The 50,784-nt window shown below is 33.4% G+C and carries 43 protein-coding genes, 1 rRNA gene and 1 other RNA gene; 24 read left to right on the top strand and 21 right to left on the bottom strand.

Going from position 1 to position 50,784, the window contains the following annotated elements; all coding sequences use genetic code 11:
- The coding region (locus NJT12_RS19570; RefSeq protein ID WP_271337612.1) for a vWA domain-containing protein at window positions 1–2,288 on the bottom strand (2,288 nt) is incomplete at its 3' end.
- A 37-nt stretch (window positions 2,289–2,325) separates the two neighbouring features.
- Complete coding sequence (locus NJT12_RS19565) at window positions 2,326–2,877, bottom strand: hypothetical protein (RefSeq protein ID WP_271337611.1); 552 nt, start codon at window positions 2,875–2,877, stop codon at window positions 2,326–2,328.
- A 500-nt stretch (window positions 2,878–3,377) separates the two neighbouring features.
- On the opposite strand from NJT12_RS19565, the gene NJT12_RS19560 reads away from it, so the two are divergent.
- The 7 genes from NJT12_RS19560 to NJT12_RS19530 all read left to right on the top strand — a co-directional run bounded on the left by NJT12_RS19560 (window position 3,378) and on the right by NJT12_RS19530 (window position 9,861).
- A complete protein-coding gene (locus NJT12_RS19560) occupies window positions 3,378–3,863 on the top strand; it encodes a SixA phosphatase family protein (protein WP_271337610.1) in 486 nt (161 codons plus the stop codon).
- Between the two features lie 6 nt (window positions 3,864–3,869).
- A complete protein-coding gene (gene ppk1, locus NJT12_RS19555) occupies window positions 3,870–5,945 on the top strand; it encodes a polyphosphate kinase 1 (RefSeq protein WP_271337609.1) in 2,076 nt (691 codons plus the stop codon).
- Between the two features lie 40 nt (window positions 5,946–5,985).
- Window positions 5,986–6,876, top strand: coding sequence for a Ppx/GppA phosphatase family protein (locus tag NJT12_RS19550; RefSeq protein WP_072964926.1), 891 nt, complete (start codon window positions 5,986–5,988; stop codon window positions 6,874–6,876).
- A gap of 149 nt (window positions 6,877–7,025) precedes the next feature.
- Complete coding sequence (locus NJT12_RS19545; protein ID WP_271337607.1) at window positions 7,026–7,607, top strand: TMEM175 family protein; 582 nt, start codon at window positions 7,026–7,028, stop codon at window positions 7,605–7,607.
- A 17-nt stretch (window positions 7,608–7,624) separates the two neighbouring features.
- The gene (locus NJT12_RS19540) at window positions 7,625–8,185 is read left to right on the top strand and encodes a Crp/Fnr family transcriptional regulator (RefSeq protein ID WP_271337606.1); all 561 of its coding nucleotides are present in this window, start codon (window positions 7,625–7,627) and stop codon (window positions 8,183–8,185) included.
- Between the two features lie 62 nt (window positions 8,186–8,247).
- On the top strand, window positions 8,248–9,279 hold the full coding sequence (locus NJT12_RS19535) for a saccharopine dehydrogenase family protein (protein WP_271337605.1): 1,032 nt from the start codon (window positions 8,248–8,250) through the stop codon (window positions 9,277–9,279).
- Window positions 9,280–9,282: 3 nt separating this feature from the next.
- On the top strand, window positions 9,283–9,861 hold the full coding sequence (locus NJT12_RS19530; protein ID WP_271337604.1) for an NAD(P)H-dependent oxidoreductase: 579 nt from the start codon (window positions 9,283–9,285) through the stop codon (window positions 9,859–9,861).
- Window positions 9,862–9,934: 73 nt separating this feature from the next.
- On the opposite strand, the gene NJT12_RS19525 is transcribed toward NJT12_RS19530, so the two are convergent.
- Window positions 9,935–10,309 carry a DNA polymerase III gene (locus NJT12_RS19525; protein WP_271337603.1) on the bottom strand — a complete coding sequence of 125 codons (375 nt, stop codon included), beginning with the start codon at window positions 10,307–10,309 and terminating at the stop codon, window positions 9,935–9,937.
- A 52-nt stretch (window positions 10,310–10,361) separates the two neighbouring features.
- Between NJT12_RS19525 and NJT12_RS19520 the strand changes: the two genes are divergently transcribed.
- Complete coding sequence (locus NJT12_RS19520) at window positions 10,362–10,535, top strand: hypothetical protein (RefSeq protein WP_271337602.1); 174 nt, start codon at window positions 10,362–10,364, stop codon at window positions 10,533–10,535.
- 28 nt (window positions 10,536–10,563) lie between these two features.
- On the opposite strand, the gene dnaX is transcribed toward NJT12_RS19520, so the two are convergent.
- The gene (gene dnaX / locus NJT12_RS19515) at window positions 10,564–11,649 is read right to left on the bottom strand and encodes a DNA polymerase III subunit gamma/tau (protein WP_271337601.1); all 1,086 of its coding nucleotides are present in this window, start codon (window positions 11,647–11,649) and stop codon (window positions 10,564–10,566) included.
- A gap of 248 nt (window positions 11,650–11,897) precedes the next feature.
- On the opposite strand from dnaX, the gene NJT12_RS19510 reads away from it, so the two are divergent.
- The 4 genes from NJT12_RS19510 to NJT12_RS19495 all read left to right on the top strand — a co-directional run bounded on the left by NJT12_RS19510 (window position 11,898) and on the right by NJT12_RS19495 (window position 13,811).
- Window positions 11,898–12,323 carry a hypothetical protein gene (locus NJT12_RS19510; protein ID WP_271337600.1) on the top strand — a complete coding sequence of 142 codons (426 nt, stop codon included), beginning with the start codon at window positions 11,898–11,900 and terminating at the stop codon, window positions 12,321–12,323.
- Between the two features lie 59 nt (window positions 12,324–12,382).
- Entirely contained in the window at window positions 12,383–12,832 is a 450-nt protein-coding gene (locus NJT12_RS19505; protein WP_271337599.1) for a nuclear transport factor 2 family protein, read from the top strand.
- Between the two features lie 123 nt (window positions 12,833–12,955).
- Window positions 12,956–13,432: a BON domain-containing protein gene (locus tag NJT12_RS19500; protein ID WP_271337598.1), complete on the top strand. Its 477-nt coding sequence runs from the start codon at window positions 12,956–12,958 to the stop codon at window positions 13,430–13,432.
- A 7-nt stretch (window positions 13,433–13,439) separates the two neighbouring features.
- Window positions 13,440–13,811 (top strand): LysM peptidoglycan-binding domain-containing protein, encoded by a 372-nt coding sequence (locus NJT12_RS19495; protein ID WP_271337597.1) that lies wholly within the window; start codon window positions 13,440–13,442, stop codon window positions 13,809–13,811.
- Between the two features lie 652 nt (window positions 13,812–14,463).
- On the opposite strand, the gene NJT12_RS19490 is transcribed toward NJT12_RS19495, so the two are convergent.
- The gene (locus NJT12_RS19490; RefSeq protein ID WP_271337596.1) at window positions 14,464–14,757 is read right to left on the bottom strand and encodes an SH3 domain-containing protein; all 294 of its coding nucleotides are present in this window, start codon (window positions 14,755–14,757) and stop codon (window positions 14,464–14,466) included.
- A 124-nt stretch (window positions 14,758–14,881) separates the two neighbouring features.
- Between NJT12_RS19490 and rnpB the strand changes: the two genes are divergently transcribed.
- An RNA gene (gene rnpB, locus NJT12_RS19485) (RNase P RNA component class A) lies at window positions 14,882–15,199 on the top strand.
- Between the two features lie 234 nt (window positions 15,200–15,433).
- Window positions 15,434–16,357 carry a ketopantoate reductase family protein gene (locus NJT12_RS19480; protein WP_271337595.1) on the top strand — a complete coding sequence of 308 codons (924 nt, stop codon included), beginning with the start codon at window positions 15,434–15,436 and terminating at the stop codon, window positions 16,355–16,357.
- A gap of 4 nt (window positions 16,358–16,361) precedes the next feature.
- On the opposite strand, the gene NJT12_RS19475 is transcribed toward NJT12_RS19480, so the two are convergent.
- Window positions 16,362–16,580 (bottom strand): hypothetical protein, encoded by a 219-nt coding sequence (locus NJT12_RS19475; protein ID WP_271337594.1) that lies wholly within the window; start codon window positions 16,578–16,580, stop codon window positions 16,362–16,364.
- A gap of 203 nt (window positions 16,581–16,783) precedes the next feature.
- Between NJT12_RS19475 and NJT12_RS19470 the strand changes: the two genes are divergently transcribed.
- Window positions 16,784–17,332: a DUF3575 domain-containing protein gene (locus tag NJT12_RS19470; RefSeq protein WP_271337593.1), complete on the top strand. Its 549-nt coding sequence runs from the start codon at window positions 16,784–16,786 to the stop codon at window positions 17,330–17,332.
- Window positions 17,333–17,365: 33 nt separating this feature from the next.
- Here the strand turns inward: NJT12_RS19470 and NJT12_RS19465 are convergent, their stop codons facing one another.
- Both NJT12_RS19465 and NJT12_RS19460 read right to left on the bottom strand, forming a co-directional pair.
- A complete protein-coding gene (locus NJT12_RS19465) occupies window positions 17,366–18,055 on the bottom strand; it encodes a response regulator transcription factor (protein WP_271337592.1) in 690 nt (229 codons plus the stop codon).
- A gap of 12 nt (window positions 18,056–18,067) precedes the next feature.
- Window positions 18,068–19,426, bottom strand: a complete 1,359-nt coding sequence (locus NJT12_RS19460) for a sensor histidine kinase (protein ID WP_271337591.1) — start codon at window positions 19,424–19,426, stop codon at window positions 18,068–18,070.
- 277 nt (window positions 19,427–19,703) lie between these two features.
- Here NJT12_RS19460 and NJT12_RS19455 point away from each other — a divergent pair, with 277 nt between their 5' ends.
- Complete coding sequence (locus NJT12_RS19455) at window positions 19,704–21,818, top strand: outer membrane beta-barrel family protein (RefSeq protein ID WP_271337590.1); 2,115 nt, start codon at window positions 19,704–19,706, stop codon at window positions 21,816–21,818.
- Between the two features lie 282 nt (window positions 21,819–22,100).
- Here the strand turns inward: NJT12_RS19455 and NJT12_RS19450 are convergent, their stop codons facing one another.
- Together NJT12_RS19450 and NJT12_RS19445 are read right to left on the bottom strand one after the other, a co-directional pair.
- Window positions 22,101–22,703 (bottom strand): RsmD family RNA methyltransferase, encoded by a 603-nt coding sequence (locus NJT12_RS19450; RefSeq protein WP_271337589.1) that lies wholly within the window; start codon window positions 22,701–22,703, stop codon window positions 22,101–22,103.
- Entirely contained in the window at window positions 22,700–23,521 is an 822-nt protein-coding gene (locus NJT12_RS19445; RefSeq protein WP_271337588.1) for a DUF3822 family protein, read from the bottom strand. Before NJT12_RS19445 ends, NJT12_RS19450 begins: the two co-directional genes overlap by 4 nt.
- A gap of 330 nt (window positions 23,522–23,851) precedes the next feature.
- On the opposite strand from NJT12_RS19445, the gene NJT12_RS19440 reads away from it, so the two are divergent.
- Together NJT12_RS19440 and ygiD are read left to right on the top strand one after the other, a co-directional pair.
- Window positions 23,852–25,276 (top strand): ATP-dependent DNA helicase, encoded by a 1,425-nt coding sequence (locus tag NJT12_RS19440; RefSeq protein WP_271337587.1) that lies wholly within the window; start codon window positions 23,852–23,854, stop codon window positions 25,274–25,276.
- An 89-nt stretch (window positions 25,277–25,365) separates the two neighbouring features.
- Window positions 25,366–26,196: a 4,5-DOPA-extradiol-dioxygenase gene (gene ygiD, locus NJT12_RS19435; RefSeq protein ID WP_271337586.1), complete on the top strand. Its 831-nt coding sequence runs from the start codon at window positions 25,366–25,368 to the stop codon at window positions 26,194–26,196.
- Window positions 26,197–26,291: 95 nt separating this feature from the next.
- On the opposite strand, the gene NJT12_RS19430 is transcribed toward ygiD, so the two are convergent.
- Entirely contained in the window at window positions 26,292–27,626 is a 1,335-nt protein-coding gene (locus NJT12_RS19430) for a PQQ-binding-like beta-propeller repeat protein (RefSeq protein WP_271337585.1), read from the bottom strand.
- Between the two features lie 114 nt (window positions 27,627–27,740).
- On the opposite strand from NJT12_RS19430, the gene NJT12_RS19425 reads away from it, so the two are divergent.
- Window positions 27,741–28,199: a hypothetical protein gene (locus NJT12_RS19425; protein ID WP_271337584.1), complete on the top strand. Its 459-nt coding sequence runs from the start codon at window positions 27,741–27,743 to the stop codon at window positions 28,197–28,199.
- A gap of 36 nt (window positions 28,200–28,235) precedes the next feature.
- Entirely contained in the window at window positions 28,236–28,970 is a 735-nt protein-coding gene (gene kdsB / locus NJT12_RS19420) for a 3-deoxy-manno-octulosonate cytidylyltransferase (RefSeq protein ID WP_271337583.1), read from the top strand.
- Window positions 28,971–29,362: 392 nt separating this feature from the next.
- Here kdsB and NJT12_RS19415 read toward each other — a convergent pair whose 3' ends face one another.
- The 9 genes from NJT12_RS19415 to NJT12_RS19375 form a co-directional block, all read right to left on the bottom strand.
- Entirely contained in the window at window positions 29,363–31,777 is a 2,415-nt protein-coding gene (locus NJT12_RS19415; RefSeq protein WP_271337582.1) for an alpha-ketoacid dehydrogenase subunit alpha/beta, read from the bottom strand.
- Window positions 31,778–31,965: 188 nt separating this feature from the next.
- Window positions 31,966–34,716, bottom strand: coding sequence for a gluzincin family metallopeptidase (locus tag NJT12_RS19410; RefSeq protein ID WP_271337613.1), 2,751 nt, complete (start codon window positions 34,714–34,716; stop codon window positions 31,966–31,968).
- Window positions 34,717–35,066: 350 nt separating this feature from the next.
- Window positions 35,067–35,795, bottom strand: a complete 729-nt coding sequence (locus tag NJT12_RS19405; protein ID WP_055096620.1) for an LOG family protein — start codon at window positions 35,793–35,795, stop codon at window positions 35,067–35,069.
- Between the two features lie 396 nt (window positions 35,796–36,191).
- Entirely contained in the window at window positions 36,192–37,100 is a 909-nt protein-coding gene (locus tag NJT12_RS19400; protein WP_271337581.1) for a hypothetical protein, read from the bottom strand.
- 92 nt (window positions 37,101–37,192) lie between these two features.
- The gene (gene uvrA, locus NJT12_RS19395) at window positions 37,193–40,024 is read right to left on the bottom strand and encodes an excinuclease ABC subunit UvrA (RefSeq protein WP_271337580.1); all 2,832 of its coding nucleotides are present in this window, start codon (window positions 40,022–40,024) and stop codon (window positions 37,193–37,195) included.
- Between the two features lie 101 nt (window positions 40,025–40,125).
- Window positions 40,126–40,986, bottom strand: a complete 861-nt coding sequence (locus NJT12_RS19390; protein WP_271337579.1) for a Fic family protein — start codon at window positions 40,984–40,986, stop codon at window positions 40,126–40,128.
- 134 nt (window positions 40,987–41,120) lie between these two features.
- Complete coding sequence (locus NJT12_RS19385) at window positions 41,121–42,905, bottom strand: chloride channel protein (protein WP_271337578.1); 1,785 nt, start codon at window positions 42,903–42,905, stop codon at window positions 41,121–41,123.
- Window positions 42,906–42,991: 86 nt separating this feature from the next.
- Window positions 42,992–44,674, bottom strand: a complete 1,683-nt coding sequence (gene ggt, locus NJT12_RS19380; protein ID WP_271337577.1) for a gamma-glutamyltransferase — start codon at window positions 44,672–44,674, stop codon at window positions 42,992–42,994.
- Between the two features lie 40 nt (window positions 44,675–44,714).
- Window positions 44,715–45,299: an acyl carrier protein phosphodiesterase gene (locus NJT12_RS19375; protein WP_271337576.1), complete on the bottom strand. Its 585-nt coding sequence runs from the start codon at window positions 45,297–45,299 to the stop codon at window positions 44,715–44,717.
- A gap of 284 nt (window positions 45,300–45,583) precedes the next feature.
- Here NJT12_RS19375 and glmM point away from each other — a divergent pair, with 284 nt between their 5' ends.
- Window positions 45,584–46,972 carry a phosphoglucosamine mutase gene (gene glmM, locus NJT12_RS19370; protein WP_271337575.1) on the top strand — a complete coding sequence of 463 codons (1,389 nt, stop codon included), beginning with the start codon at window positions 45,584–45,586 and terminating at the stop codon, window positions 46,970–46,972.
- Between the two features lie 68 nt (window positions 46,973–47,040).
- On the opposite strand, the gene NJT12_RS19365 is transcribed toward glmM, so the two are convergent.
- On the bottom strand, window positions 47,041–47,913 hold the full coding sequence (locus tag NJT12_RS19365; RefSeq protein ID WP_271337574.1) for a lysophospholipid acyltransferase family protein: 873 nt from the start codon (window positions 47,911–47,913) through the stop codon (window positions 47,041–47,043).
- A 112-nt stretch (window positions 47,914–48,025) separates the two neighbouring features.
- Between NJT12_RS19365 and NJT12_RS19360 the strand changes: the two genes are divergently transcribed.
- The 3 genes from NJT12_RS19360 to NJT12_RS19350 form a co-directional block, all read left to right on the top strand.
- Window positions 48,026–48,664, top strand: coding sequence for a rhomboid family intramembrane serine protease (locus NJT12_RS19360; RefSeq protein ID WP_271337573.1), 639 nt, complete (start codon window positions 48,026–48,028; stop codon window positions 48,662–48,664).
- A gap of 53 nt (window positions 48,665–48,717) precedes the next feature.
- Complete coding sequence (locus tag NJT12_RS19355) at window positions 48,718–49,407, top strand: SIMPL domain-containing protein (protein WP_271337572.1); 690 nt, start codon at window positions 48,718–48,720, stop codon at window positions 49,405–49,407.
- Window positions 49,408–50,683: 1,276 nt separating this feature from the next.
- A 16S ribosomal RNA gene (locus NJT12_RS19350) occupies window positions 50,684–50,784 on the top strand; the annotation flags it as partial.

Raw genomic sequence — 50,784 nt, 5'->3', positions numbered from 1 at the left:
TTATCAGTTGCTACAGGATTCAGAGCCTGAGCTGTTGTTAATCCTGTCGCATCACTACATTGTAAGGTAGTGTTCAAAGCCGTTGCAGCAGTTGTCCATGTTGGAGCTGTAGTATCCTGAATGGTGATTACCTGAGTAAATATTGCAGAAGTATTCAAACACACATCTTTGGCAATCCATGTATTGGTATAGGTTCCTGCATTGGCACAAGTAGTAGAAGCTACAAAAGTTCCTGTTGTTTTAGTTAAGGTAACTGTTGAGCAATTATCAGTTGCTACAGGATTCAGAGCCTGAGCTGTTGTTAATCCTGTCGCATCACTACATTGTAAGGTAGTGTTCAAAGCCGTTGCAGCAGTTGTCCATGTTGGAGCTGTATTATCCTGAATGGTGATTACCTGAGTAAATACTGTAGAAGTATTCAAACACACATCTTTGGCAATCCATGTATTGGTATACGTTCCTGCATTGGCACAAGTTCCTGCTACAAAAGTTCCTGTAGTTTTAGTATAAGTTACCGTTCCATTACAATTATCAGTTGCAATCGGCGCTTGGTTTTGTGCTGTTGTCAATCCGGCAGCATCACTACATTGCAGAGTTTTGTTAAGGGTTGTTGGAGCACTTGTCCATATTGGAGCTGTAGTATCTTGAATTGTAATAGTTTGCACCGCAGTAATGTCACCACAACCTGCCGAAACTTTAAAAGTTCGTGTTACTACTATCGGGCATGTGCCTGATACAGTGTCAGAATAGGATATGGTATAGGTGCCAATTGAAGCACTGTTTGGTAATGTTCCTCCTGCGGTTGTCAATTGAGCTAAAGTTATTGAAGTATTTGCCGTACTGTACACCAGTCCAGTAATTGCTGCAGTGCCACATCCAGCTATAGTAACATTTGCAGGTGCAGTGAGTGTCGCCGCAGGACTAATTGTAACAGTTGATCCAATCGAAGTTAATTCACAATTTGTAGCACCATTTTTTACTTTTACAGTATAAATCCCACTAGTCGTTGCAGTTAGTGTTGCAGCTGTTTGTCCGGCTATAACACTATTGTCTTTGTACCATACGTAAGTTGGTGAAGTTGCGTTTGTAGTAGCTGTTAAAGTAGTTGATCCACATGCTGTTAAAGTTCCTGTAATTACCGGTGCACAAGGTACAAAATAACTCGGACTACTGATAGCTTTTGAATCACTGGTGCAAGATGAATTTTGATAATTCAAAGTCGATGTACTTACAGTTTGATTTCCGCAGGCAGTTCCGGTTGGAGTTAATTCATAATTTAATGTAATCGTTTCTGAATTCAAAAAATCAGTATTCCATGTAATAACCTGACCGGATAAAGAAGCTGTTCCTTTAGTTGTAGTAATTGATCCTATGGTAAATCCCGGAATAATTGTTTCTTTCGTAATCAAACTTTGGGCCACCCATGATATTTGTGTTGCAATCTGATTGTAAATCGAAGTTAAGTTTGCTCCGGTTTGTGTAACGTAAGAAGCACTTCCTTGTATGCCGTCTAATGTGAATTTTGCAATATTTTGCTCGCTGTTATTTGTATTTACATTTCCGTTTAAACCTCCAAGAAGACCAACAGAAAATACCTGATTGTTATAAACGACATTTGATTTTGTAGTTGTTTTAGCACTTGTCCCGGCAGCAATAGCGTCAGTAACACATTGAGATGTTTTACTCGTGTTACAAGTTGTATTTCCGTTTGCACCTGTTGCATTAGTTACTCCATCTGTCAGTAAGATAATAGCTCTTGCGGTGCTGCAATCAAATCGGCCATTAGTGTCTAATTCCGTTTTAGATCTTACAATTCCTGCATAGATATTGGTTGAGTTGGTAGCCTTTAAAGCATTAATCTCATTCGTTATTGCTGTTACACCTGCAGCATCCAAATAAGTAAGTCCTATTTTTAAACTAGCAGTAGTAGTGTATGCAACAATTGCAATTCGGTTTTGAGGATTTGCTTTTGCCTGAGTAAGAAATGCTATTGCAGCATCTTTTGCATAATCCATAGAAGTTTTAAGACTTCCCGGAATAGTAAAAGCCATACTACCGGAAATGTCAATAGCTAGAATTACATCCGAATTTCGGGTAACTGGATTTGAACCCGTTATATCTATTTTTACATTTACGATCCCGCAATTAGTGGTATTTGCAGTAACGGTTTTATTGGTCGTTATTGTTTGAGCAAAGCCAATAAAAGAGGAAAGAAGGAAAAATACAATACAATGTATTTTTTGTGTGTCTCGTAAATAATTGCTGAAAGAGAGTAATAGTTTTTCCATGTTAAATTATTTTAAGGTCTTACTTGGTATATTTTGATTAATCATTAGCAGGGTTAATGATGTAAGTGTGTAAAACTGTATTGAAAGAATAATCCGCACAGTTTGTTGAAGTTGCAGTAACTTGATTGCAAGACCATTTTTGTAGTGTAGTGCCAGAAGGCAATGTTATGTGTATATAAAAATTGATAGATTGCCCCGCATTTAATGTGATTTCGCTAAGAGAATTTCTTTCAGAATCTATAAAATCAGTATTGATTATTACGTTGTTTGCTGTAGAAGTCCCGTCAGTATTAGCACAGGAAGCGTTGATGTTTTTACTACTAAAAACAAAAGTATCAGTAGAAGAGCTGTTGTTGGTGAGTACCATTGAGTAGTAAGTTCCGTCAGGCGGAGTACTTCTGATATTTCCATCATTTTCAACAACCAGTGTGCCGTTGCACGAACCAGATTGAGCAAGTGAAATGCTGGAGATTAAACAAAAGAGTATTGCAAATAGGTTTTTTTGAAAAATGTTATTTTTAAAAGAAAAAATAAACTTACAATTATGAACAAATTTCAATGCTTTTTCTAAAGTAGTTTTGGTTCTCATAGCTTAGTATTTTGGTTTATGATGTTTATCAAATTTTAACAGAATCAAAGTTATATACAGTGATTAATTTTGATTTTTTTTGTCCATAACTAACCTAAAAACTCGTTTAAGTGTAGAATTTTTGTTATAGAAAGCCAAAAAAAGCATTTTTATTTGTCATTTTTAACAAATAAAAAACCGTTGTATTTTTATTTTTTCGACTAAAAATCTAAAATATGAAACGGTTTAAATGATTAATAATCAACTATTTAGTTAAAATTTTACAAATTTGTATAATATCGACTAAGTGTTTATTTTAATAGATGAAGAACACTTGTCGTAAAAACAGCCCAATTTTAGAGTGATTGATTTTATCATTTTTAAAGATTGTTTATTCTTGTTAAAATTTGTATTAAATGTTAACAGAAATAAAAAAACGAGAGGGATTGATATTTCTTTTGTAAATTAGAAGTTCAATAAAAAAAGATTAACCTCCTAAGAGGTTTCTAAACCTGTCGCTTATGAAAAATTTAATTTTAATACGTCATGCTAAATCAAGTTGGGAAGCACCTCTTAAAGATTTTGATAGACCTTTAATGAAAAAAGGAATATTAGATGCACATGAAGTTTCATCGAATATTTCAAATTTCCTTCCTAAAACATATATAATGTGGAGTAGTACTGCCGCCCGGGCATCAGAAACCGCATTAATTTTTGCACAAAACATTTCGTATCCTATAGAAAGTATAGTTTATAAGGATGATCTTTATACTTTTGACGATAAACAATTGGAAAAGATTATCAAATCATGTGATAATAGTTTCGAAAGCGTTATTCTTTTCGGACATAACGAGGCTATTACAAATTTTGTTAATAAATTTGGGGATGTTTTTATCGAAAATGTTCCTACTTCTGGCTTTGTATCATTGCAATTTGATGCAGAAAGTTGGAATACTATAAATAAAGGTAAAACCCATAAAACAATTTTCCCCAAAGATTTAAAATAAAGAATAGTGTACGAACAGAAATATATCGATAGAGAAAAAAGCTGGTTAGCGTTTAATGCAAGAGTCCTTCAGGAAGCAGCAGACAACACCGTTCCGCTTTTAGACAGACTGCGTTTTGTTGGAATTTTTTCTAATAATTTAGATGAATTTTTTAGAGTCCGTTACGCTGCAATTCGAAGATTGAGCCTTTCCGGAATTTCTGGCGAAAAATACTTAGGAGGAGTTTCTGCCCATCAGTTAATTAAAGATATTACCGAAATTGTAATCCAGCAGCAATCAGAAAGTTTACGTATTCTGGGTAATATTGAAGCAGAGTTAGAAGCCGAAAATATCTTTATTATAAACGAGGATCAAATTACCGAAGATCAGAAAATCTTTCTTAAAGACTTTTTTGCTCAAAAATTAAGTCCCGAACTCGTTACGATTATCTTAAATGATTTAGCCGAATTTCCTATTCTAAAAGATACTTTGGGTTATTTGGCAGTTCGTTTAGAGATGAATACAAATGATGAAGTTCGTTATGCAGTTATCGAAATTCCAAAAACGATAAATAGGTTTGTCGTTCTTCCATCGCATGATGATAAACATTATGTCATTTTAATTGACGATGTGATACGTTATAATCTAAAAAATATATTTAATATTTTCGATTATAAAAGTGTTTCAGCACACATGATCAAAATTACCCGTGACGCTCAGTTAGACATTGATAGTGATTTGAGTAAAAGTATGCTCGAAAAAATTGCAACATCAGTAAAAGACAGGCGAATAGGAGAACCGGTACGTTTTATTTACGATAATTTAATCGAAAAAGATACACTGCATTTCTTTTTGGATAAAATGAAAATTGTGGAAACAGATAGTATTATTCCTGGCGGAAGATATCATAATCGTCGTGATTATATGAGCTTTCCAAACCTTGGGAGATACGATTTACTTTATAAACCAAACGAACCATTACCAATTCCGGGTTTAAGCCTGGGAGGAAGTATTCTCGAAAAAATCAGCAAAAAAGATTATTTATTACACGCACCATATCAGTCCTTTTCATACTTAACGAAGTTTCTACGTGAAGCAGCACTTGATCCTAAAGTAATGAGTATAAAAATCACTTTATACCGTTTAGCAAAGAATTCGCAAATCATTAGTTCGTTGATTAATGCAGCAAAAAACGGTAAAAAAGTAACCGTTCAAATTGAACTTCAGGCACGTTTTGATGAAGCATCTAATATCTCGTATGCAGAACAAATGCAAACCGAAGGTATTGATCTTATTTTTGGAATAAAAGGCTTAAAAGTACACAGTAAAATATGTGTCATAGAAAGAATTGAAGAAGGAAAAGCACGTCGATACGGATTTATTTCAACAGGAAATTTTAACGAATCGACAGCGAAAATTTATACAGACGTAACACTATTTACTTGTCATCAGGGAATTTTGAAGGATATTTCTAAAATCTTCGAATTTTTTGATATCAATTACAGAGTACACAGATACAAACATTTAATTGTATCGCCACATTATACACGAACAAAATTTATTAAACTAATAGATCGTGAAATTTTACATGCACTGGCCGGAAGAAAAACGCATATAAAGCTTAAAATGAATAGTTTGTCAGATTTTAAAATGATCGACAAATTATACGAAGCCAGTAATGCAGGAGTGAAAATTCAGCTTCAGGTAAGAGGAATTTGTTCGTTAATACCTGGAATACCGGGAATGAGCGAAAATATTGAAGCCATAAGTATTGTTGATAATTACCTCGAACATTCCAGAGTTTATATTTTTGGAAATGCCGGTTTGACCGAAGTATATATTTCGTCAGCTGATTTTATGACACGAAACCTTGATGGAAGAGTCGAAGTAACCTGCCCAATTTATGATCTAGAAATAAAAAAAGAATTAATAGATAATTTTAATATTGCCTGGAAAGGAAATGTTAAAGTAAGATATCATTCCTATAAATTAGATAACAAATACAAACCGCGAAATCATCATGCCCCATTTAGAGCTCAATTTGAAACCTATAAATATTATCAAAATAAAGTTTCAGTGTTAGAAGCAATTTCGCAGAAATAAAGTAATAAAATAAAGAATAATTTTCAAATCATAAGTGAGCATGATTAATATAAAGAAACTTGCAGCAATAGATATTGGTTCAAATGCCATGAGGCTTCTCATATCGAATGTTGTAGAACAAGAAGGCAAAGAACCTCAATTTAATAAGAGTTCGCTTGTTCGTGTGCCAATTCGTTTGGGACAAGATGCCTTTACAGTAGGAGAAATTTCAGAAGAAAATATAGATCGAATGGTAGATGCAATGAAAGCATTTAATCTTTTGATGAAAGTACATAAAGTAGAGCGTTATATGGCATTTGCCACTTCGGCAATGCGTGAAGCTTATAATGCCAAAGAAGTGGTGGCTTTGATTAAGAAGAAAGCCGACATAAAAATCGAAATTATCGATGGTAAAAAAGAAGCTGCTATTATTGCTTCGACTGATTTACATCATTTATTAAAAACAGACGAAACCTATCTTTTTGTAGATGTTGGCGGCGGAAGTACAGAGTTTACTTTGTTTTCTGACGGTAAGTTGATTAATTCCAGATCATTTAAAGCCGGAACAGTTCGTTTGCTAAATAATATGGTACATGATGTAGTTTGGGATGAAATCGAAAAATGGATTAAAACCAATACGGCAGATTATGAAGAAGTAACATTGATTGGTTCCGGCGGAAACATCAATAAATTATTCAAAATGTCAGGAAAGCAGCAAGAAAAGCCGCTTTCGTATATTTATATCAATTCGCAATATGCTTTTTTAAATTCATTGACTTACGAACAGAGGATTGCAGAGTTGGGATTAAATTCAGATCGTGCCGACGTTATTATCCATGCAACAAGAATTTATCTCAATGCAATGAAATGGAGCGGTGCACGCCAAATTTACGTTCCAAAAATTGGACTTTCTGACGGAATCGTAAAAGCAATGTATTACGGTAAAATTTAATTTTTAAGATATAAAAGAAAGAATTTTTTGCCACAAATTTCACGAACTAGCAGGAATTAATATTTCATCATTAAGAATAAAAAATTCGCGAAAATTTGTGAAATTCGTGGCGATTTTTTTTAATATTTGCTCAGAAAAAAATATAATAAATGAACAAAACAAGACTCGAAGCTTTTAGTGATGGTGTTTTAGCTATTATCATAACGATTATGATTTTGGAAATTAAAGTGCCTCAAGGACATGAATTTGCCGATTTAAAACCGCTTATAGCTAAGTTTCTAAGTTACATTTTAAGTTTTGTTTATGTTGGAATTTACTGGAACAATCACCATTATCTAATTCACGGAATGACTAAAATAAATGGTAAAATCCTTTGGGCTAATTTGCATTTATTGTTTTGGTTATCCTTAATTCCCCTTGCAACAGGCTGGATGGGAGAACATAATTTTGCAAAAGCCTCGATGACTTTGTATGGGGTTATATTGTTTTTGTCTTCAGTTGCTTATTTTATTTTACAACGGATTATAATCGTTAATGAAGGAGAAAATTCAGTATTGGCAAAAGCGATTGGCAGAGATTTAAAAGGTTATGTATCTTCTGTTTTGTATATTTTAGGAATCGTGTTTTCCTTTTATAGCGAATGGGTTTCAGGTGCTGCTTATTTCATAGTAGCATTGTTATGGCTTATTCCCGATAAAAGAATTGAAAAGGTTTTTGCTTCTAAAAATTAATCTATTCTGAATATATAATGAAATCAGTTTTTCAGTCCATTCAACATTTATCGCAAAACGAATTAGATCTTTTAGATGATTTAATTACTTTCCGACAACTTAAAAAAGGAGAATTATTATCAAAAGAAAATCAGGTTTGTAATGAAATCTTTTTTATCAAAAAAGGGATTTTGCGTTCGTATTTTTTCAACCATCAGGGAGATGAAATCACAAATTGTTTTGCTTTCGAAAATGAATTTATGGCTTCATTCTCCAGTTTCATAACACAAAATGTAGCCGAAGAAAACATTCAGGCTTTAGCTGATACGGAGTTACAGGTTATAAGCCGTGAAAGTCTGGGGAAACTTTATAAATTAGGTATTCATTGGCAGGGAATTGGGAGAAAGCTAACTGAAATGGAATATGTAGCTCTTCAAAAAAGAATGATTTCTTTTCAGAAATTATCCGGGACACAACGTTATGAAGAACTTTATAAGAACCATCAAAAATATCTTCAGCTCATTCCATTGCAATATTTAGCTTCGTATTTAGGCGTTACGCCAAGGCATTTAAGCAGAATCCGTAAAGCGATTTTATAGGACATTTGTCCGGTTATCAAAAGAGATCTCATTATTATTTTTGCTGAAAACAATATATAATAATGAGAAAAAATATTTTAGTAATTGGAGGAACCGGTTTAGTAGGTAAAGTCATATTGCGAATTCTTCAGACAAGAAATCCTGACTTTAACCTGTTTGTTGGAAGTCGTAAATTAGGAAAGACCAACAATGATTTGCTTATTGATGTTAACAATCCGGCAACTTTTGATTGTATTACAGATAATAAAATAGACCTGATTGTATTGTGTACAAAAGATGGTAACAATGAGATTTTAGAGTTTGCAATAAAAAGCAAATTAGATTATATCGATATTACAAAACCCACTCCGGATTTGACTCTTGCTTATAATTTAGCTAAAGCAAACAGACAGAAAATAAATAGCCGAATTGTTTTTAGCTCTGGTTGGATGGGAGGTATTGTAGGCAGTTTGATTGATTTTACAGAGCCGGAGAAGCATAAAATTCAGGAGGCAAATATTTATATTTATTATTCTGTAAAAGATCTGGCAGGGAAAAGTTCAGCTAATTTTTTAGCCGAAAATGTATGTAAACCATTCGTTGTTTATAAAAATAACAAACCACAAAATGTCAAACATTTTTTAGATTCCGAAAAATTTAACTTCACATTCGGAATTGGAAAACGTCAGGTGTATAACCTCGATGTTCCGGATTTATTTATTTTAAACCAGATAGAAAAAATAGCAACTGTTTCAGTTAAAATGACCTATAATTCTAAGTTTGTAACCAGTTTAATGGGCTATTTTCAATCTCTTAAGATTTTTAATATCATGTTTTTAAGAGAAAGGCAATTGCTTTTTGGCTCAAGCGGAAATGGCGATCAAACCATTTTTGAAGTAGTCATTAAAACTTTGGATAAAATAAAAAGAGTTAGCTTGCAAAGTAGTAAAGGCCAAGCCGAATTGACTGCTTTTTCTACAGTTTTACATGTCGAAAAGATGTTGAGTAAAACTTTATCGGATGGGATTTACTTTAGCCATCAAATGCATTCGTCGCAAGAAATTTATGAAGCCTTAAATAGTTATAGTACCATTAATCTTAAAATAAGCGAATAAGACATGAAAAAAATACTGATTATAAACGGACATCCAAATCCATCAAGCTTTAATTTTGCGTTAACTGATAGTTATAAAAAAGGAGCAATTCAGTCTAAAGCTCAGATAGAAACCATAACTATATCTGAATTGCAATTTAATCCGAATCTACAATTTGGTTATCAAAAACGAACAGAATTAGAACCGGATTTGTTAGATGCGTGGGAGAAAATTAAGAGAGCGGATCATTTAGTGTGGATTCATCCTGTTTGGTGGGGAGGTTTGCCTGCAATTACTAAAGGATTTATAGATAGGTTGTTTTTACCCGGAATGGCATTTCAATACCGCGAAAATTCTGTTTGGTGGGACAAATTGCTAAAGGGCAAAACAGCTCATATTATTACAACATTAGATCAGCCAGGCTGGTATTACAGATTGTTTTTTGGCAGGCCAAGTGTCAATCAATTGAAAAAATCTACTCTGGAATTCTGTGGATTAAAACCTGTGAAGGTTACTTATATTGGTGTTATAAAAATGGCTGATGAAACACAAAGAGCAAAATGGCTCAAAAAAGTTTTTGATTTAGGACTGAGTAATAAGTAAAATTAATAAATATGCCATTGATTGTTGTACTTACTTTGCTAGTTAAATATCGATCAGGCAGTTGTAAAAAAGATTAAGTAGTTAAATCCAATCCAAATGTAGAGCGTAAAAGGTCAAGATTTGGATTGATTTCTATCAAACGATTGTATCGATCCTGATCATTTAAACTTCTTTTACTTTCAATAGCTTCATTAACATTAATTTGAATTGTAATGTTATGATTGTGCAAATGTCCTTTCAAATGTCCTAAAAGACCATTAATCTGGCTTTCGAAATCCAGTTTAGAACCTTCATTTGGTAATTCAAGAGTAATGTTTGTTCCATCCAGAGTTGGGTCGTTAATTAATAATAACGCCTCCATGATTTTAAAACCTTTGTCACCCAGACGTTGTGCATATTTGTTCCATTCTACTAACATTTCAGTCTCTGTAAAGTCTTCTGTTGGCATTACAGAAGTTGGTTTTACATAAGCTCTGGTGCTGGCTTCGAGTTCTTTTTTCTTGCGAATACTGGATAATGAAAAAGCAGAAATTTTAGGTTCGCTGCTTACTTCAGGTTTTGGTGTTTCTGCTTTGGGAGCTTCAACAACTTCCTTATTTTTTGCAGTTTCAACTTCTGGTGCAGTTGTATTTGCAGTTTCAACTTTTGGAGTCTTAACTTCAACTATAGAATAACCGCCATTCTTATAATAAGTAGGAGGAATTATGAATTGCTCAACTTTTTTTTTTCTCCATCAAAGCTGATAGAGGCCAATTGCATCAAACATAATTCGACCAAAAGACGTTGATTCTGACTTAATTTATATTTTAAATCGCAGTCATTTGCAATTTCTATTCCCTTCAATAAAAATTCCTGAGAGCATTTCTGTGCCTGAACATTGTACATTTGTTGCGCCTGTTCACCCACTTCAAGCAAAGCGATTGTAGCAGGAGTTTTGCTGACCAATAAATCTCTGAAATGCGAAGCCAGACCGGCAATAAAATGATGCCCGTCAAAACCTTTTGCAAGAATATCATTGTACGCCAATAAAAGATCCGGAATTTTATTTTCTAAAAGTAAATCGGTAATAGTAATGTACGTTTCATAATCTAAAACGTTCAGGTTTTCGGTTACTGCCTGACGCGTTAAGTTCGTGCCACAGTACGAAACCACACGGTCAAAAATTGATAAAGCATCACGCATTGCGCCATCAGCCTTTTGAGCAATAATGTGCAAAGCATCGTCTTCAAAATTGATTCCCTGACTTTTCGCAACTTCTGCTAAATGTTCTTTAGCATCTTTTACAGTAATTCTTTTGAAATCAAATATCTGGCAACGAGATAAAATCGTTGGAATAATCTTGTGTTTCTCTGTTGTAGCTAAAATAAAAATAGCATGTTTTGGCGGTTCTTCCAATGTTTTCAAAAACGCATTAAAAGCTGCCGAAGACAACATATGAACCTCGTCAATAATATAGACTTTATATTGTCCGGTTTGTGGCGGGATTCGAACCTGATCAATCAGACTTCGAATATCATCTACCGAGTTGTTTGAAGCCGCATCTAACTCAAAAACATTAAAAGCAAAATCTTCGTTAGGATCATCATATCCGGGCTGATTTATCTTACGGGCCAAAATACGTGCGCAAGTCGTTTTACCAACTCCACGTGGTCCTGTAAATAAAAGGGCAGAAGCAAGGTGATTGCTGTCAATAGCATTCAGCAAAGTATTGGTAATAGCTTTCTGGCCTACAACATCCTTAAACGTTTGTGGGCGATACTTACGGGCCGATACTACAAATTGTTCCATATTCTTTTTATTCGATAGCAAATATAGGCTGAAAATTGCCAATTCACAAATCTGAAATTCATAAATATTAGAAGGAATTTTGAGTAGTTTGAATATGAGAAAGTAAGAGATCCAATGAGATAAAATTAAATGCCTTTGGAATAAAAAAACAAGTATTTTTATAAAAAATATAAACAGAACTATTTTAATTTATGAACCAGTATAACTTTAAAAATAATATTTTAAATCTAAAGGTTAAAAGATCGCCATTGACAGTTAGAATTGTAATGTTCTTTTTCGCTTTTGCATTTTTTGTTTTTCCTGTATTTGGAGCTATAGTCGGAATGTTGATGGGAAGCGGATTGCAATTCGGTTACTTTATTGGCATTGGCTTATTTTCGTTAATGGGATTTTATCTGCTTAGGGTTTCATTATGGAATACTTATGGAGAAGAAAATATTGAAATATTGGCTAACAAAGTTGTTTATGAAGCAAACTACGGATGGTTTAAAGACGGTAAAAAAGAATTAGTAATTTCAGCTCCAACTTATTCTTTTAAATCAGTTGGTTATGAAGAAGATAATGAAGGCGTTTTAGTTATTAGTTCTGAAAATGCTCAAATAGAATCAGTAGTAAAAATGTCAATACACGAGATTGAAGCATTGTTGTTTATTTTAGAACCAGCTGTTGTATAATAAATAGTGACTAAAAATAGTAGTTAATTTGAGATTTCCATTTATAAACCCCGCATGATATGAAAATATACCTTTTACTAACCACAATTGTATTCTCTTCTCTCCAGCTTCAGGCACAAACTGCTCAAGATACTATTGACATCAAACGTGTGGCATTGGCATACATTGAAGCGCAGCATACACCAAATCCTAAATTGATGGAAAGTGCTTTACATCCCCGATTGGTAAAAAGATCGGTTTTTAGAAGTAAAGCTGCTCAAAAAGATTTTATCTCAGAATACTTTGCAGAAAACATGGTTATTCTTGCTGAGACTTATAATGCAAAAGGGGACAAGTTTCCTAAAAAACCAAGAAAAGAAGTGAAGCTGTTAGATATTTCTGCAAGAACGGCTTCAGTAAAATTATTGGCTGATGCGTGGATAGATTATATGCACATTGTAAAAACTAACGGGGAGTGGAAAATAATAAATGTCCTTTGGCAATACAATGATGTAACGCAGCACGAGTAAGTTTTAATTGAAACGATGAAATTAAGAAACTGTAAAAAATATAAATTTTATAATATTATTATGTAAAATCTTGATAATTAATTTATTAACTTTAGATGTTTAATTAATTAAAAAATATCTAATATGAAAATTAAATCTATTTTACTAGGATTGAGCCTTGCTCTTGCACTAGTGGCTTGTGGTCCTAAAGATGCGGATATTCAAAAAGAAATTTCTGCAAAACTGAGCGCTCTGCCAGGAGTTGAAGTTACTGTAAAAGATGGTGTTGCTACTATTTCAGGTATTTGTAAAGATGATGCTTTCAAGCAAAATGCAGAAAGTATTATTAAAGGAATTAAAGGAGTTAAATCTGTAGTGAATAATTGCGAAATTGCTGCACCGGAAACTGTTGCGCCTGCTCCTGTAGAGATTAATCCTGATAGCGTTTTAAACACTTCGGTAAATGAAGTAGTGAAAACGTACAACGGTGTTAGTGCTACCGTAAAAGACGGAGTTGTAACTCTTACAGGGAATATCAAAAAAGACCAATTGCCTAATTTGATTAAAAGTGTGCAGGAATTGAAACCTAAAAAAGTAGAAAACAAGTTAACTATTAAATAATTAAGTTATGAGTTTACAAGATAAATACAAAGAGTTAACGGATTTGGCGACTAATTTAGGGATAGCTAATTTGCAGGTAAGAGAACAAGATAATGTTTTGTATATTGATGGTACAGCAAAATCTGCAGATGACAAAGAAAAAATCTGGAGTGCCTACGGAAAAATAGATCCTGATTTTAGAGCAGCTGATGCAGTTATAAATATCACTGTTGCCGAAGGAAAAACTACTGATTACACAGTTGTCAGCGGTGATTCATTATCTAAAATAGGGAAAGAACATGGTGTTTCCTGGGAAGCGATTTTTGAAGCGAATAGAGATATTATTAAAAATCCGAGCCTGATTCAGCCGGGTTGGAAAATAAAAATACCAACAGCATAATTATTTATGAGCTGTTATTGAAAGTCCGTCTTATGATGGACTTTTTTTATGGCTTATTGTTGAGAGATAGCACGCGGATGGTACGGATTCGCTATTGCGAAAACGCTGATTTATACGGATTTTTTATGCTCATTTTTTCATTCGATTTCTATTATAAAGCCTAATCTTTTTTTTAGGAGCTAATTCCCGCTATCCGTTCCAATCTTTTGTGTCCGCCGCGGCGGACACAAAAGGATTTCCACTTCTATCGGGGCTGGGACAATCATTTTCATAATAATATTTTCGTCTATTTGTCATCCTGACGCAGGAAAGATCACAAGAAGCTCGACAAAGATTGCGGAATTACTAGTGTGATCCTTCCTGGGTCAGGATGACAAGATTGTGGTTACTTTATTTTGAACAATTAAAAAAGAATAAAATCCATTTTTAATCCGCGTTTTCGCAATAGCGAACACATGTCATCCGCATGCTATGACAAAGATTATGGAATTACTTTGTCAGGTTATGAGTGTGATCCTTCGTTCAGGATAACAAAATAGACCAAAATATTATTATGAATTCTAAAGCCATAGCCCTGATCGTAGCGACATCCTTTTGCTTGCTCCTTTAGCAAGTAAAAGATATAGCGTACAGCGGGAACAGCTCCTGAAAATTACCTTCCCTTTATACTTAAATCGCTTAAAAACTTAGCAGTTTCCTGATCTGAGTCCGCAGAGAAACCTGATACGTAAACTCCTTTTTTGCCTGATGTTGATTTAATTCCGTATACAACTGCCTCATCGCCCGGGTCTGAATTTCCCTCGTATCGATACACATGAACAATTTCAAATTTTTCAGGATTTTTTTTTATCATATCTGAGTTTAAATTAAAATCAAACGTAAATCCTTTTTCATTCAATTGATCTAAAGCTTTTGAAACAGTTGCGTAGTGATACATTCTAATCATGATAATTGAATTTTAAAATTATGGATTTTAAAGATAACTAATTTAAAATTAAATTGTTATGAAATTAAGTCAAAAAACTAAAATTTAAAATCATTATTGTTAGTGTATAAATACCTATTTTTGCGCCGCAGACCGCCTTATCGTCGTCCTGATTTATTAGGAGGGAGGAAAGTCCGGACACCAAAGAGAAGCATAGCGGGTAATACCCGTCGGCGTTAGAAATGGCGCAAGGACAAGTGCAACAGAAAGTATGTACAGGTAATGCTGTAGTGAAACCAGGTAAACTCTATGCGGTGAAATACCAAGTATATCAGCATTTAAGGGCTTCTCGTCCGTTGTTGAAGGGTAGGTAGCTTGAGTCCCGTAGTAATGCGGGATCTAGATAAATGATAAGGCTCTGATTTATCAGAGACAGAATCCGGCTTATAGGTCTGCATTTTTTTTATATTTGTGAAACGCTCTAATCTATTTTCATGAATAACCCATCAAAACTCTATTTGTGAATGTATTGCTTTGTGTGATGGCACGCCGATGAAACGGATTCTCTTTCGCGAAAACGCTGATTGAACTGATTCTCTCACATAGTACTCTCATTTTTTTGATTTCGACCGGAGAAAGAAATCACAGTTGCAATTCGATAAAGATTGGCAATGAAAAACTATTTTAATAATTGATTATGAAAACAAGAATCGGAATTTTAGGACTCGGTGGAGTTGGTGGTTATTTTGGCGGACTTTTAGCCAAAGAATATTATAAATCTGATGATGTCGAAGTAATTTTTATTGCACGCGGTGAAACCCAAAAAGCAATTGCCGAAAATGGCTTGAAAATTATTACTGATGATTCTGAGACAATTGTTTATCCAAAAATGGTTTCGAACAATCCGAACGAAATTGGTGTGTTAGATTATTTGATCTGCGCTACCAAAACCTATGATATTGAGGAAAGTTTGCTTTCATTGCAGCAATGTATTTCTCCAAAAACTATAATTCTTCCGTTATATAATGGTGTTGATGCACCGGAACGTATTCAGAAATTATTTCCTGACAATGAGGTTTTGCAAGGTTGTGTTTATATTATTTCAATGATTTTTTCACCCGGAACAATTCGGAAAATTGGTTTTTATGAAAAGTTATTTTTTGGCTCAAAAACAGCTTCAGTTTCTAAACTAAATCAGCTTCAAAGTATTTTTCATAAAGCTAATATTGAAAGTTATCTGGTTGATAATATCGAAGAGACCGTTTGGGAGAAATTTATTTTTATTTCGGCTCTGGCTACGGTGACTTCTTATTTGAATCAGAATATTGGCGAAATTTTAGATAATCCGGATTCAAAAGCATTATATGTAGAATTACTAAAGGAAATCGAATCTGTTACTAAAGCAAAAGGTTTAAAATTACCTGACGATATTGTAAATCAGACTATCATAAAACTAGAGAAATCGCCTAAAGAAGCGACTTCATCTATGCATAGAGATTATTTAGCAGGTAATAAAATAGAAGCAAATTCGCTTACAAAATTTGTAGTGAACGAAGCTGCAAAATATGGCGTTAAAACTCCTCTATATGAAAAAATAAGTAATGTATTATTCTTGTCTTAGAAGTCTATGCTTCATCTTTTGTAGCGCGAACTAAGCTAATCCCGGACATGAAAAATACAATACCAAGTATACCGTAAATAATTAATGATTTAATGTCTCGTGTTTCGCCTGAAGTACCTGCGAATATAACAGCAGTGTAAATCAAACCAACTATTCCGAGGATCGTAAGTAACCCACCGAAAAATCTTTTTAGGTTCATGATGTTTGGATTTAAATGTTTCATTACAAATGTATTACGCGGTTTGTGAATAACGTTATATAATTGATTCTAAAACTTATATCATTTACAGTCTCGAATTCTAAATCTTAATAACCTTTGATTGACCTATAATTATCGAAACATTTTTGTTGTAAGAAAATATTTTGTTTTTAATTTGTTTGTATTGTTTTAATCTTATTTTTGATGCAACTTAATTAAAACCAAATATGAAAAAAAATTACCTGTTTTTATTTTTATCGATTCTTTTTATTAATGCTGTTCAAGCACAGGATGAAGCAGCAATTGCTGTTGAGAAACATCAATTCAAGATTAATATGTTATTGCCGGGCTTTGCTTACGAATACGGTTTTGATTCGAAAAACACCTTATATTCTGAGTTGAGCATAGGAGCGGGATATAGTTATAATGGTTTTTACGATGAGTCTAATTTTTATATTTTCCCAATGATTAATGAGCAATTTCGTCATTATTATAATTTAGAAAAAAGAGCGCAAAAAGGAAAAAGAACTGCTCGTAATTCCGGAAATTATTTAGCGCTTAATGCGTTGTATAATTTTAAGTCGATTTCCAGCAACGAAAAATACAGAGAGTTAGATCCGTCTTTTACAATTGCGGTTCTTTGGGGATTGCAGCGTACTTATAAAGGCAGGTTTAATCTTGATTTTAATATAGGTCCCGGAATTAATTTTGATAAATATGATACTGAATTCTCTCCGGTCGCAAACTTTACTTTAGGTTGGGTTATTGGAAAATAATTCCTCAATAAGATTTTAGAAAACCTTGATTTGTCAAGGTTTTTCTATTTTAAATTCCAATCCAATATTTCGAGTGCTTTCAATTTTTATTTTTGGATCTGAATTAAAATATTTTCTAAGTCTGCTGACAAAAACGTCCATACTGCGTCCTGAGAAATAATCATCTTTTTTCCAGACAGACATTAAAATGTGGTCCCTCTTTAATAACTGATTGTGGTTCAGATATAAATACTCAATAAGAGAAGCTTCCATTTCTGTGAGTTTCTGAACATGATTTTTATTACTTAAAGTTAATCTTTGATTATCAAATATATAAGACCCAATTTCAATTATATTCTCTCCATTAAGACTTCTCTTTTGTTCGATTCTCTTTAGAATATTCTGCAAGCGCAGAACAAGTTCGTCAACTTCAAAAGGTTTTATGATATAGTCGTCTGCACCCAGTTTTAATCCAATGATTTTGTCTTCTTGTAACTTTCTTGCGGTTAGAAAAATAAATGGAATCTCAGGATTGATTGTAATTATTTTTTCGGCCAGTGAAAATCCGTCCAATTTTGGCATCATGACATCAAAGATGCAAATATCAAAAGATTGGTTTTTGAAATAGTCCAAAGCTATTTCTCCATTTTCTGCCCAGACAACTTCAAATTGATGCAATTCTAAATACTTTTTTAGAATCCCGGCAAAATCAAAATCATCTTCAGCTAAAAGTAATTTTTTCAAAATAATGTAATATTAAACTTTTAATAAAATAGTAAATTGGGTTCCTTTTCCTAAATCGCTCACAACGCTAACAGTGCCCTGATGCGCTTTTATAATTTGAGCAACATAATACAAGCCTAAACCTAGGCCTTTTGTATTGTGAAGATTTCCTTGTGCTACGCGATAAAATTTTTCAAATAAAAGTGATTGTTTGTTCTTTTCAATTCCAATTCCGTCATCTTCAATACTAATCGAAAATTGATTTTGAACTAGTCGTGTTTTTATCGTAATCTTATTTGATCCATATTTTACAGCATTTTCCAGAACATTTAAAAAAGCAGTTGTCAGATGAAATTTATCTAAAACTAAAATGGTTTTCTGTGTTTGAAAATCAGTTTGAAGGTCGATTTTTGGATATGTAATCTTAAAATCATTCACGATTGTTAACAGAAAATCTTCCGTTTCTATTTTTTCTTTTTGCAATTCGATTCCACTTTCTGCCAATGAATTTGCCATAACCTGATCGATTAAATTTTGTAAACGATTGTTCTGGCGTGAAATCGTATTTATGATAGCATTAAAATTTTCGTCATTATCCCGAATATCTTTTCGTTCTAATATCTTGGTCGAAATACCTAAAGTAGTCAAAGGTGTTTTAAGTTCGTGGGTAATATTATTAATGAAATCTGTTTTGATATCGTTTACTTTTTTCTGCTTTATTAATGCTTTTATCGCAATGATAAAGAGTGTTATTATCGTTACTATCGACAGTAGTGACAAAATCAAAACAAACGTCATTCGTCTTAAAATAATCATTTCCCAGTCGATTACAGAAACATACATAGAATCTTCAGTCAAAAGCTTGTATTCCTGATTCTGGTAGGTTCCGTTTGTAGTGCCAACGTAATTACGAATGAGAAAAGCATGATTTAAAGAGGCGAGATTTCCGTAGAGTTTATTTTTGATAAAAGGTTTTTCAGAGAAAATGGTGTCCGCTTTTTTAGCATTTTGGTACAGTACAAATTTGTTCAGGACAATAGCGAAATCTATTTTTATGTTGGGTAAATCCCTTTGAAATTTACGTTGGATTTTCTGCGTTAAAACATCGTTATATTCATTGTCAAGAATGTAAGATTTGACTTCAGGTCTTGTGTTTTTTCCCTGAAGATAATTTTCAGATAATTGTTTGTAAAGTGCCTCTTTTTTAGAAACTATAACTGAATCAATATCACTGTAATCATTAGAAATCTTCGCAATTTCATTCTTAATTTCAGTATGAAACTGCGCCACTTTATAATCATAAGTCGTTTTTACTAAATAGCATTGTACCGCAGATAAAACAATCAAAGCGACGACAGAAAAGGCTATTAATAAATTGATTCTTTGTTTCATTAGTTGTTATGTTATGGCGCGCGGATGACACGGATCAAACTGGTTTACATGGATTTCTATTATGGGTAATGCAGATTAAAATTTTTGGAGGTTTTACAAAATATGAAAACCTGTTTTTAACCTGTTTAAACCGCAAAATTCGTGGGCTATTTCCAATTCAAAAATAATGCTTTTATCATATAATAAATGCATTAACTCCGCATTAACCTTCAATTAACCTACAGAACCTTTTTTTAGAAGCACTTTTGCGGGATTCGAACTTTAAATCAAATCAAAAATGAATCTGTTTTTGCCCTTTAAACTTTTTCTGATTCTGCTCTTTTTCTTGCTTTCCTTAATAGGAAATGCCCAATCTAAAACTCCAAAAGACAGTATTTCAAATGATCTTAATGAAGTTGTTGTCAGTAAGAGTCAAAAGACTTTTACCAATACCAACGGAAATATAAAAGTAGATGTTGCTAATTCTATTTATAGCTCAATCCCCAATACAGTAGATTTATTGTCAAAATTACCAACCATTCAGGTAAGTTCAGACAAAGAAAGTATTTCAGTTATTGGTCGTGGAAATCCTCTAATCTATATCGACAATCAAAGGGTTGGGATGAATGATTTACATGCTTTGGCTGTAGCCGATATTAAAACGATCGAAATCATTCAGAATCCATCTTCTAAATACGAAGCCGAAGGACGTTCTGTAATTTTGATTACTAGAAAATTTAGTAAAAAAGATAGTTTTAGGACCGAAGTTTCTGAGGTTGCTTCCTTTAGGAAAAAGTACAATAACTATCTTGGATTTAATACCAGTTTTAAAAAGAATAAAATCGAATGGAAAGCCAATTTCAATTACAATCAGTTGCAGCCCTGGGAAAATCATAGTATAGATTATCAAATTCCTGATGCTGACATTGCTTCAAAATATGATGTGACAGCCTACTCAAAAAAAAGACAATTTGTTTTTGGCGGCAGTTTATTTTATAAAATTAATGAAGATGATTATTTTTCGTTTAGTGTGAATAGTAGATTACAAAAAGACCTTTTTCCGATCAATACCATTACAGATAATAAAAATAAAAATATAGAAAATAACGTTGTGACTTATAGTGATAATGACAGCAAAAAAAAATTTGTGAATTCATTTTTGAATTATAATAAAAAAATAAAAGCAATAGATACGCAGGTTTTTGCTGGTTTGCAATATTCGAATTTTGATCAGGGATTATGGAGCCAGGTTGAAAATAATTATAATAATACTCAATTTGAATTGGCACAACTTCGGGATCAGAAATTTAATGTCAATGTGTTTTCAGGAAGAATAGATGTAGAAAAGAAGTTTAAAAACGAAATGAAATTTGAAATAGGAGGATTGTATGCAGCAGCAGATTCAAAATCTGATTCAGATATATTTGATTATGAAAACAGTAAAAGTGAAATTAACCATTATGATTTTAAGGAACAAAATTTAGCCGGTTATAGTCAGCTTTCCGGAAAGATTAAAAAAGTAGATTTCTCAGTAGGATTTAGAGTTGAAAATACCAACGTAGACGGAAAATTCAAGACAGACCAACTGCCTTTAATAAATAAAAATTACACCAATTTTTTCCCTAAAGCACAATTTTCAGTTGCTATCGACAGTACAAAAAATATTAGTGTAAATTATGCCAAAAGTATTTCAAGACCCAATTATTCATCTTTAAGTCAGGGCACAACATACATAAATCCGTATTTTTTATACGCTAGAAATATCAATTTGGATCCAACAATTGTCAACGAAATTTCTTCGACATTTCAGTACCATAATAAATCAGTTAAATTCACATATTATCAAAATACAAATCCGGTTTATAATAGTTTCTTCTTTGATACGGAGCTGAATATAATGACTTTTAAAGATGAAAATTTTGACAGGGAATCTGCTTTTGTTCTCGATTTCGAATTGCCTTTTACTTATAAATTCTGGACCATAACAAATTCTTTAGTTTTTGTTTCAGAGAAGATCGAAGATGCTTCGGCGGTATTTTTATCTTCAAAACCATATGCGTATTATTACTCAAACAACGAATTTAAACTTCCAAAAGGATATACGGCAATTCTTGCTTTGAGAGGAGTTACAAAACAAAACAAAGGTGTTTTTGAAAGGAATGCGAGAGCAATGGTAGATATGGCAGTTTCGAAAACATTCTTTAAAAATTGGAATTGCAGTCTGAATTTTAATAATGTATTTAAAAAGATAGATGAAGAAGAGGTCTTTACAATTAATAACATCAATTCAAAAGCAAGATATTTGGTGGATGAACATGAGATCTCAATTTCGATCAGGTATTCTTTTGGAAAAGTAAAGGAAACTGAATTTAAAGGAAAAAGAATGGAGGAGAATTCCGAAAGAGTAAATTAGAAAGAGAAAAAACAGCAAGTCTAATTATTTTTAACACATAGAAAACATAGATTTGCTGTGTAGGAAAAAGGCATTTCACTTATTTAAAAAGCACAAAGTGACTGTGTGAGAGAAATGTATTTCTTTTTGTTTTCTTATTACGAATAGAGCGCTATATTTCTATGTGCTAATTTTTTTTTCGAATTATAATAACATTTGCTGAAATATTGTCTCCCTGAGCGAAGTCGAAATCTTTGAAGAATCACGATTTCGCTCTATTTGACCTAATATATTACACAAAGATTAACCTTCGTCGTCTTCTGTAGCTTTATTTAATTTTATAGTCAGTTCTTCCTCATCATCAGTTGAATTTAATTCGAAGAAACTAAAAAATGAACCGCCGTAATTTTTCTGAAAAGAGAAATTGCTCAAATGTTCCATTTTGGTGTATTTAGAATGTTCGATAATCATCATTCCGTCTTCGTTTAGTAATTCTCTTTCGAAAACTGTTAGAACAATTTTTTCAAACGCATTCTGATCTAATCCATAAGGAGGATCAGCAAAAATAATGTCGTAAGAAGTTTTACAATTGTCAAGAAATTTATATACATCACTTTTAGTTGCAGCGATGTCAAAATCATATTCTGATGAAACTTGTTTGATAAATTTTACGCATCCAAAATCCCCGTCTACTGATGTAATTGGAGCGCTTCCGCGTGAAGCGAACTCAAAACTTATGTTTCCTGTTCCGGCAAATAAATCCAAAACCTTTAAGCCTTCAAAACTAAAATGATTGTTCAAAACATTAAATAATGCTTCTTTACTCATGTCAGTCGTTGGTCTTACAGGAAGGTTTTTTGGCGGAAAAATGCGGCGTCCTTTGTATTTTCCTGAAATGATTCTCATGATTGAAATAAAATATAATGTTTTTGATTTTGTGCAGTTGAAAAGCTATTTTTTTGTTGTAATGTACTTACATCCAGAAATGAAACATGACGAATGTATTTGTATGCAATCTCATAAAACGCATCGTTTTGATGTATTGTACCTAATAATTCAAGCTGAAAGCTTTCCGGATTTAAACTCAATTGCTCCGCTGTGAAAAGCAAGTAATAAAGAAAATCTTCCGGAGTCTGATATTCGAAAGAATTAAATAATAATAGTTTTTGATTCTGAACCACGATAACTTCAAAATGATTTGGATTGAAATTCACTACCATTTTTTTCTCGTCGTTGTTTTTTGAACTCTCCAGAATTTTTTCGACCAAAATACTGTTGACATGTTTGTAGTCAAATGAACCCACAGTATCTATTAAAAAATTATTGATATTGATGTACGGAATGTAAACGGAGTTCATTTCGTAGTTTGAAATTTTATCAAAAGTAAAAAAATCAGTCTCGAAAACTTTTGTATTGTACTGTAAATAACTCCCTAAGAAATTTTCATCAAATAAAGCACTTGGTACAAAAGTCGAAAGATTGTTGCTGTGAATTACCAGAATTTCGTCGTATGTCTCTTTTAATTCAGAATGATTTTTAAATGCAGCACTGTATAATTCTTCAATTTTTGATGTTTTTTGAGAAGTATCAAAATTGATTTCATTAAATGCTGTAATAGTATTATTTAAAGTATCAAAACAACAAAATGAAAATCCATTCAATGAAACCTGAATAGAAAGCTTTTTATAATTTTTGGAAGTGATATTAGTATTTTGCAATGACATATTGATTTACAATTCGTTACCTGTTTTACAAGAAAGAATTTAAGGCGATTACAAACTTACAAATTAAAAAGGAACAATTACAAATGCAATTTCGAAAAACAATTTTAAAGCAAAGTTAGCAACATGTTATTTTTGTGTTTTTTCTGAACCATACAAGTGATATAAGTTCTTATTACTTTATTATGCTAAATTCATTTGCTGCATTTTTTTTTTGTTTGTATTAAAGTAAACGCTAAGCTTCAATTAACTTATATTACTTATATGGTTTAAATTTTTTTGACCTTGACATTGCCATTAAAAAAGCCGAACTTTGCATTTCAAATTACCCTTATGAATTCATCACTTTTTTACAGCCTTTTACAGAGAAAATTTCCTTTTGCACCAACTTACAAACAGGACATATTTTTTCAAAAAATCGCTATTTTCCTAACAGATACACATAACGATACGATTTTCGTATTAAAAGGATACGCAGGAACTGGAAAAACAACTGTGATTTCGACAATCGTAAATAATTTGGGTGATATCAATAAAAAGTTTGTCCTGTTGGCACCAACAGGTCGTGCAGCAAAAGTAATCGCCAATTATTCTAATACGCCTGCTTTTACAATTCATAAAAAAATATATTTTCCTAAAAAATCAGCTGGTGGAGGCGTGGCTTTTACCAAGCAATTAAACAAACATAAAAACACCATTTTTATCGTCGATGAAGCTTCGATGATATCAGACAGCAACTCAGATTCGAAATTGTACGACAACGGATCACTTCTCGATGATTTGATATCGTATGTTTATTCCGGAACGAACTGCAAAATGATTCTTTTGGGAGATACCGCTCAGTTGCCACCGGTGAATTTAGATATTAGTCCGGCACTGGATGTTCAGACTCTTGGGATTCATTATGATAAAGAAATCGAACATATCGAATTGGATGAAGTAATGCGTCAGGAAGAAAGTTCCGGTATCTTATTTAATGCGACTGAATTGCGCGAATTGCTGAAAGATAGTTTTATTACAGAGTTTAAATTTAATGTGAAAAAATTCAAAGATATCGTTCGTCTTACGGATGGTTATGATATTCAGGATGCTATAAATTCTGCTTACAGCAATTATAGTATCGAAGACACGGCTTTTATCGTGCGTTCGAATAAACGTGCAAACCAATATAATGAACAAATCAGAACCCGAATTTTATTTAAGGAAAGCGAACTTTCAGTAGGCGATTTTTTGATGGTAGTAAAGAATAATTATTTCTGGCTAAAAGAAACTGACGAAGCCGGATTTATTGCCAACGGAGATATTATTGAAGTTTTGGAATTATTTGGAATCACCGAATTGTATGGATTTAATTTTGCGAAAGTAAAAATAAGAATGGTCGATTATCCGGATCAGAAACCTTTTGAAACGGTATTGTTATTAGATACCATAAAAAGTGAATCTCCCTCATTAACTTACGAAGAATCGAATCGTTTGTATGAAGAAGTGATGAAAGATTATGAAAGTGAGACTACAAAATATAAGAAATTTCAAAAGGTAAAAGAGAACGAATATTTCAATGGTTTGCAAGTGAAATTCTCTTACGCTATTACGTGTCACAAATCGCAAGGTGGACAATGGAATACGGTTTTTATAGAACAACCTTACTTGCCAAACGGAATCGATCGCGATTACATCAGATGGCTTTATACTGCTATGACACGTGCCAAAAATAAATTATATTTGATAGGATTTAAAGACGAGAGTTTTGAAGAATAAAACACTAATTTCACGAATTAGCACGAATTAATTTTTTTAGATTTAGCATTAGTGAAAATCTGTGAAATTCGTGTTTATAATTATTTACAATGACAACACTAAACGATTTACATTCGATATCATCTGCGTTTTCGAATACAGATAAAATGCCGGTTTTGTTTTTAGGGCACGGCAGCCCAATGAATGCTATTGAAGAAAATCAGTTTGTGGCCGGTTTTCGTAATCTGGCTAAAACATTACCGCAACCCAATGCAATTTTATGTATTTCAGCACATTGGTTTACGAACGGAACCAAAGTAACTTCGATGCAAATGCCAAGAACGATTCATGATTTTGGCGGTTTTCCGCAAGCACTTTTTGATGTACAATATCCTGCAAAAGGAAGTCCTGAACTGGCAGCAGAAACAAAGAAAATATTAGAACCCGTAAATGTAGATTTAGACGAACATTGGGGTTTAGATCATGGTGCCTGGAGCGTAATCAAACATTTATATCCTGAAGCAAATGTGCCGGTAATTCAGTTGAGTATTGATTATACAAAGTCAGGTCAGTATCATTTTGAGTTGGCTCAGAAATTACAATCACTGCGCCATAAAGGAGTTTTGATTATCGGAAGTGGGAATATCGTTCACAACCTCCGTTTGGTTGATTTCAGAAATTTTGATAAAGACAATTATGGTTTCGATTGGGCAATTGAAGCTCGTGAAACGATCAATAATTATTTATTAGATGGAAATTTCCAGCCTTTAATTGACTTCGAAAGAATGAATAAGGCAACTCAATTGGCGATTCCAACTCCGGAGCATTATTTGCCTTTGTTGTACACTTTAGGTCTGAAAGAAGAATCTGAAGAACTCGACTTATTCAACGACAAATTATTAGCAGGTTCATTGAGTATGACGTCGGTAAAAATTATGTAATACAACTCTGCGAATCTCCGTGAAACCTTTGCGACTCTCCGTGGTAGAATTATTATACAAAGTGGCACGAAGGTTTCACTGAGATACACAAAGGGTTATTTCTTTAGATTGTAAGCATATAAATAACCATCTGCACTTCCAAAGTAAACAGCATTTTTACTGATGAACGGCGAAGAAACAATAGCACCTAATTTATAGAATTGAGCCATTACTTTTTTGTTGTTATCGTAAATAGAAAGATCTTCGTTTTGAGCCGCATATCCAAAATCTAAAAGATCATTTTTTAAAGTAGAAGTTGCAAATTGTTTGCGGTTTTCCGTACTTATAAAATTTGATTTTTTCCCGTTTGAAAGTAAATCCAAACAAAAAAAATTACCTGTAAAATCGCCAAAATAAATTGTATTTCCTGCGATCGCCGGCGATGAATAAACATAACCATTGGCTTTGAATCGGTATTTTTCGATTCCGGTTTTAGCATCCAGCGCTAATAAAGCATAAGTATCTGATGTGCCTACATAAACCGTATTGTCTTTTACGACGGCAGAACTTAATATCCAGGAATTCTCGGCATTGTATTTCCATATTTGTTTTCCGGTTTCAGCGCCCAAGGCAAAAAAGAAAGGTTCTCTTGCTCCAAAATAAATTTTACCATCAGAAAGTGCAACGGATGATTGTATTCCCTTAAAACCCATTTGTGTTCCCGTTGCGAAACGCCAGATTTCTTTTCCGGATTCGATGTTTAAAGCATATAAAGTGGCGTCCCAACCACCAATGTAAATTTTGTCTTTATCAATCACGGGACTTCCGTGAACGGGACCATTGGTTTTGAATTTCCATTTTAAAATTCCCGTTTTAGCGTCGAGAGAATAGATGTTTCCGTCACTGCTTCCAAATAAAACCTGCGAAGTTTTTCTGTTCTCATACACCACAGGCGATGAAAGATAAAAATCCCATAAATCTTCCATATATTGTGTTTCAGGTTTCATGCCCCACATTCCAAGTTCTCCTAACCAGTGTTCGCCACCAGTTTTAAATTTCCAAATTAGTTTCCCGTTTTGGGTGTTTATTGCGTAATAATTTCCGTCAAAACTCCCAAAATAAATAATATTTTCAAATATACTGGGACTGCTATGGATAGCACCATTAGTTTTAAATTTCCATTTTAAATTTCCAGATTTTTCTTCGATGGCGTAAAGAAAACCATCTTCGCTGCCTATATAGACTATTCCGTTTTGAGCAATAGGCGAAGAGAAAATTTTGCCACCAGTTTTATACTTCCATTTTAGGCTCGTAACCGGTTGGTAGCCTTTTCCGTTAAAGATACGATCTGAAAAGGCATTCAATATTACAGCATTTTTATTTTGGCTTAAAGCCGAATAAACAACAATTAAAAAGAAATAGAGTGGAAGAGTGGCTGAAAATCTTTTCATAGTTTTTTATTTTAAAAATAAATATTTTATAAGATATTAATATTTAATTATTTAGAAAATATGTTAGGAATATATTTTTAAAACCTAATTGCGAATCGGTATATTTGTTTCAATATGAATCTATCAAATAAACATATCAAAACATATAAATCTTCTAAACAAGTTGTTTTAGGGCCAATAATTATTGGAGGAATATTTGCAGAAATTGTTCTCCTCATAATGGGTGAAATAGAAATGACTGCAGTTTTGATTGTTTTGGTGATAATTTTGGGATTGATATCTTTAGCTGTTCAGGGATCTTTAAAAATTACAATTGATGCTGATCAGAAACTTTTGACATTCGAGAAAACAAATTGGCTTGGAAATATTTTATTTAAGATGGATTTTAACTTGAATGAGATTCAATTTGAAATTAGAGAGCAAAAAGCCCCGAGATCAGGTATAATTTACTTTGTTTATATCATAAACAATGATAATAATAGCGAAAGCAACTATGTGGCAGAAGGCTTTTCGAAAGGGATGTTGGAAATGATAAAAAACGAGATTGTAAATATTCAGGCAGAAAGACTTTAGCTTTTGCTGAATAAATAAAAATTAAAAGAATATAAAATGAAAATAATAGCTGTAATTCCGGCACGATATGCATCAACACGTTTTCCTGCAAAATTAATGCAGGACCTTGGAGGGAAAACGGTAATTCTAAGAACTTATGACGCAACTGTTGCAACAAAGTTGTTTGATGATGTATTTGTAGTAACCGACTCAGATTTGATTTTTAATGAAATAGTAAATCACGGTGGTAAAGCGATCATGAGCATCAAAGAACATGAATCCGGAAGCGATCGTATTGCTGAAGCTATATTTAGTCTTGATGTCGATATTGTGGTAAATGTGCAAGGCGATGAACCTTTTACTGAAGCGGGACCTTTAGAACAGGTTTTATCAGTTTTTAAAAATGATGAAGATCGCAAGATTGATTTGGCTTCGTTGATGCGTGAAATTACAAATGAGGACGAAATTAATAATCCCAATAACGTAAAAGTTGTAGTAGATCAATCACAGTTTGCCTTGTATTTTTCTCGTTCGGTAATTCCATATCCAAGAGATAGAGATGTTGGAGTTCGTTATTTTCAACACATCGGGATTTATGCTTTTAGAAAACAAGCCTTATTAGATTTTTATAGTTTACCAATGAAATCTTTAGAAGCCTCTGAAAAATTAGAGCAGCTTCGCTATTTAGAATTCGGTAAACGCATCAAAATGGTCGAAACGAATCATGTTGGTATTGGTATTGATACTGCCGAAGATTTAGAGAAGGCTCGCGCTATTTTAGCAGCTAAATAGTTGCGTGATAGCACGGGATTTTTTGTTTATTTGTGTTGGTCTGCCGATGTTCTGCAATGAATGTATTGCGAGATGGTACGCAGATGACACGGGTTCGCTATCGTGAAAGCGCAGATTTATGCGGATTTTTATGTTTACTTGTGTTGGTGTGCCGATGTTTAGCAATGAATGTATTGTGAGATGGCACGCGGATGATACGGGTTCGCTATCGCGAAAGCGCAGATTTACACGGATTTTTTATTGCTCTTTTTTTGTCAGGCTGAGCGAAGTCGAAGCCCGTGTTCCAATTGGTTTACCTTCGACTTTGCTCAGGATGACAAACGAGACTTTAATAAAAAAGGCTTGTAAACAATTGTTTACAAGCCTTTTTTTATATTGAAAGCCAAACTAAATTATTGATATAAATTCGGAAATTTAGCAGGATTGACTTCATGCATCATGTTGTACACTTTCTCAAAAATATCTTCGGTAGAAGGTTTAGAGAAATAATCACCATCAGTACCATAAGCTGGTCTGTGCGCTTTTGCAGCAAGAGTTTGCGGTTTACTGTCTAAATGAATATAGGCATCTTGCTCTTCAAGAACCTGCTGTAAAATATATGCCGAAGCTCCACCGGGAACATCTTCGTCGATTACTAAAAGACGGTTTGTTTTTGCAATACTTTTTACGATATCCTTATTGATGTCAAACGGAAGTAAAGACTGGATATCGATTACTTCACAATCAATTCCTAAATCTAATAATTCAATTGCAGCTTGTTGCACCAATCTTAAAGTAGATCCATAAGAAACTAATGTAATATCAGCACCTTCTTTTAGGGTTTCGACAACACCAATAGGCGTTTTGAATTCACCGTAATTTAATGGTGTTTTTTCTTTTAATCGATAACCATTCAAACATTCGATTACTAAAGCCGGTTCGTCAGTTTCTAAAAGAGTATTGTAGAAACCTGCAGCTTGTGTCATATTTCTTGGAACCAATACATGAATCCCGCGAATAGCATTAATAATCATTCCCATTGGAGAACCAGAATGCCAGATACCTTCAAGACGATGTCCGCGGGTTCTGATAATTAATGGTGCTTTTTGTTTACCAACAGTTCTGTATTGTAAAGTTGCCAAATCATCACTCATGATTTGAATCGCGTATAATAAATAATCTAAATACTGAATTTCGGCAATTGGGCGTAAACCTCTTAAAGCCATCCCAATTCCTTGTCCTATAATGGTAGCTTCACGAATACCAACATCTGCAACACGAAGTTCTCCGTATTTTTCCTGCATGCCTTCAAGACCTTGATTTACGTCGCCAATGTTTCCTACATCTTCACCAAAGATTAGTGCTTCAGGATATTTAGTAAACAGAGCATCAAAGTTATCACGAATAATCATTCGTCCATCCTGATCCGCTTTTGCGTTATCTGCATATTCTGGAAGTACTTTTTCTACAGAAAAAATATTTTGACCTGAATTAGAGTATAAATTGCTGCTGAACCTTGGCTGCGTGATTTCGATGTAATTGGTAATCCAATTAGACAATAATACTTTGCTGTTTGGTATTTCTATAAAACGCAATATTTTTCTTGCGATCACCAGCATTTCCTTTTTTAAAGGAGATTTGATGACGCTTATTTCAGAGATATATTTTTGAATTTTATCTTTGTGATTGATACTGGCAGCAGAAATCTGCTCCAATAAAATCATTAGATTTTTTTGATCTTCTATAATTGGGTTAATAAAAGAGTTCCATGCTTCTTTTTTAGCTTCGAGAACTTCTTTTTTCAATTCAGCTTCAATTTCTGCCAGTTCTTCCGGCGAAGCAATATTGATGGCAATCATCCATAAACGCATCTGGCGAATACAGTCAAAATCTTTTTCCCAAGCCAGTCTCTCCGCATTTTTATAACGCTCATGAGAACCTGAAGTCGAGTGGCCTTGTGGTTGTGTTAATTCGTTTACATGTATTAAAACCGGAACGTGTTGCTCGCGGGCTATGGCAGCAGCTCTTTCATAAGTCGAAACCAACTCTGCATAATCCCAGCCTTTAACTCTGAAAATTTCATATCCGTTTGAATCTTCGTCACGTTGATATCCTTTCAGGATCTCAGAAATATTTTCTTTGGTGGTCTGATGTCTGGCGTGAACCGAAATCCCGTATTCATCATCCCAAACACTCATTACCATGGGTACTTGCAGTACTCCGGCAGCATTTATTGTTTCAAAAAACAAACCTTCAGATGTACTTGCATTTCCTATAGTTCCCCACGCAATTTCATTTCCGTTTACAGAGAATTTGTCTTTGGTTTTGATTCCGGCAACATTCCTGTAGATTTTTGATGCCTGGGCCAATCCCAAAAGTCTTGGCATCTGACCTGCTGTAGGCGATATATCTGCGCTTGAATTTTTTTGTTTTGTTAAGTCTTTCCAGGATCCGTCTTCGTTTAGACTGTGCGTTACAAAGTGTCCGCCCATTTGTCTTCCGGCAGACATTGGATCATATTCTAAATCAGTGTGACCGTATAAACCTGCGAAAAATTGTTTAGGAGATAACTCTCCAATAGCCATCATAAAAGTTTGATCGCGGTAGTATCCGGAACGGAAATCTCCGTTTTTAAAAGATTTTGCCATAGCAAGCTGTGGTACCTCTTTTCCGTCACCAAATATTCCAAATTTGGCTTTTCCTGTTAATACTTCCTTACGACCTAAAAGACTACATTCGCGGCTGGTAACTGCAATTCTGTAGTCATTCAATACCTCAGTTTTGAAATCTTCAAATGTTAGTGTAGTATTGCTTTTTTCTTTTATCATAATCTTGAGGGGGTCATGTTAGACTGCGAAATTACTTAAAAACAATCAATAATCATAATTCTTTAAAATAAATATAATTTAATTATTTGTATTTAAAATCAAAAAACTATGCATATTTTTTGATTTATATTTATGTAAAAATGTAATTTAATGATAATAACGCATGTTTTTCTTTAAAATTTATTCAATTAAAACCATTTTCTAGTAAAAAGATTAACTAATGTTTTTGGCGAAAGAGTCATCACAAATCGAATTTTTTCGTTGTATTTATTTTGGGAAATTTCCCAACCATTATTAGAGTAAACTGGAAAATAAACTTCAAAATAATCCGGTACTAAATTTAATCTAATACCACTGTCGTAAACAAAATGCTCACTTTGATGTTTGCTTTTCAGGAATCCAATATCGCCATAAGCTTCAATCCAGTTCCAGATCGAATAACTGGCGTTTAATGTTGTTATCCATTGATTTGCATATGCTGGTTCCAGTTTTGACTTAAAACCACCTTCAGCCATCACAAATTGTTGGCTAAAAAATCCGGTACTTTCTGATCTTCCGTAAAAATTATAATCAAACATATAATCTGTTGGACGGTCTAAACCAAAACTAAAATAATCTGAATTTGTTGTGTTGTATAAAAAAGTTCCCGCATACAAGCGTATGTTTAGTTTGTGATTGTTTTCGAATAATCTTCGATATTCAACCTCACCGGCAATTTTCCCGAAATCTCCCGCAAACTGAAGATCATTCATGAAACTAAAATGGTCAATCAATTCAGTTTTAGTATTCGAATAACGGCCATTAAATACAGAATAATTTGGTTTAGAATTGTCAGTTATATATTTACTGGCTTCACGATTTACAATAACTTGCCTGAAAAGGATCAACTGTTTTCGATTATCTCTGAAATTCTCCTCTCGAATTCTAAACTGAACCATAGGATTCAATCTTAAATAAGTTGCATCAGGAGCATAATGATAATAATTTTGGCTCATCGAATATCTTACGCTATACAATGTGCTGTTTCTGTAATATTCATTCCAGACAAAAGCGGAAGAACCAGATATCGTTCCAGCTTTAATAGAGTAGGCAGGATTGATATCAAATGTAAATGGTTTGTCCAGAATGGTTTTATTATGAAATCGAACTCCGGGCGTAAAACCGTCGTATAGATTATAGGTAAGTGTTGGGATATATAAAATCTGGTTGTAATAAGGATCTTCAAGATCTTTAGCAAAATTAAATTTGATTGGGCGATTCGTTATAACGACACTTTTTAATGATTTCCAATTGTTTCTCAAATTGTATTCCGGAACTTCATTATCATAATTCAGTACTATTTTGTCCGCTTTTTCTCTGGCAAACTCATAAATTGAATCATTATTTTTTGGTTCAATCCATTTTTTGAAAACTACCTCATTCTTCTTGATTCCGTAAACCGGAATAGGAACAAAATTATTCGTTTTATTTTTTATCTGAAATTGTATACTGTCTTTCGTTCTAGAAACATTCGTAAATTTATAATCGATGATATCTCGTGAATCTATAATAGTATTAAAAAACCAATCAATATTTTTTGAACTGTTCTTTGTTAGTATTTTTTCAAAATCGTAACGATTTGTTTGTTCTTGTTTGTTGAGATCATAAAATTCCTGTACACTTTCAGGTACGATATCATGGTTTAAATAATCATCGAGGTAACTCAAACTTAGGCCTGCACGATATTTGCTGGCGATTTGTTCGTTAAATTTTATTAAAGTCTGTTTTGGATCACCAAGTGGCTGATCCAGATTTTTTCTGGCCATAAGCATATAGTAATAGCTGTATTGCTCGTTAAAAGTCAAATTGGCAATGTTGTAACTTTTAAATAGTTTCATGTCTGAAAGGCGTCCAAGCATCTTTTGGTCCAGATGGTTTTCCTCCATGAATTTCATCATGCTGTAAATTTGAATACCATCATAAACCCAATTGTCTTTTCTGGGATCCAGTCGTAAGCTATTTTTTAGATAATTATTGAGATACGTTTTTAGAAAGGTGATTTCGAATATAAAATCATCCGGAAACGGACTAATAAAAGAGGGCAGCTGATTTAGGCCATAAAATGGATTTCTGTCGTAATCAACCTGAGAAACCGTGATTTTTTGATGCGGATATTTCCCGATAAAAGTACTTGCAAAATTCACAACCCTATTGATGATAATCGCTTTTTGAATTTCGCTGACTTTTTTATTTTTAAGATTTGTAAGTACCTCTAGTGAACCATTTTCATAGCTTACAAAATTATTTTGTTTTTCTATAAATAAATTAAAATCAGTTCTGTTTTTTCCGGAGTACAAATATGTCCTGAAAGAAGGATTTGTAAGATCTTCAGAAACTGAATTCAGGTCAGTTGTAATAGAATATTGGTTAGGTATTCTGATAGAAATTTCATAATCAGTGCTGGCATTTGCGATATCATCTAAGTTGAAATTGTTATATTTAATAAAACGATGATTCTCAAAACGAGCAGGACTCAAAAACCAGTTTTTTAAATTCATTCCGCCATTTTGATCAAAACCATAACGAGTAAATTTATCACTCGGGATTTTGGAAATATAAGTCAAATGCAAATCTAATTTTTGCCCGGGATATAATTTTCGATTTAGTTTTACAATAATAAAATCCGGATTTTTAGCAGTTCTTTCCCATTCAAGCGCCATATTATCCGAATCGCTTAAATTTAAAATTGTTGTGTTTCCTCTTTCTGTTGGTTTTGCTAAATGAAAACCCCTGTAGAATTCATCAGAAAATCTTCTGGCTAAAGGTGTGTTTTTATCAGAGAAAGCATTGTTCCAGTCGTTTAAAACAATCGATATCAAAGAGTCATTCGAAGTATTGTAATAAGTTATATCTTGTTTTACGTTAAGTGTTTTCAGTTCGAGATTAACCGCCACTTCCATCTTAGATTGATGTTGTGCATATTGTTTTAATGAACTCATCAAAACAAAAACGAAGAATATAATTTTATAAGATGATTTCAATGATGGCTTAAAAATTAAGGGATATAATCTAAGTTACGAGCTTATAGTCGTTCTGGTTTTATTGTAAAAATAGTATAAAAAAAGCTGTTTAAAAAAAACAGCTTCAATTTTTTGTAAGATTTAATGTGATTTCACCATATAAAGGATAAAAATAAAATTTCAATTTTTAAATTCTAAATTCCAATAAAATCCGTTTTTATCCGCGTCTTTGCTTTGGCGAATCTGTTAAATCCGCGTCAATTTATTTACTGATATGCTGAAAAAAAATTTTAGAAATTTGGACTTAAATCGTATTTCTTGTAGAATTTATCTAATACATCAACAACTTCATCTTCAGTATCTACGATTTTAAATAAGTTTAAATCTTCAGGGCTTACAGTTTGCATTTTTTCAACCAAAACTGTTTTTACCCATTCGATCAACCCAGACCAGAATTCAACACCAACTAATATAATTGGGAATTTTCCGATTTTCTTAGTTTGAATTAAAGTAATAGCTTCGAACATTTCATCTAAAGTTCCAAAACCTCCAGGCATCACCACAAAACCTTGCGAATATTTTACGAACATAACTTTTCTCACAAAGAAATAATCGAAATTCAGGTTTTTATCGTGGTCGATATAAGGGTTGAAGTGTTGTTCAAAAGGTAATTCGATGTTTAAACCAACCGAAATTCCACCTCCTAAATGCGCACCTTTGTTACCAGCTTCCATGATTCCGGGACCACCTCCAGTGATCACACCATAACCAGCTTTACTGATTTTGTATGCAATTTTTTCAGCCAATAAATAGTATTTATCATCCGGTTTCGTTCTCGCCGATCCAAAAATAGATACACAAGGACCAATACGTCCCATGCTTTCGTAACCGTTTACAAACTCGGCCATGATTTTAAAAATCGCCCAGCTGTCATTTGTTCTAATTTCATTCCACGTTTTTTGTTTTAAACGGTCCTGAATTACTTTGTCCTCATCATTATCAAAATCTTCTAATCTCATTTTAGGTATTTTAATTATTTATATTTTTATTTAAGTTGTGTCTTTTTTTTAATTATCATTCTCAGAGTAGTTATTGTCACACTGAGCGTAATCGAAGTGAGGAGCTTAATCCTGCTGTTCGCTATATCTTTTGCGGTGAACCGTGCCACAAAAAGATGCCGCTCCCATCAGGGCTAGGGCACCAGTTTTCAATCGAAACATTGTTTTTAGCCCATAAAAAATTGCCAAAGTTTCTGATTTTGGCAATTAGGGCATACTAAATTACTGCTTTTTTCGAGAATTGTTACAGAAATGAGCATTTATTAATTTTAAAGTAAGGTAGTGATAATGATCTCTTAAGCTGTTAATTCATTATCAATGAATTATGAAAGTATTTTTAAGTTTGTATAAAGTCCATCATTTTAAATTTTCGATAGTTATCGTCCGGAAAGTTTCACAATAAGTGTTTTTAGGAATGTCATTTTTTTTACCTGGAATTATCACTTGATTGAAAGATGTTATAATCTGGTCAATTTCATCTTTAATGATTTTGTTTGGAGCAATAGAATTAACACGGAAAATTTTTCCATTAGAATCAATAGAAAAACGCGGATTGATAACGATTTCTCCTCTTTTGTTTTGTTTCGCAATGTTTTCAAGCGAGATGTTTTTTAAAATATACTCGAATATTTGATCATAAAGGCATCTGTTCAACTCGGAATTGTAGGCAATACTTTCGCATCCTTTTAAAACGGGAAGCTCATCTATGACGACAAATGTACTTGCTTTTATTAGTGTGTTTTTGTCTTCTTTTGTAAATAACTGAACACTAATTTTTCCAAGTTTAGCATTATCATTTAAGTTTAATTTTTCTAAAGGATAATTTTTAAAAATTTCGATAACTTTTTTATTGAGCTCCCTGTCTCCTGTATTAATGCGAAAATTAAAAGCTTTATTCTTCTTATTTATCTCAAAGGTTAGTCGGATAGTGTAATTGTATTTTTTATTAGAAATGCCTTTGTAGTAAGAAGATGTTTTCAGTTTGCTAAAATTAATTTTTTTTAGAAGTTTTTGTTCCAGATAAATTTTATAATGATTTGCTAAATCACTTTCTGTGCTAGGCTGAGCTAAAGATTGAAATACGCTGTTTTCACGGAGATATTCCTCTTCGAGTTCTTGTCTGGAATAGTAAGGGTTGTCAATTTGTTTTTCATTAATATTTTTAATCCTTTCTTTTACAACATCTCTAAGGCTATCTTTTTGTGACTGGGAAAAACTTTTTGCACTAAGTAATACTAATATAATGAATGGCAAAATTGATTTCATCTTTTATATTTTAATGCTAAAATATAAAATTACTACTGTTAATTTTTTAAATCAATACATCTTTGTCAAAAAAAAATGACAAAGATGCATTTCTATTCTAATTCCTTTTTCAAGAACTTAGCCGTATAACTTTTTTTACTTTTCACTACTTCTTCAGGAGTTCCTTTGGCGATTAATTGTCCGCCACCTTTTCCTCCTTCGGGACCAATATCAATGATGTAATCAGCGAGTTTTATGACATCCATATTATGTTCGATAATCAGGATCGTATTTCCTTTATCAACCAGTTTATTAATTACATCCATCAAAACACGAATGTCTTCAAAATGCAATCCTGTAGTAGGTTCGTCAAGAATATAAAAGGTATTTCCGGTATCTTTTTTAGACAATTCTCCGGCTAATTTGATACGTTGTGCTTCACCACCGGAAAGTGTGGTACTTTGCTGACCAAGTGTAATATATCCTAACCCAACATCCTGAATTGTTTTTACTTTTCTATAAATCTTCGGAATCATTTCAAAGAACGGAACAGCTTCATCAACGGTCATATTCAAGACATCTGAAATTGATTTCCCTTTATATCTTATTTCTAATGTTTCTCTATTGAAACGTTTTCCCTGACACGTTTCGCATTCGACATAAACATCCGGTAGAAAGTTCATTTCGATAGTTCTTACACCGGAACCTTCGCAGGTTTCACAGCGTCCGCCTTTTACATTAAAACTGAAACGACCCGCTTTATAACCACGAATCATACTTTCAGAAGTCATCGTAAAAAGATTTCTGATTTCAGTAAAAACCTCTGTATAAGTAGCTGGATTCGAGCGTGGTGTTCTTCCAATCGGACTTTGATCGATATCAATTACTTTGTCAATATGCTCAAGGCCTTCAATCTTTTTGTATGGTTGTGGTTTTTTTACGCCATTAAAATAATAAGCGTTCAGGATAGGATAGAGGGTTTCGTTTATTAAAGTAGATTTTCCACTTCCTGAAACTCCTGTTACACAAATCATTTTCCCTAATGGTAATTCGATCGAAACATTTTTAAGGTTGTTTCCTGTCGCTCCGGTTAGTTTTAGGAATTTGCCGTTTCCTTTACGGCGCTCTTTCGGAATCTCTAATTTCATTTTACCGTTCAAATATTGAGCGGTAATTGTATTCGATTTCAACGTTTCTGCGGGAGTTCCAATACTGATGATTTCTCCTCCGTATTTACCTGCTTTCGGACCAATATCAATTACGTAATCAGCACGTTCGATCATGTCTTTATCGTGTTCTACAACAATAACCGAGTTCCCGATATCGCGTAATTGTTCTAAGGAGTGAATTAGTTTTTCATTGTCTCTTTGGTGTAAACCAATACTTGGCTCATCGAGAATATATAAAACACCAACCAGTTGTGAACCAATTTGTGTAGCCAGACGAATACGCTGTGCTTCACCACCCGAAAGTGATTTTGAACTTCGGCTTAAAGCCAGATAATTCAAACCAACATTCATTAAAAAGTTCAAACGGTCTTTTATTTCTTTAACGACTTCTGATGCAATCAAAAGCTGTTTGTCTGATAAATGTTTGTTTAAATCCTGAAACCAGACAGTCAAATCGGAGATGTCCATATCACACAATTCAACGATATTTTTGCCGTTGATTTTAAAGAACAATGCTTCTTTTTTCAAACGGGAACCGTCACAAACCGGACAATTTACTTCGTCCATGAAATCTTTTGCCCAACGTTTTATCGTGGTTGAAGAAGTTTCATCAAACTGATTTTTGATGAAATGTGAGATTCCTTCAAAATCTATTTTATAATCGCGGGTAACGCCTAAATCTTTAGAATTTACGACAAATTTATCTTTTCCACCATGAAGGATCATCGTCATAGCTTCTTCCGGAATCTTCTCAATTGGATCTGTTATCTTAAAACTGAATTTTTCTCCAATAACTTCTAGTTGTTTAAAAATCCACGAAGATTTGTATTCACCAAGCGGAGCGAAACCTCCGGCTTTAATGGATAATTTAGGATTAGGAATAATTTTTTTAATATTAATTTCATGCACTGTCCCTAATCCATTGCAATGCGGACAAGCTCCTTTTGGGGAGTTGAACGAAAATAAATTTGGTTCTGGGTTTTGATACGATATTCCTGTTGTTGGACACATTAAGTTTCTACTGAAATAACGTACTTCATTTGTATCCTGGTCCAAAATAATTAATACGTTTTCTCCATGATGCATGGCTGTATTGATGCTTTCTGATAATCTTTTTTGATTGTCTTCAGTATCTTCTATCAACATTCTGTCGACTACAATTTCGATATCGTGTGTTTTGTAACGATCCAGTTTCATTCCTGAAACCAGATCCTGAACTTCGCCGTTTACACGAACTTTAAGGAAACCTTGTTTGGTAATTTGCTGGAATAACTCGGCATAATGTCCTTTTCTGGCTCTAATAATTGGAGCAAGGATATTGATTCGTTTCCCTTTAAAATCCTGAATAATCAAATCTTTAATTTGTTCATCAGAATAGGAAACCATTTTCTCTCCAGTGTTGTAACTATAAGCGTCAGCACCACGAGCATAAAGAAGTCGTAGGAAATCATAAATTTCAGTAATAGTACCAACGGTCGAACGCGGACTTTTGCTGGTTGTTTTTTGTTCAATAGCAATTACCGGCGAAAGTCCGTCGATTTTATCAACATCTGGACGTTCTAAGCCACCAAGAAACTGTCTGGCATAAGCCGAAAAAGTTTCAACGTAACGACGTTGTCCTTCCGCATATATGGTATCAAATGCCAAAGAAGATTTTCCCGAACCTGATAAACCGGTAATAACAACCAGTTTTTCACGCGGAATAGAAATGTCTATATTTTTTAGATTATGAACCCTTGCACCAAGAACTTCAATAGTATTGTCTTTTTCTAACATAATTTTGAGCAAAACGCAAAGTTACCACTTTGATTTGTTCTTTTTGTGCTCGATAGCAAAACTTTATGTTACAATTAGTAACAAAATAACGCTAGTAGGAACTAGCGTTTTCTTTTTCGGGTTGCCCTGTATTCTTCAATAGCTTCTCTGGTTGTATACCAATTTCTACCTTCTTTATATGCATCAATTTTTCCTGTTCTGGCTAGTAAACTAACATATTCCTGTTCGTAAGGAGTTTCAGGTTCGCTAACAATATCAGAAATTTTTTGGTAGTCATAATCATTTCCGGGCATCGAACTTAGGTATATGTTTAATGCACGTTCTAAAGCCTGAGACATTAAAAGTGTTAGTTTTTGATAATTATCATTATTAGCCTGATTAAGTGCTTCATAATGTTTTTTCCTGTCGTTTTTTAGGATAATTGCTGGAGGAAAACCGCAACGCATCAATAGTAAATTCATGCTCAAACGAACAGTACGCCCATTCCCATCAAAGAATGGATGAATCCAGACTAGTTTATGATGATAAATTGTGGCCAGTTCGATGTCATTTAAATCTAATGGATTTGTATTAACAAAATCGATTAGCTCATCCAGATAATCTGAAATTTTATTGGCATTTGGTGGCATGAAATTAGCACCTGAAATACGAACACCTCCATTGCGTAAACGTCCTGCAAAGTCATCTTCGATAGAACGTAAAACTAATCCGTGAATAGAAAGAATATCAATACTTCGAAGGTTGTAACTATCATCGACAATAGAATATAAATAATCTATTGCCTTATCATGATTATGTGTTTCAAAATGTTCACGCAGTGATTTCCCTTTAATAGTAATTCCTTCCTGAATAACCATTTGGGTTTCTCGTAAACTCATAGTATTTCCTTGGATACCATTAGAATTGTATGTCCATTCTAGTGATAAACTCTCGCGAATTTTGTGCAAAGCAATGTTGGGCAATAGTCTGCTGTTTTGCAGGTCAAGCCTTTTTTAGCACAATCGGTCAAAAGTTGACTGAAATTCAGTTCTGTATGTTAAGTCTATATTCCACATAATCTCACAAAGGCACTTCTTGGTATCGGATAAATTAAATTTTACTCAATTGTCATGGAACGTAATTTCATTCTGTAGGCTTCAAGTGCTATAGATTTAGAAATAAAACCAAAGTATTTGTCATTTCGTAAGACCGGAAGAAAGGCTGATTTTGATTTTTCGAATTTACTCATTACGATTTCCATACTGTCGTTTGATGAGATAATGGCCAGCGGAGTTTTCATAACATCTTTGATCAGAGTATATTTTACCTGATATGAATTGAAGATAATTTCTCGAATATCATTAAAATGAACTACACCAACGAGGTCTTTCTCATTATCAACCACGGCAAAAACAACCTGGTTAGAGTGTGAGATAAGATCAACAAGTTTGCTTAGGTTCTCTTCCGGATGAACCGTCAGATAATCAGTTTGAATAATAGTATCAATATCAAGAGTAGAAAGAATGTTTGAATCTTTATTACTTGTAAATGCGTGACCTTTTTTAGCAAGACCTTTTACGTCAAGAGAATATTTCTCGAAACGTTTAGAGATAGCAAAACTTATTGAAGAAACAATCATAAGTGGAATCATCAGGCTATAGCCACCCGTAATCTCAGCAATTAAAAAGATTGCAGTTAGAGGTGCATGAAATAGTCCGCTCAAAATACCTGCCATTCCCACCATTGTAAAGTTACTGATAGGCAATTTCGACAATCCGATAAGACTTATAAATTTTGCAAAGAAATATCCCAAATAAGATCCTAAGAATAAAGACGGAGCAAAATTCCCTCCATTTCCACCACTTCCAAGGGTTAATGCTGATGCAAATACTTTAACCATCATTGTGCATCCAACAAACAGTAATAGAACCCATTGATTATCTCTAAAATCAGCAAATAAAGTATTGTCTAATATTTTTCCGGGATCACTTTCAGATAACGTTTTAATACTTTCATAACCCTCTCCAAACAGTGTTGGAAATATAAAAATAAGCAGTGCCAATAACGAAGAACCAATTAATGCTTTTTTATAAGGACCAACTTTTAAATTAGAAAAATAATGTTCGACTCTTTGAAAATTTCTTGCGTAATAAACGGCAATAAAACCAGTCAATATGCCTAACAGCACATAAAAAGGAATGTTATGATAATTAAAAGCTTCTTGTTTTCTAAAAGACAATAAAATACTTTCGTCTAATACAATTGCAGAAACCAGCGCACCGGTAGCGGCAGAAATCATAATTGGTGTAAAGGCAGAAATACTGACATCAACCAATAAAACTTCAATAGCAAAAAGAACACCGGCAATTGGAGCGTTAAAAGCGGCAGAAATACCTGCGGCAACACCACAGCCAATAAGCAATGTTCTGTCTTTATAAGGTAATTTGTAGTTTTGTGCAAAATTTGAACCAAATGCTGCACCTGTAATCACAATAGGGCTTTCTAAACCCGCAGAACCTCCTAAACCTACTGTTAAGGAACTGGTAACAATTTGGGCGTACATTTGTTTTCTGGGAATAATACTTGCTTTTTTCGCAACAGCATATAAAATTTGAGAGGTTCCTTTTTCGATACTTCCATTTAGAATTCGTTTTACAACAAAAACAGTCAGAAGGATTCCGACAATAGGAAGAATACTATTGATAAAACTTAATTTAAGAATACCATTAATATAAGTAGCAAAGGAAAAAACACTATGGGCAAAAGTTTTTAGAACAATTACAGCCAAAGAGCAAGAGATACCAATTAAAACACTTGATAAAAAAATAAATTGCTTTGGTGTCATTAATGATTGAGCCAAAGCAATAATGCTTTCTAGTCTTCTAAAATATTTTTTTAGCATGCTGTTGTAAAAGTTAGGTGTAGTGCAAATTTAGCTTTTAACATTTAAATTTGTACGACATTTAAGGATAAATCTAATTTTTTAACTTAAAAACCAACAGCAGTATCATCTCCACGAAAATCTGCCCCACCTTCAAGAGTATTGTCAGGTAAGACTAAAATGCAATCTAATTTACCGATTACAGGCGTTGTTTTTTCATTAATCAAATATCCTTTTGCTTTTAATTTGTCAATTGTGATTTTGTCAAAAGCATTGGGTTCAAACGTAATTAAATCCGGTAGCCATTGGTGATGAAAACGTGGCGCATTTACAGCATCCTGCATACTTAGATTATATTCATAAACATTTAAAATAGCCTGCAAAACACTTGTAATAATTGTAGATCCACCTGGTGAACCAACGACGATAAATAGTTTTCCGTTTTTCTCTACAATTGTTGGTGTCATTGAACTTAGCATTCTTTTTTGCGGCGCAATACTATTAGCTTCATTTCCTACTAAGCCAAACATATTTGGAGATCCTGGTTTCGCACTAAAATCATCCATTTCGTTGTTTAAGAAAAATCCTAATTCATCGCAATAGTATTTTGATCCGTAACCGTCATTAAGCGTTGTGGTTGCGGCAACCGCATTTCCCTGCGCATCAACAATAGAATAATGAGTAGTTTCTGTGCTTTCGTTAAAGTTGACTTTTCCTTCTTTTATTTCTGATGATAGGCTCGCTTTGTTTACATCAAAACTTGACATTCTGTCCTTTAAATAAGCATCAGATAATAATCCGTTAATTGGAATTTTTACAAAATCCGGATCACCTAAAAACTGGCTTCGATCTGCATAAGCTCTTCTTTCGGCTTCTACAATAACCTGAATAGATTCCTCAGTGTTATGTCCCATTTTTGATAAATCATAGGGAGCAATCATTTTCATGATTTGTGCCAGACAAATTCCGCCACTGCTTGGAGGTGACATTGAAGTTATTTTTAAATCTTTATAATTAAATTGTAATGGTTTTCTCCATTTAGCTTCATATTTCTCCAAATCCTTAAGCGTTATAATTCCACCTTTTTTCTGAATATATTTAACTAAAATTTTTCCTGTTTCACCTTTATAAAATTCATTTCTTCCGTTCTTAGAAATTCGTTTTAAAGTATTGGCAAGCGCAGGATATTTGATGGTATCATTTTCTTTAAAATTACCTGCCAGTAATGTATTCGGTCCATTTACTTTAACAATAGCATCGTGATAATCCTGAAGTCTTTTTTCTTGTTTTTTAGTTACAATTACACCTCTTTCTGCTAAAGCAATTACTGGTTTTAAAATTTCAGACATTGGCATCGATCCTAATTTTTTGTGAACGGCAAATACTCCGGCAATAGTTCCCGGAACGCCAATTGCTAAAGCAGTTGCAGTACTTTTACCTTTAATGACGTTTCCGTCTTTATCCAGAAACATATCTTTTGATGCTGCAAGTGGCGCTTTTTCGCGATAATCTAAAGATCCAACTTCGCCATTTGATTTTCTGTAAACCATAAATCCTCCTCCTCCCAAATTTCCTGCGTACGGATATGCAACTGCAAGAGCCAGTTCAGTAGCAACCATTGCGTCAAAAGCATTTCCGCCTTTTTGTATAATCTCGGTGCCAACTTTCGAAGCTTCCTGGCGTGCCGAAACTACCATGGCTTTTGTTGCTGTTAATCCGGTTGGTTTTGCAGTTTGCTGAGCAAAATTATAAAATGAAATAAAGCTGAATAAAAGGGCAATCTTTTTCATAAAGAGAATTGTATTTTGTTTTTATAGAACCGGACCGATTTTATAAAGTAAGTAATTTTTGTTTGGAGTGTTGTTTGAGATCCTCGAAGAACAAAGTAAATTCTTGTTCAAATTCAGTATAAAATTCTATCAACTCTTCACTTGCAAACTGCATTTTCGATATGTTTTTCGACCTTCTGTCCATTTGTGTCAAAATCTGATGAATTCCTTCTACGGTCTGATAACTTAAAAGCCAGTTTTGTTTAACCATATAAGGCATTAAATCCTGTGTCTTTTCAGTCAAAATGGGATAGTTTTCGTGTAATGATCTGTAAAAACGGTTAATGAAATTATCTAATTTTTCATCTGAGTATTTCTCCCAGTTTTTGGCTAAAAAATGATCATAAAGAATGTCTACAATTACGCCGGCATAATGATGGTATTTTTCATGTAATCGTTTGGTACTTTGTCTGAAAACATCATGTGAATCGGTATAAGTATCAATTGACCGATGCAAAATAATACCTTTTTGAATTTCTTCAGGAAAATGCTCAAATTGTTTCCCGCGAATTCCATCGGCCATAAAATTGCCAATTTTGATTAAATCATTATCTCCGGACAAATAGATGTGGGCTAGGAAATTCATTTTTTTTGAGTTGCTAAGATTCTAAGTCGCTAAGGCTCTAAGTTATTTTTAGTAAAAGTATTTTTCGAGTTACTATCCCGAAGCTTCGCGGCTAAGAGGTTAAGAAACTAAGTTTATTTTAGTAAAAGTATGAAAACTTTTTTATATCGTTTCATGAATGATCACGCCTTTATTAAAATGTAAGAACCTTAGCTAGTCAGAACCTTAATAACTTTTAAAAAAAAAGCACCTAAGAACCCTGGTAACTTTTCTATATTTGTAACTGGTAACCATAACTCATAAAAATGACTTTAATAAAATCGATATCAGGAATACGTGGAACAATTGGTGGAAAAGTAGGAGATAACCTGACTCCTGTTGATGCTGTAAAATTTGCATCGGCATATGGTACTTTTCTTAAAAACAATACTTCAAAAGAAAAATTAACAGTTGTAATAGGTCGTGACGCCAGGATTTCCGGACCAATGATTCACAATCTTGTTGTAAATACTTTAATAGGTTTAGGGATTAATGTAATTGATCTTGGACTTTCGACAACGCCAACTGTAGAAGTAGCTGTTCCGTTAGAAAAAGCAGATGGAGGAATTATTTTAACAGCTTCTCATAATCCGAAACAATGGAATGCATTGAAATTATTAAATGCAAAAGGAGAATTTTTAAGTGGAGCAGAAGGTGCTAAAATTCTTGAAATTGCCGATGCAGAAGCTTTCGATTTTTCGGATGTAGATAGTTTAGGAGAAATCACGGTGAATGATGCTTATATGGATATTCATATCGACGAGGTTTTAAATTTGCCTTTGGTTGATGTTGAGGCAGTAAAAGCTGCAAAATTCAAAGTAGTTGTTGATGGTGTAAATTCATCAGGCGGAATTATTATTCCAAGGTTATTGGAATTAATGGGTGTTGAGGTAGTAAAATTATACTGCGAACCAAACGGACATTTTCCTCACAATCCGGAGCCTTTAAAAGAGCATTTAACTGATATCTCTGAATTGGTGGTAAAAGAAAAAGCTGATTTAGGTGTAGTGGTTGATCCAGATGTAGATCGTTTGGCTTTTATTTGCGAAGATGGAGAAATGTTTGGAGAAGAATATACATTAGTAGCTTGTGCTGATTATGTTTTAGGTAAAACTCCGGGGAATACGGTTTCTAATATGTCATCATCACGTGCTTTACGTGACGTGACGGTTGCTCATGGTGGAAAATACGAAGCGAGTGCCGTAGGAGAAGTGAATGTTGTAGAGTTAATGAAAAAGAATAACGCTATTATTGGCGGTGAAGGAAACGGTGGAATCATTTATCCTGAATCTCATTACGGACGTGATAGCTTGGTAGGAGTAGCTTTGTTTTTGACGCATTTGGCAAATAAAAAAATGTCGGTTTCGGCTTTGCGTGCTTCTTATCCTGAATATTATATGAGCAAAAACAAAATTGAATTAACACCACAAATTGATGTTGATGCGATTTTAGTTGCCATGACAGAAAAATATAAAAATGAAGATATCGCAACAATTGATGGAGTTAAAATTGATTTTGCAACAGAATGGGTGCATTTAAGAAAATCAAATACAGAACCAATTATTAGAATTTATACAGAAGCTCCATCTCAGGAAAAGGCAGATGTTCTGGCACTTCGAATTATAGACGAAATAAAAGCAATTGCGGGAATTTAATTTTCAGCAATTTAAATCACAAAAAAATACCTCTTTCATTAATTTTGAAAGAGGTATTTTTTTGTAAATTATTCAACTCGGTGTTTCCATCTTTTATGCGTCCATAAATAATATTCAGGAGCTTCATAAATCTGTTTTTCAACTTCCCTTAAGTATTTTTCTGTAATATCGAAGTTTTTATAATCGTTAGGATTATCTGCAATAGGTACAAATGTTGCTTCATAATAACCTCTTGCTACTTTTTTTACTTTTACAAAAATGACACTTAGGTTGTATTTTTTTGCCAGCATTTCTGCGCCTGTATGTACAGGAACTTCAATACCCATAAATTTCATCGAATGAAAAATTCGATCCAGTTTAGGAGATTGATCGCTTGCTAATCCGTACATGCTTAAAATTCCCTGACGTTGATTTTGAGCCATAGTGGGAATCGCTTTTCTCGTTTCTACTAATTCCGTATCATATTTTGAACGTATTCTTCGTACTAATTTATCAAAATAAGGATTGGCGACTTTTTTATAAACAGCAATTCCCTTAAAATCAATTTTCGGGTTAATTGTCAAAAGCCATTCGTAGCTAGCATAATGTGACGCCACCAGAATGACGCTTTTGTTTTTTGTTGCATATTCATTTACAAGTTCAATATTGGTAACACGAAATCTTTTTTCCATCTCTTTTGGTGAAATACTCATCGTTTTAATCGTTTCCAGAAACATATCACACATATGGTGATAGAACTTTTTTTCGATTTGCTTTTGTTCCGTTTTGCTTAAGTAAGGCAAAGTAAGCGCAAGGTTTTCCTTAACTACTTTTCTTCTGTATCCAATGATATAATATATAATAAAATAGACACAATCTGATAACCAGTAAAATAAACGAAACGGTAGTATAGAGATCAGCCAAAGTAAAGGATAGGCCAGTAAATAAACGAGAAATTGCATGTAATATTTTTTTACAAATATAAAGTAAAAATGAATAAACATCGATATTTTGGTTTGAAGCTAACATATGTTTAAGAATGACTATATTTACAAATCACATTAAATATTTTTTATGAATACCATTTTAGTAGGGATTATAGTGGCTAATGCTATAATTAGTTACAAAGGTTTTAATGATCTTGCTTTTTTTAGAAAATACGAATTTCATGTAGGAAGTATTCGTTCCGGAGAACAAATCAGAATGCTTTCATCCGGGTTTTTGCATGCTGATATTATGCATTTAGCTTTTAATATGCTTACGTTGTGGTTTTTTGCTCCTGTAGTCATACAATGGTTAGGAACTTTTTCTTTTGTTTTGATTTATTTCGGCAGTTTGATTTTTGGAAGCCTGCTTACAATGCTTTTTCATAAAAATGATTACAGCTATAGAGCTGTAGGAGCTTCGGGAGCTGTAACAGGGGTTTTGTATTCTGCGATATTATTACAGCCGGATATGATGCTGGGAATCTTTTTTGTCATACCAATGCCAGCTTATTTATTTGGAATTTTATATTTATTATATTCAATTTACGGAATGAGAGCTAAAAATGATAATATTGGGCATACAGCGCATTTTGGAGGTGCCATAGGAGGTTATTTGATTACGTTGATAAAAGAACCATCCTTGATTGTAGATCATAGTTTAATGGTAATTCTGTTAGCAATTCCTATTTTGATACTTTTTGTAATGGCAAAATTGGGTAAATTATAATATTGGCACAACTTTTGAAATTCGATTATCAAACAAATTTAAATATAACAAAAATGAAGAAAGTAGTATTATTTTTAACAATCATGTTTATGACTATGTCTTACGCACAAGAAACCAAACAAATTCCTCAAATCAATGTGAACGGGGAAGGAAAAGTAAAAGTAGCACCTGATCAGGTTTGTATTTCAGCAACTGTTGAAACAAAAGGGAATAATGCTAAAGACGTCAAAAAACAAAATGACGAAAAAATCGATGCAGTTTTAAAATTCATAAAAAAAATGAATGTTCCAACAGCAGATTTCAAAACAAAACAAGTAGCTCTTAATCTACAGTACGATTATGAGAAAAAGAAAACCAGTTATAACGCTACACAAACAGTAGAAATTATATTAAAAGATTTATCTAAATATGATGAATTAATGGAAGGCTTGGTTCAACAAGGTATTAACCGTATTGACAGAGTTTCTTTTGAAACTTCTAAATTGGCTCTAATTGAAACAGAAGCTCGTAAATTGGCAATAAAAGATGCTAAATTAAAAGCAGAAGATTATGTTTCGGTTTTAGGTCAAAAAGTTGGTAAGGCATATACTATTTCTGATAATACTCAGGTTTACCGTCCACAACCAATGTATGCCGCTATGAAATCAATGGCTATGGATTCAGCCGGTGCTTCAAACGAAACTTTAGCTATTGGAGAGATTGAAGTTGTTGCAAACGTTAGTGTGAGTTTTATTTTAGACTAAGCGATATCAATTCAACATAATAAAATCCAGATCTCAACTTAAAAATTGGGATCTGGATTTTTTTGTCCATATAGTTTGTCGGATTTGAAATTTCCCTCCTAGTATAAGGTAAGATTTGGTTCTTGAACCCGGCGGTTTTTCAAACTGTCGGGTTTCTTATTTATAGATATAAGGATTGGGTTTGCTAGGGTGGGTACAGTTAAAGCTTGTTGAGTGCATTTTTGGAATTAGAAATTTCTTTCCTATATATAAGGTAAGAATTTGAGCCTTGAACCTGACAGGTTTTTAAAGCCTGTCGCGTTTGTTGTTATAAGTATAGATTTATTTGGCTGGCTCCTGGTTTAAGCTTAGTTAATATGTTTTTGAAATATGAATTAGGAGCTTCATCTCGCTATGCATTTCAATCTTTTGTTTTTTAAAGAAAAGAGCAAAAGGATTTCCATTTCTATCGGGGCTAGGGCAGCTGTTCTTAATTAGAAGTATAGTGTATATAGGTATGGGAGCAAATCCTAGTGTCTTATTCAAAAGGCAAAGCAAAAGAACCTTCGTGTCTTCGTGGTATAATCAGGTAAGCCCCGGCGCAGGGAGCCGAAACTAATATGTGATTACTATTATAAAGTAATAGAAAAACCTCGATAAGTCTGTAAAGTTCATAAAAATGGAGGTTCTTCAAGTGTTGTTATTATGAAAAGTACAATGTGCTTACGAAAATCCCGATAAAGTTAAAAAAAGAACGATGGTTAAGGTTAGTGTTATCAGAGTGTTAAGAAAAAGTTTGTAAAAACATTGAAATTATACAACAAAAAGGCTTGTAAATGTAAACAAACTACCTACTTTTGCACCCGCAACAACGACAGACGTTCACTGAAATACTGACAAGCATTACTGATCAAAACGAAAATTTATTTTCTAAAAAAAGATTTCGAAAAGCTTGTGAGATTTGAAAACAGATGTTACATTTGCACCCCGCAAAACAACGGAAGTTCATTGATAGATTGGTTAGGAAATGAGAAGAAAAGGAAATGAAAATTTCCAAAAAAAAACTTCAAAATTTACTTGCCAGTTGAAAATAAATTTTCTACTTTTGCACCCGCTTTGAGAAACAAGCGAAACACAAAAATAAGAAGACACGTTCGTAGACATATTGAATTGACAGCCGTTTTAACAGAGATGTTAAAACAAAAGAATAAAGAGTAAGATAATCGAGAGATTGAAAAAAAACCGATAGAGACTGATTCGAATAACAATACGATCTAAGTGATTAGATCAACAATATACGATGAAGAGTTTGATCCTGGCTCAGGATGAACGCTAGCGGCAGGCTTAACACATGCAAGTCGAGGGGTATGCTTCTTCGGAAGCAGAGACCGGCGCACG

The sequence above is a fragment of the Flavobacterium azizsancarii genome (genome assembly GCF_027980145.1).
GTDB classification, from domain to species: domain Bacteria; phylum Bacteroidota; class Bacteroidia; order Flavobacteriales; family Flavobacteriaceae; genus Flavobacterium; species Flavobacterium azizsancarii.
This window is presented reverse-complemented; position numbering and strand designations above follow the sequence as displayed.

Coding starts and splice junctions, on each gene's coding strand:
- NJT12_RS19565 (WP_271337611.1), bottom strand. CDS start 2,877: ATGAGAACCAAAACTACTTTAGAAAAAGCATTGAAATTTGTTCATAAT.
- NJT12_RS19560 (WP_271337610.1), top strand. CDS start 3,378: ATGAAAAATTTAATTTTAATACGTCATGCTAAATCAAGTTGGGAAGCA.
- NJT12_RS19550 (WP_072964926.1), top strand. CDS start 5,986: ATGATTAATATAAAGAAACTTGCAGCAATAGATATTGGTTCAAATGCC.
- NJT12_RS19545 (WP_271337607.1), top strand. CDS start 7,026: ATGAACAAAACAAGACTCGAAGCTTTTAGTGATGGTGTTTTAGCTATT.
- NJT12_RS19540 (WP_271337606.1), top strand. CDS start 7,625: ATGAAATCAGTTTTTCAGTCCATTCAACATTTATCGCAAAACGAATTA.
- NJT12_RS19535 (WP_271337605.1), top strand. CDS start 8,248: ATGAGAAAAAATATTTTAGTAATTGGAGGAACCGGTTTAGTAGGTAAA.
- NJT12_RS19530 (WP_271337604.1), top strand. CDS start 9,283: ATGAAAAAAATACTGATTATAAACGGACATCCAAATCCATCAAGCTTT.
- NJT12_RS19525 (WP_271337603.1), bottom strand. CDS start 10,309: ATGCCAACAGAAGACTTTACAGAGACTGAAATGTTAGTAGAATGGAAC.
- dnaX (WP_271337601.1), bottom strand. CDS start 11,649: ATGGAACAATTTGTAGTATCGGCCCGTAAGTATCGCCCACAAACGTTT.
- NJT12_RS19505 (WP_271337599.1), top strand. CDS start 12,383: ATGAAAATATACCTTTTACTAACCACAATTGTATTCTCTTCTCTCCAG.
- NJT12_RS19500 (WP_271337598.1), top strand. CDS start 12,956: ATGAAAATTAAATCTATTTTACTAGGATTGAGCCTTGCTCTTGCACTA.
- NJT12_RS19495 (WP_271337597.1), top strand. CDS start 13,440: ATGAGTTTACAAGATAAATACAAAGAGTTAACGGATTTGGCGACTAAT.
- NJT12_RS19490 (WP_271337596.1), bottom strand. CDS start 14,757: ATGATTAGAATGTATCACTACGCAACTGTTTCAAAAGCTTTAGATCAA.
- NJT12_RS19480 (WP_271337595.1), top strand. CDS start 15,434: ATGAAAACAAGAATCGGAATTTTAGGACTCGGTGGAGTTGGTGGTTAT.
- NJT12_RS19475 (WP_271337594.1), bottom strand. CDS start 16,580: ATGAAACATTTAAATCCAAACATCATGAACCTAAAAAGATTTTTCGGT.
- NJT12_RS19470 (WP_271337593.1), top strand. CDS start 16,784: ATGAAAAAAAATTACCTGTTTTTATTTTTATCGATTCTTTTTATTAAT.
- NJT12_RS19460 (WP_271337591.1), bottom strand. CDS start 19,426: ATGAAACAAAGAATCAATTTATTAATAGCCTTTTCTGTCGTCGCTTTG.
- NJT12_RS19455 (WP_271337590.1), top strand. CDS start 19,704: ATGAATCTGTTTTTGCCCTTTAAACTTTTTCTGATTCTGCTCTTTTTC.
- NJT12_RS19450 (WP_271337589.1), bottom strand. CDS start 22,703: ATGAGAATCATTTCAGGAAAATACAAAGGACGCCGCATTTTTCCGCCA.
- NJT12_RS19445 (WP_271337588.1), bottom strand. CDS start 23,521: ATGTCATTGCAAAATACTAATATCACTTCCAAAAATTATAAAAAGCTT.
- NJT12_RS19440 (WP_271337587.1), top strand. CDS start 23,852: ATGAATTCATCACTTTTTTACAGCCTTTTACAGAGAAAATTTCCTTTT.
- ygiD (WP_271337586.1), top strand. CDS start 25,366: ATGACAACACTAAACGATTTACATTCGATATCATCTGCGTTTTCGAAT.
- NJT12_RS19430 (WP_271337585.1), bottom strand. CDS start 27,626: ATGAAAAGATTTTCAGCCACTCTTCCACTCTATTTCTTTTTAATTGTT.
- NJT12_RS19425 (WP_271337584.1), top strand. CDS start 27,741: ATGAATCTATCAAATAAACATATCAAAACATATAAATCTTCTAAACAA.
- kdsB (WP_271337583.1), top strand. CDS start 28,236: ATGAAAATAATAGCTGTAATTCCGGCACGATATGCATCAACACGTTTT.
- NJT12_RS19415 (WP_271337582.1), bottom strand. CDS start 31,777: ATGATAAAAGAAAAAAGCAATACTACACTAACATTTGAAGATTTCAAA.
- NJT12_RS19410 (WP_271337613.1), bottom strand. CDS start 34,716: ATGGAAGTGGCGGTTAATCTCGAACTGAAAACACTTAACGTAAAACAA.
- NJT12_RS19405 (WP_055096620.1), bottom strand. CDS start 35,795: ATGAGATTAGAAGATTTTGATAATGATGAGGACAAAGTAATTCAGGAC.
- NJT12_RS19400 (WP_271337581.1), bottom strand. CDS start 37,100: ATGAAATCAATTTTGCCATTCATTATATTAGTATTACTTAGTGCAAAA.
- uvrA (WP_271337580.1), bottom strand. CDS start 40,024: ATGTTAGAAAAAGACAATACTATTGAAGTTCTTGGTGCAAGGGTTCAT.
- NJT12_RS19385 (WP_271337578.1), bottom strand. CDS start 42,905: ATGCTAAAAAAATATTTTAGAAGACTAGAAAGCATTATTGCTTTGGCT.
- ggt (WP_271337577.1), bottom strand. CDS start 44,674: ATGAAAAAGATTGCCCTTTTATTCAGCTTTATTTCATTTTATAATTTT.
- NJT12_RS19375 (WP_271337576.1), bottom strand. CDS start 45,299: ATGAATTTCCTAGCCCACATCTATTTGTCCGGAGATAATGATTTAATC.
- glmM (WP_271337575.1), top strand. CDS start 45,584: ATGACTTTAATAAAATCGATATCAGGAATACGTGGAACAATTGGTGGA.
- NJT12_RS19365 (WP_271337574.1), bottom strand. CDS start 47,913: ATGCAATTTCTCGTTTATTTACTGGCCTATCCTTTACTTTGGCTGATC.
- NJT12_RS19360 (WP_271337573.1), top strand. CDS start 48,026: ATGAATACCATTTTAGTAGGGATTATAGTGGCTAATGCTATAATTAGT.
- NJT12_RS19355 (WP_271337572.1), top strand. CDS start 48,718: ATGAAGAAAGTAGTATTATTTTTAACAATCATGTTTATGACTATGTCT.